The 43,228-nt window shown below is 37.2% G+C and carries 49 protein-coding genes, 3 tRNA genes and 1 pseudogene; 13 read left to right on the forward strand and 40 right to left on the reverse strand.

Going from position 1 to position 43,228, the window contains the following annotated elements:
* Window positions 1-252: 252 nt before the first annotated feature.
* The 3 genes from ACLFMM_RS00815 to ACLFMM_RS00825 form a co-directional block, all read right to left on the reverse strand.
* Window positions 253-405, reverse strand: coding sequence for a hypothetical protein (locus ACLFMM_RS00815; protein WP_410806819.1), 153 nt, complete (start codon window positions 403-405; stop codon window positions 253-255).
* 521 nt (window positions 406-926) lie between these two features.
* Complete coding sequence (locus tag ACLFMM_RS00820) at window positions 927-1,580, reverse strand: restriction endonuclease (RefSeq protein WP_410806820.1); 654 nt, start codon at window positions 1,578-1,580, stop codon at window positions 927-929.
* Between the two features lie 26 nt (window positions 1,581-1,606).
* Window positions 1,607-1,780, reverse strand: coding sequence for a DUF61 family protein (locus tag ACLFMM_RS00825; RefSeq protein ID WP_410806821.1), 174 nt, complete (start codon window positions 1,778-1,780; stop codon window positions 1,607-1,609).
* A 252-nt stretch (window positions 1,781-2,032) separates the two neighbouring features.
* Here ACLFMM_RS00825 and ACLFMM_RS00830 point away from each other — a divergent pair, with 252 nt between their 5' ends.
* Entirely contained in the window at window positions 2,033-3,004 is a 972-nt protein-coding gene (locus ACLFMM_RS00830) for a glycine betaine ABC transporter substrate-binding protein (RefSeq protein WP_410806822.1), read from the forward strand.
* 280 nt (window positions 3,005-3,284) lie between these two features.
* Window positions 3,285-3,521, forward strand: a complete 237-nt coding sequence (locus tag ACLFMM_RS00835; protein WP_410806823.1) for a hypothetical protein — start codon at window positions 3,285-3,287, stop codon at window positions 3,519-3,521.
* Between the two features lie 143 nt (window positions 3,522-3,664).
* Here ACLFMM_RS00835 and ACLFMM_RS00840 read toward each other — a convergent pair whose 3' ends face one another.
* The 4 genes and pseudogenes from ACLFMM_RS00840 to ACLFMM_RS00855 all read right to left on the reverse strand — a co-directional run bounded on the left by ACLFMM_RS00840 (window position 3,665) and on the right by ACLFMM_RS00855 (window position 6,435).
* Window positions 3,665-3,916 (reverse strand): hypothetical protein, encoded by a 252-nt coding sequence (locus ACLFMM_RS00840; protein WP_410806824.1) that lies wholly within the window; start codon window positions 3,914-3,916, stop codon window positions 3,665-3,667.
* Window positions 3,885-4,274 (reverse strand): annotated as a pseudogene (locus tag ACLFMM_RS00845) (flavodoxin family protein). Before ACLFMM_RS00845 ends, ACLFMM_RS00840 begins: the two are co-directional and overlap by 32 nt.
* Window positions 4,210-6,222: an aldehyde ferredoxin oxidoreductase N-terminal domain-containing protein gene (locus ACLFMM_RS00850; RefSeq protein WP_410806825.1), complete on the reverse strand. Its 2,013-nt coding sequence runs from the start codon at window positions 6,220-6,222 to the stop codon at window positions 4,210-4,212. Before ACLFMM_RS00850 ends, ACLFMM_RS00845 begins: the two are co-directional and overlap by 65 nt.
* 138 nt (window positions 6,223-6,360) lie before the next feature.
* Window positions 6,361-6,435: transfer RNA gene (locus tag ACLFMM_RS00855), tRNA-Arg, on the reverse strand.
* 185 nt (window positions 6,436-6,620) lie between these two features.
* Here ACLFMM_RS00855 and ilvE point away from each other — a divergent pair.
* The 4 genes from ilvE (at window position 6,621) to ACLFMM_RS00875 (ending at window position 10,824) form a co-directional block, all read left to right on the forward strand.
* Complete coding sequence (gene ilvE / locus ACLFMM_RS00860) at window positions 6,621-7,517, forward strand: branched-chain-amino-acid transaminase (RefSeq protein WP_410806826.1); 897 nt, start codon at window positions 6,621-6,623, stop codon at window positions 7,515-7,517.
* A gap of 30 nt (window positions 7,518-7,547) precedes the next feature.
* The gene (locus ACLFMM_RS00865) at window positions 7,548-9,461 is read left to right on the forward strand and encodes a molybdopterin biosynthesis protein (RefSeq protein WP_410806827.1); all 1,914 of its coding nucleotides are present in this window, start codon (window positions 7,548-7,550) and stop codon (window positions 9,459-9,461) included.
* A 105-nt stretch (window positions 9,462-9,566) separates the two neighbouring features.
* Entirely contained in the window at window positions 9,567-10,661 is a 1,095-nt protein-coding gene (locus ACLFMM_RS00870) for an OBG GTPase family GTP-binding protein (RefSeq protein WP_410806828.1), read from the forward strand.
* Window positions 10,662-10,751: 90 nt separating this feature from the next.
* Window positions 10,752-10,824 (forward strand) — tRNA-Gln (locus tag ACLFMM_RS00875).
* A 262-nt stretch (window positions 10,825-11,086) separates the two neighbouring features.
* Here the strand turns inward: ACLFMM_RS00875 and ACLFMM_RS00880 are convergent.
* From ACLFMM_RS00880 to mtbA, 29 genes are all read right to left on the reverse strand, one after another.
* Window positions 11,087-11,488 (reverse strand): secondary thiamine-phosphate synthase enzyme YjbQ, encoded by a 402-nt coding sequence (locus ACLFMM_RS00880; RefSeq protein ID WP_410806829.1) that lies wholly within the window; start codon window positions 11,486-11,488, stop codon window positions 11,087-11,089.
* 138 nt (window positions 11,489-11,626) lie between these two features.
* Entirely contained in the window at window positions 11,627-11,797 is a 171-nt protein-coding gene (locus ACLFMM_RS00885; protein ID WP_410806830.1) for a hypothetical protein, read from the reverse strand.
* Window positions 11,798-11,866: 69 nt separating this feature from the next.
* Window positions 11,867-12,184 carry a DMT family transporter gene (locus ACLFMM_RS00890; protein WP_410806831.1) on the reverse strand — a complete coding sequence of 106 codons (318 nt, stop codon included), beginning with the start codon at window positions 12,182-12,184 and terminating at the stop codon, window positions 11,867-11,869.
* Window positions 12,185-12,288: 104 nt separating this feature from the next.
* The gene (locus ACLFMM_RS00895) at window positions 12,289-12,747 is read right to left on the reverse strand and encodes a GIY-YIG nuclease family protein (RefSeq protein WP_410806832.1); all 459 of its coding nucleotides are present in this window, start codon (window positions 12,745-12,747) and stop codon (window positions 12,289-12,291) included.
* A 49-nt stretch (window positions 12,748-12,796) separates the two neighbouring features.
* The gene (locus tag ACLFMM_RS00900) at window positions 12,797-13,381 is read right to left on the reverse strand and encodes a pentapeptide repeat-containing protein (RefSeq protein WP_410806833.1); all 585 of its coding nucleotides are present in this window, start codon (window positions 13,379-13,381) and stop codon (window positions 12,797-12,799) included.
* Window positions 13,382-13,384: 3 nt separating this feature from the next.
* On the reverse strand, window positions 13,385-13,861 hold the full coding sequence (locus ACLFMM_RS00905) for a PspC domain-containing protein (protein ID WP_410806834.1): 477 nt from the start codon (window positions 13,859-13,861) through the stop codon (window positions 13,385-13,387).
* Window positions 13,862-13,955: 94 nt separating this feature from the next.
* Window positions 13,956-15,029, reverse strand: a complete 1,074-nt coding sequence (locus ACLFMM_RS00910; protein WP_410806835.1) for an SO_0444 family Cu/Zn efflux transporter — start codon at window positions 15,027-15,029, stop codon at window positions 13,956-13,958.
* 2 nt (window positions 15,030-15,031) lie between these two features.
* A complete protein-coding gene (locus tag ACLFMM_RS00915; protein WP_410806836.1) occupies window positions 15,032-15,382 on the reverse strand; it encodes an ArsR/SmtB family transcription factor in 351 nt (116 codons plus the stop codon).
* A 56-nt stretch (window positions 15,383-15,438) separates the two neighbouring features.
* Window positions 15,439-16,218 carry an energy-coupling factor transporter transmembrane component T family protein gene (locus ACLFMM_RS00920; protein ID WP_410806837.1) on the reverse strand — a complete coding sequence of 260 codons (780 nt, stop codon included), beginning with the start codon at window positions 16,216-16,218 and terminating at the stop codon, window positions 15,439-15,441.
* On the reverse strand, window positions 16,215-17,042 hold the full coding sequence (locus ACLFMM_RS00925) for an ATP-binding cassette domain-containing protein (RefSeq protein ID WP_410806838.1): 828 nt from the start codon (window positions 17,040-17,042) through the stop codon (window positions 16,215-16,217). Before ACLFMM_RS00925 ends, ACLFMM_RS00920 begins: the two co-directional genes overlap by 4 nt.
* Complete coding sequence (locus ACLFMM_RS00930; RefSeq protein ID WP_410806839.1) at window positions 17,027-17,857, reverse strand: energy-coupling factor transporter ATPase; 831 nt, start codon at window positions 17,855-17,857, stop codon at window positions 17,027-17,029. The genes ACLFMM_RS00925 and ACLFMM_RS00930 overlap by 16 nt, the downstream gene beginning before the upstream one ends.
* A 2-nt stretch (window positions 17,858-17,859) precedes the next feature.
* Window positions 17,860-18,408, reverse strand: coding sequence for a biotin transporter BioY (locus ACLFMM_RS00935; protein ID WP_410806840.1), 549 nt, complete (start codon window positions 18,406-18,408; stop codon window positions 17,860-17,862).
* Window positions 18,409-18,621: 213 nt separating this feature from the next.
* Window positions 18,622-19,590, reverse strand: a complete 969-nt coding sequence (locus tag ACLFMM_RS00940) for a polyprenyl synthetase family protein (protein WP_410806841.1) — start codon at window positions 19,588-19,590, stop codon at window positions 18,622-18,624.
* A gap of 37 nt (window positions 19,591-19,627) precedes the next feature.
* Window positions 19,628-20,971 (reverse strand): RNase J family beta-CASP ribonuclease, encoded by a 1,344-nt coding sequence (locus ACLFMM_RS00945; RefSeq protein WP_410806842.1) that lies wholly within the window; start codon window positions 20,969-20,971, stop codon window positions 19,628-19,630.
* A 111-nt stretch (window positions 20,972-21,082) separates the two neighbouring features.
* Window positions 21,083-22,165 (reverse strand): type 2 isopentenyl-diphosphate Delta-isomerase, encoded by a 1,083-nt coding sequence (gene fni, locus ACLFMM_RS00950; protein ID WP_410806867.1) that lies wholly within the window; start codon window positions 22,163-22,165, stop codon window positions 21,083-21,085.
* A 3-nt stretch (window positions 22,166-22,168) separates the two neighbouring features.
* Window positions 22,169-22,972, reverse strand: coding sequence for an isopentenyl phosphate kinase (locus tag ACLFMM_RS00955; RefSeq protein ID WP_410806843.1), 804 nt, complete (start codon window positions 22,970-22,972; stop codon window positions 22,169-22,171).
* A 13-nt stretch (window positions 22,973-22,985) separates the two neighbouring features.
* The gene (locus tag ACLFMM_RS00960; protein WP_410806844.1) at window positions 22,986-23,891 is read right to left on the reverse strand and encodes a mevalonate kinase; all 906 of its coding nucleotides are present in this window, start codon (window positions 23,889-23,891) and stop codon (window positions 22,986-22,988) included.
* A gap of 48 nt (window positions 23,892-23,939) precedes the next feature.
* Window positions 23,940-24,737, reverse strand: coding sequence for an MEMO1 family protein (locus tag ACLFMM_RS00965; RefSeq protein ID WP_410806845.1), 798 nt, complete (start codon window positions 24,735-24,737; stop codon window positions 23,940-23,942).
* A gap of 87 nt (window positions 24,738-24,824) precedes the next feature.
* Complete coding sequence (gene rpsB / locus ACLFMM_RS00970) at window positions 24,825-25,538, reverse strand: 30S ribosomal protein S2 (RefSeq protein WP_410806846.1); 714 nt, start codon at window positions 25,536-25,538, stop codon at window positions 24,825-24,827.
* A gap of 9 nt (window positions 25,539-25,547) precedes the next feature.
* Complete coding sequence (locus ACLFMM_RS00975; protein ID WP_410806847.1) at window positions 25,548-25,742, reverse strand: DNA-directed RNA polymerase subunit K; 195 nt, start codon at window positions 25,740-25,742, stop codon at window positions 25,548-25,550.
* A gap of 146 nt (window positions 25,743-25,888) precedes the next feature.
* Window positions 25,889-25,995: transfer RNA gene (locus ACLFMM_RS00980), tRNA-Pro, on the reverse strand.
* On the reverse strand, window positions 25,996-26,184 hold the full coding sequence (locus tag ACLFMM_RS00985) for a DNA-directed RNA polymerase subunit N (protein ID WP_410806848.1): 189 nt from the start codon (window positions 26,182-26,184) through the stop codon (window positions 25,996-25,998).
* Window positions 26,185-26,206: 22 nt separating this feature from the next.
* A complete protein-coding gene (locus ACLFMM_RS00990) occupies window positions 26,207-26,611 on the reverse strand; it encodes a 30S ribosomal protein S9 (RefSeq protein ID WP_410806849.1) in 405 nt (134 codons plus the stop codon).
* Between the two features lie 27 nt (window positions 26,612-26,638).
* Window positions 26,639-27,058, reverse strand: coding sequence for a 50S ribosomal protein L13 (locus ACLFMM_RS00995; RefSeq protein ID WP_410806850.1), 420 nt, complete (start codon window positions 27,056-27,058; stop codon window positions 26,639-26,641).
* 24 nt (window positions 27,059-27,082) lie between these two features.
* Window positions 27,083-27,463: a 50S ribosomal protein L18e gene (locus ACLFMM_RS01000; protein WP_410806851.1), complete on the reverse strand. Its 381-nt coding sequence runs from the start codon at window positions 27,461-27,463 to the stop codon at window positions 27,083-27,085.
* A 167-nt stretch (window positions 27,464-27,630) separates the two neighbouring features.
* Window positions 27,631-28,116, reverse strand: coding sequence for a DUF2240 family protein (locus ACLFMM_RS01005; protein WP_410806852.1), 486 nt, complete (start codon window positions 28,114-28,116; stop codon window positions 27,631-27,633).
* Window positions 28,088-28,573: a hypothetical protein gene (locus ACLFMM_RS01010; protein WP_410806853.1), complete on the reverse strand. Its 486-nt coding sequence runs from the start codon at window positions 28,571-28,573 to the stop codon at window positions 28,088-28,090. Before ACLFMM_RS01010 ends, ACLFMM_RS01005 begins: the two co-directional genes overlap by 29 nt.
* Window positions 28,574-28,620: 47 nt before the next feature.
* Window positions 28,621-30,198 (reverse strand): phosphoglycerate dehydrogenase, encoded by a 1,578-nt coding sequence (serA, locus tag ACLFMM_RS01015; RefSeq protein ID WP_410806854.1) that lies wholly within the window; start codon window positions 30,196-30,198, stop codon window positions 28,621-28,623.
* Between the two features lie 198 nt (window positions 30,199-30,396).
* The gene (mtbA, locus tag ACLFMM_RS01020; RefSeq protein ID WP_410806855.1) at window positions 30,397-31,419 is read right to left on the reverse strand and encodes a methylcobamide:CoM methyltransferase MtbA; all 1,023 of its coding nucleotides are present in this window, start codon (window positions 31,417-31,419) and stop codon (window positions 30,397-30,399) included.
* Between the two features lie 563 nt (window positions 31,420-31,982).
* Between mtbA and pylS the strand changes: the two genes are divergently transcribed.
* The gene (gene pylS / locus ACLFMM_RS01025) at window positions 31,983-33,227 is read left to right on the forward strand and encodes a pyrrolysine--tRNA(Pyl) ligase (RefSeq protein ID WP_410806856.1); all 1,245 of its coding nucleotides are present in this window, start codon (window positions 31,983-31,985) and stop codon (window positions 33,225-33,227) included.
* 24 nt (window positions 33,228-33,251) lie between these two features.
* On the opposite strand, the gene ACLFMM_RS01030 is transcribed toward pylS, so the two are convergent.
* The gene (locus ACLFMM_RS01030; RefSeq protein WP_410806857.1) at window positions 33,252-35,864 is read right to left on the reverse strand and encodes a valine--tRNA ligase; all 2,613 of its coding nucleotides are present in this window, start codon (window positions 35,862-35,864) and stop codon (window positions 33,252-33,254) included.
* A gap of 578 nt (window positions 35,865-36,442) precedes the next feature.
* On the opposite strand from ACLFMM_RS01030, the gene ACLFMM_RS01035 reads away from it, so the two are divergent.
* Window positions 36,443-36,997, forward strand: a complete 555-nt coding sequence (locus tag ACLFMM_RS01035; protein WP_410806858.1) for a ferritin — start codon at window positions 36,443-36,445, stop codon at window positions 36,995-36,997.
* Window positions 36,998-37,024: 27 nt separating this feature from the next.
* Complete coding sequence (locus ACLFMM_RS01040) at window positions 37,025-37,387, forward strand: desulfoferrodoxin family protein (protein ID WP_410806859.1); 363 nt, start codon at window positions 37,025-37,027, stop codon at window positions 37,385-37,387.
* A 48-nt stretch (window positions 37,388-37,435) separates the two neighbouring features.
* Here the strand turns inward: ACLFMM_RS01040 and ahbC are convergent, their stop codons facing one another.
* From ahbC to cobA, 3 genes are read right to left on the reverse strand one after another with little or no spacing between them, the layout of a single operon-like run.
* On the reverse strand, window positions 37,436-38,635 hold the full coding sequence (gene ahbC, locus ACLFMM_RS01045; RefSeq protein WP_410806860.1) for a 12,18-didecarboxysiroheme deacetylase: 1,200 nt from the start codon (window positions 38,633-38,635) through the stop codon (window positions 37,436-37,438).
* 23 nt (window positions 38,636-38,658) lie between these two features.
* A complete protein-coding gene (locus tag ACLFMM_RS01050; RefSeq protein ID WP_410806861.1) occupies window positions 38,659-39,486 on the reverse strand; it encodes a uroporphyrinogen-III synthase in 828 nt (275 codons plus the stop codon).
* Between the two features lie 26 nt (window positions 39,487-39,512).
* Window positions 39,513-40,274 (reverse strand): uroporphyrinogen-III C-methyltransferase, encoded by a 762-nt coding sequence (cobA, locus tag ACLFMM_RS01055; protein WP_410806862.1) that lies wholly within the window; start codon window positions 40,272-40,274, stop codon window positions 39,513-39,515.
* A gap of 266 nt (window positions 40,275-40,540) precedes the next feature.
* Between cobA and ACLFMM_RS01060 the strand changes: the two genes are divergently transcribed.
* The 4 genes from ACLFMM_RS01060 (at window position 40,541) to ACLFMM_RS01075 (ending at window position 43,198) form a co-directional block, all read left to right on the forward strand.
* Window positions 40,541-40,981: a universal stress protein gene (locus ACLFMM_RS01060; protein WP_410806863.1), complete on the forward strand. Its 441-nt coding sequence runs from the start codon at window positions 40,541-40,543 to the stop codon at window positions 40,979-40,981.
* Between the two features lie 102 nt (window positions 40,982-41,083).
* Window positions 41,084-41,524 carry a universal stress protein gene (locus tag ACLFMM_RS01065; RefSeq protein WP_410806864.1) on the forward strand — a complete coding sequence of 147 codons (441 nt, stop codon included), beginning with the start codon at window positions 41,084-41,086 and terminating at the stop codon, window positions 41,522-41,524.
* A gap of 112 nt (window positions 41,525-41,636) precedes the next feature.
* On the forward strand, window positions 41,637-42,356 hold the full coding sequence (locus ACLFMM_RS01070) for a DUF432 domain-containing protein (RefSeq protein WP_410806865.1): 720 nt from the start codon (window positions 41,637-41,639) through the stop codon (window positions 42,354-42,356).
* Window positions 42,353-43,198 (forward strand): mechanosensitive ion channel family protein, encoded by an 846-nt coding sequence (locus tag ACLFMM_RS01075; protein WP_410806866.1) that lies wholly within the window; start codon window positions 42,353-42,355, stop codon window positions 43,196-43,198. The genes ACLFMM_RS01070 and ACLFMM_RS01075 overlap by 4 nt, the downstream gene beginning before the upstream one ends.
* Window positions 43,199-43,228 lie beyond the last annotated feature (30 nt).

The raw sequence follows: 43,228 nt of genomic DNA on the forward strand, positions 1-43,228 counted from the left end.
CGGAGCATCCTAAAATTTTTTATAATCCCTCGAATATGGCTATTCATTTTAAAATCACATAAAAATCATAATTTTTTGAGAAAGGTTAACTTAGATAAATAGAGCTAGTTCTAACCAAGGAAAGATTTTAAACAGTATTGTGAACTCAAAACTATTTCAATCCCTTCTAGGTCTGATTTTAACAACAATGTCAGAAATATGTCCATATTGCAATAGCGAAATAAAACTTTTCGATCCCTGATAGCCATGGTTTTAACTGTAGATGTAATCGCCGGTTATACATCGACCGCATCTATCACACTTCCAGACGCGTTTATGTCCGCCTTTTGTAGCTCTTTTACCGTGCTTAAACATCGCTGTTTGACAATTCGGACAATATTGTATTTTTTCATTCACAACTCTCATATCCTTTTATATTTTCTAATTTCATTTTTACTGATGTCCAAATCTTGCTGGAAATCCCTAAAAACACAACCCGTCAAAAAATAAATATAATATATTTATTTCAATTCCTACTAGGTTTAATTTTAACTTTCTGGTTTTGATGAGATTGAGGGATTAACTTTATAAATGAGGTGAATGTTAATCCAGATTTAGATCGAATGTCTTGATTCATCATCTAGTTTATGAATTATTCCAGATAAGAATAAAATAGTTATTTTTGATGTTTCATGTAACAATAAAATTGGAAATTTATTTTGATATTTTCGATGTTTCATGTAACAAAGAAAAATTGGCCTTAAATGAGAAATGATTAAGTTAAATTTGTTTATATCAGAAGTCTATAGTAATTAATAAGGAAATAATTTTGGAATAATATCATCAAAATGAAAATGTGGATGAGAAACGGCTTTTTCTAAAACCGTCCTCCACAATCTACCCCGATTAACTGGCCTACAGATTCATGTACCTAGATAAAAAACTAATCATTGAGTATGCTTTTTTTGTTTGAAGATTCGATTATAAGTAAGCAACAAATCTTTGAGTTGTTCTCTGTCAATCAACTTCACCTCATTAGCATCTGCCAGTTCGATTGCTTCTGTAGTGAAATACGAATTTGTTACTACCATTGATGTGTTGCATAGATAATACTTCATCGATGCGACGACTTCTTGTACTGCACTGTTTCCGATGTTAGTTTCAGTTGAGAATTTTGTCTGTACAGCAAGACGCTCGTTGCCATATAATGTCAAAATCAAATCAGCTCCTTGGTCTTTGCTTTTGGTTTTTCTCGTTTTCTTCGTTTTCTCAACATGATATCCCTCTTCCTCATATATCCTAGACACTGCTATCTCAAGCAGTTCTGAATTCAAACGATCAGGATTATCAGGCATTTCTACAGATTCATCACTGTTCATATACTGCAATATCTCACTAAAAGATGTGTTTCCAATCTCATAAATGATTTCAGCAATTTCGCACTGTTCTTCAAAATCTCCAAGTTCTTTTAGATGCTGAATCAATACAGGTTCGAATTTTTCGTCTTTCAACATGTCTTTCAACAGTTTTCTCGTATTGAAATCCCAATCGTCTTCAAGAGCATCTTTATCATTTAAATAACAGCTATCTTCTAACTGCATATCAAAGAAGAACAAAATTGGAATTTTTAACCTCTCCTGTATGTTTTCAGGCAGTTTTTTCCAAGCTCTTTAATGGTCTCTTTTTTGAAAATATATTTTCTGCCATCTTTTGTCTTAGAAGATGGTTTATCTTCTTTTAATAATTGTAAGAGGGGTTTTCGCGAAGTTACAATACCATTGTTTATTTTACTGATTTCCATTCTCATCCATCGGTTATTGATGCTCTTCGGTCAGACATTTTAGACTTTGTATCCTTTTATAGGTTTTATGAAATTATTAGAGTCTGGTACTGATATAGTTTTCCATTAAAACGTTTAGATAAAATACAAATCCTGGCAATGAATCCAATCAAAATTTAAATATTTTTTATCATCAATAATTTTTTATATTAGCAACCAATACAATTAAAACGTTTAATGTCTATATATACTATATAGAATTGATGATGCCAAATGGCTGAAATTACTAAAACCGCTAGCATATTGTATGTAGTGATATCTATGAAAATTAACAGAAAAACACTATCCTTATTTATAACATGTCTGTTACTTGTACTTTCTCTTGCTGTGGCAGGTTGCATGCAACAGGATGGCGAACAATCACCGGATAATAACGAAACTACATCCGAAGAAACCAAATCAATAAAATTGGGTTCAACTACATGGGATGATGGTCGAGCAACATCCAATGTATTCAAACATATATTAGAATCTAAAGGGTATGAAGTAGAACTTGTTTATGGTGACCTTGGTGGTGTCTATCAGGGATTAGCTGACGGAAATCTCGATTTTTATGTAAGTGCATGGTTGCCGGGTACCCAGGGTAACTACTGGGATAGACACAATGAAGACCTGATAATGGTTAATAATCTTTCAACAGGTGCCAGAACAGGACTTGTAGTCCCATCCTATATACCGGTTGATTCTATTGAAGAATTGAATGAACACAAAGATGAGTTCGATGGAAAAATCCAGGGTATTGAGCCTGGTGCAGGTATCATGAAACAGACCGAAAATGCAATTGATGAATACAACCTTGATTATGAATTGCAATCAAGCAGTACAGTTGGAATGGCCACTGAACTTGGTGATGCTGTAAAGGAAGAGGAATGGATTGTTGTAACTCTCTGGAATCCACATTGGTCTTTTAGCCGTATGCAACAGGAATATGGTGTTGATCTTAAATATCTTGAAGATTCAAAGGATGTCTATGGTGAAAGTGACAATATCACCATGATTGCAAGAGAAGATTTCGGAGAGGATTATCCAGAAGTGTATGATATGGCAACAAGGTCAAAAATGGATATATCAGAAATAGAGTCTATGATGCTTGGTATAGAAAAAGGTATGAGCCCTGAAAATGCTTCCCAAAATTGGATTGACAATAATCCCGAAAAAGTAAATGAGTGGCTGGGAGATAAATAATCTCACCTGTCTATATTTTTATTAACACTTTTCGATTAAATATTATTTGTGGCCGTTTCTAATTTCATTTTTCCCTTTTAAATCATAATATTTGATTACTATACTTTTTAACGGTTTTCTTATCTCCTTACTATATCGAATAACCAAGTAAATCTTAATATTCCCATTACAGGTTGTTATAACGGTTTTTTATTCAATGAACGCTTAGGAAAAATTTAATATACCATCATTTGCTTGGAGCTAGGGTTATCCTTAATAAAAATAATGTCAAGTGATTAAAATGTTAGCTGAACAATTACAGGTACCTTATAATAAAAAAGTAGGTAAAATACATCGATTCGGAAGTAAACCAGCAGCGGAACTCATCTCATATACGGATGGGACTTCTAGACTCGTTAACAGGATTACAGGAGATGAAGAAGTATTCGAAGAAGATAAAAAGGATTTAGCATTCTCTATAGCTTTATCAATAGCTGAAAAATACGATAAAAATAATCCTGTAACAGGAGGGTGGTGAATTCACTATCCTTCATTATATCTTTCCATTAGGTAAAAATGAATCAGTAAATACTTTAAATCAGAGATTTAAAGGACTACATGGTTTTAGATAAACGCTAGTTACTAACATCGATATAATTACTTGTTCAACTTTTTAAGTACCTAGGCCATATTATGTCCCAGTGTTTTCATGGTCTGCTTTGCTTCTTCATCAGATTCCACATCTCTTTTGTTCAATCCAATACCTATTCTCCAGCAGTCTGCACCCGGAATAATCATCTGATTGATAATGAAGAAATGATTTATGGTATCGTATACATGAATTGAACCTGCTCTGCGAGCAACCACTACTGCAGCACCAATTTTACGTTTGAAGATATCATCATTTGCCTGCCACAAAACCTGCGCGGTCAATCAATGCTTTCATTTCGGTAGTAACATCAGCAAAATATGTAGGAGAAGCCAGGATTATTCCGTCTGCCAAATCCATCTTTTCGATGCAATCATTTACTATATCGTCGTTGATAATACATTATTTGTCTCTGTTATCAAAACATTTCATACAGGCAGTACATCCCTGTATCCTTTGACCACCAATATGCACTAATTCTGTATCGATGTTTTCTTTTTCCAGTTCATCAAAAATATATCTGATGAGTTTGAATGTATTTCCATCTTTTCTCGGACTTCCATTAAATGCAACTACTTCACTGTAGCATCCCCCTTTCAATCTGGTAACCATAATCCCATTCTGTATCCAGCTTTTCTTCATAGGATCTCAAAAATGAGCTCCAGTATTCTCTGGCAGCACCTTCTTTGTCTTTTTCGAATTTTTCCCACCATTTTTCGTTACCAAACTCTTTCGCGCTATAGGCAACCACATCAATAACCCTCTGACTGTCCCAGAATGAAGGTTTTATACCGGATTTTTTGTCGTATTCAATCATTTTTTTCAGAATCTCTCTGTTGTGGTTATCATCAATATCAATACCCCACGCTTTTTTCAACAACATCGGGATTATTTCAGTTGCCCAGTTCCTGTGGAATCTGCACATTCCAGTATTTTCAGAATAAAGTTCTTTAACAGCTTTATTCAGGCATTCCCCAGCCAGCATCTCTGGTTCAAAAAATCCGAACTGGTAGTAGGTGAGATATTTACCCTGTATCGGAACAGGTACAAAATTCCCGACAGCCCAGTACATGGTAGGTGCAATCCCACCTTCATCTCCAAAGGGAACGTATACAGCAAAATCCCTGTAACTGGTATATCCAGAACGGTGGTTATCCAGCCGATTTTTAAACATCTCATCAAATCTTCTGGCGGCTTTCCTTTGTCCCAGTCTTAAAATTTTGCAAACCTCGGTTTTTCCATAGGCTACACTTTCAGCAAGTTCTGCAACCAGATTGGCATTGATTTCTGAATCCTTATCAAAATCAAAATTTTCCATATCAAATTTGGGTTCATGGGATAAACTGAGTTCTTCGTTTGATAGCAATCCTTCTGATATCAATTCTAATATCCATGCTGAAAGGTTTCCAAATTCTATGGCGTCAAATCCCATTGAATCAATTTTATGGATAGATGTATCTGTTTTATGGATTTCATACGAGCCTGCAAGAGGCCCACCTGCTTCATAAGGTTCATAATCAACATGTTGTCCGTCTCTGTGCTTTTTACATACCACAGGACAGGGTTCACCACAGGTAGTCCAGTTTCTTGGTTCCATGGATTCTTTATTGAAAGGTTTCCAGTATTTATCCATCAATTCATTATGGATACTGATTCTCTCATCACGGGGCATGTAAATCATTTTCCAGTTCATCAATGGTATGAATTCTCCCAGACAATGTATATTGGAACCAAATGTACCCCCACTTCCGATTTTAGGATTATATCTGTATTTGGTGGTTTTTCGTTTGATGACCTTTATATAGGATTCATTGTAGTATTTGTTAAGTATATCTTTGACATTATCCGCATCTGATAGATTAAAACCAGGAAATTTTCTTTCGATTTCACCACCAAAAACGATGCCAACGACACCATGTGCCTGGTACAGTACAGATCCGCTTCCTCCTCTGCCTGCCCATTCTTCTGAACCTTCAACCATTTTATTGTTCTTTAGAGTGGCAGAAAATGTTGCACCCATATTGGAGTACAGTGAACTAGGTCCAACGACCATACATCTGTAATTCTTATTAAATCTGGATGAAAACTTATCCATCAGGTATTTTGATAATGCATATACCCCTTCTTCACCATTGTAGTCTTTATAGATGTCCAGTAATTCATTTTCTAAAATTTCATGGAATTCTACATCTACGTCTCCTCCTTTTTTACCTTTAAGTAAAATTATAGTAGGGGTATCTGATCGACCTTCTATGGTGACATAATCGACACCCACACCTTTAAAAACATGAGCTGCACCACCCATGGCAGAAATAAAAAAACCTCCCCAAAGAGGTGAGCGGAAGGAGAATATCAATCTCTGGGTGCCAGGAAGCTTGCTACCTGCCAGTTTTCCCATACCAAAGCATAATACATTGTTTTTACTGTATGATGGATATTCATAACTTCTGTAATCAAAATGATTCTTCAGTCCCCAGTCTACAGGTCCTACTATATCAGTATCTACAAGTTGTATTGTTCTGGTTTTTTCACCAGGATTCAGATATAAAGACCTTACTTTATAGTTTTCATTTTCTTTTGAATTGCCCAATGGAATTCACACTCCCTATGTAAATCTATTTGTAAAATAGCACTATTGTAGTCATCATCGAGTATATTAAATGTGTTGGCAGAATGTCAGAAAAGTCTATGCTAACCCCTGAATCCAAATTTTAACAGAAAAGTATGACGGACCCGGTGGGATTTGAACCCACGACCTCCGGGTTAGAAGCCCGGTGCTATATCCTGGCTAAGCCACGGGACCACATGCCACGAGTAGCAGAGATACCCAATTGTTGTTTGTACATAAAAGGTTTTTTGTTGATTATTCTATTGTAGACCAAAACCAATTATTAGTATTAGTGAATTTTGCAAATATACATATATAGCATTGAAAATATCAAAAATGATATAAATAATATAAAATAGCATTGGACGAGGCTTAAACAGATGAGCGATTTATTGATTTATTCTAACGGAGAGTTTGTTCCAAAATCCCAGGCAACAACATCTATCTATGACCATGGATTTCTTTATGGAGATGGTGTTTTTGAAGGTATCAGAGCCTATAACGGTCGGGTGTTCAAACTGGATGAGCATATAGACAGGTTATATGATTCTGCAAAGGCGATTGTGCTGGACATCCCTTTGACAAAGGACGAAATGAAAGAGGCAATCCTTCAAACCCTTAGAAAAAACAATCTTATGGATGCTTATATCCGTCCGATTGTATCAAGAGGTGTAGGTGACCTTGGACTTGATCCACGAAAATGTCCAAAACCGAATGTATTCATTATAACCCAGCAATGGGATGCTCTCTATGGAGACCTGTACGAGGTGGGATTGACTGCAGTAACGGTTACAACCCGCAGAAACGCTCCTGATGCACTGTCCCCGAACATAAAATCCATGAATTACCTCAATAATATATTAGCTAAAGTTGAAGCCAACAACAAAGGTGGAGATGAAGCTATATTCCTGGATAATAATGGATACCTTTCCGAAGGTTCAGGTGACAATATATTCATAATTAACAGTGGTAATGTTTACACACCACCAACCATCAACAATCTCAAAGGTATAACAAGAGCGGTTGCAATTGAGATTTTGAAGGACATAGGTTATGAAGTCCATGAACAGCATATGGGATTGTTTGATTTGTATACAGCTGATGAAGTATTTGTAACAGGTACAGCAGCTGAGGCAGCACCTATTATTCAGATAGATGGGCGCAGTATAGGTAACGGAAAACCCGGTCCAATAACCAACGAAGTTATTGAGGCTTTTAAAGAAGTCACAAGATCAAATGGTACACCAATCTACCCTGAAAATCAGGTTGAGGTTTAAATACAGTTATTGTTGTTTTTCTGAAATATCATGACACATAAAGAATTCAGGACATTGATACCTGCAGAAGAAGCACGCAGGATTATAAATAGTATTCATGTAATGCTATCCACAATCTCTCTTCCAGTAGAAGGTGCTCTGGGATATAGGATAGCAGAGGATATAATTTCAGATATTAATGTACCCTCATTCGATAGATCAATTATGGATGGGTATGCTGTCCATGCCGAAGATACCTATCAGGCATGTGAAACCGAACCATTGGGTTTGCATGTCATCGGTTCAATAAGTGCCGGCTGTTCTGAAAGCTATGTACTAAAAAAAGGTGAATCAGTTGCGATAGCCACTGGTGCACCAATTCCTGATGGTGCAGATGCAGTGGTGATGGTAGAGGATACAAAGGAAGTAGATGATACTATATTAGTTTACAGACCTGTACATACCGGTGAGAATATCATGTCCAGAGGATCGGATATCCTGAGGGGAGAACAGATACTTCGCAAAAACACAAAGATAGGTTCTCGTGAAATAGGTGTTCTTTCAGCAACAGGTAAACGTGAAATCGATGTTAACACCATAAAAATTGGCATAATCTCGACAGGAAATGAACTGGTCACACCGGGTAAATCTTTGGGTTTTGGGATGATCTATGATACAAATTCCTATGCCCTTTCTGCCAGTATTAAAGAATGCGGTGCAACACCGGTGATATATGGAATAGTCACTGATGATGAAAATGCAATGATAGATGCAATAAATAAAGCAGTAAATGAATGTGATATGGTTCTGACCTCTGGAAGCACTTCTGCAGGTGCAGGAGATATTATGTATAAGATTATTGATGAAAAAGGCAAAACATTGTTCCACGGTATCAATATCAAACCCGGTAAACCAGTTGTAGCCGGTTTGATTAATGATGTGCCAACGATTGGACTTCCCGGGAACCCCACATCAGCACTGACCATTTTCAATGAGTTCGTTGCACCCTTAGTTCGGAACAGATTGGATACAAGTTGCAATTCCGGATACAGGACAACTGTTTCTGCGGTTATTGGTTCTGGTATAAAGTCACCGGGCAGACATCAGTACCTCCCGGTAGGTTTGGTACGTGGAAAGGTTTACCCTGCAGATAAAGGTTCAGGAGCAATAACAACACTTGCTGATGCAGACGGTTTTATAGAAATCTCAGCAGAAACTGAATTTCTAGCTCCCGGTACACCTGTGGAAGTAACACTTTTTGGAAATATGGATGAACCTGACCTAATGTTTACGGGCGGATATTGTCCTGGAACTGTATTACTTGAGAAATTCACAGGGTTTAATTTCAGGGTCTTAAATACCGGGTCAACCGGGGGTTTCAGTTCAATTTCTACAGGTGTTTCTGATATTGCAGGGGTGAACATGCCTGATGATTCAGGAAATTATAATATACCTGTTATTGAGAAAATGAAATTATCCGATGTTGTACTTATCAAAGGCTACATAAGGGAACAGGGATTGATAGTCCGGCAGGACAGTGATATTTCAGGAACGGATGACATACTGGACAAACGGTTTATCAACCGCAATAGAGGTTCCGGTACACGGAGTTTACTGGATTTGAATCTTAAACGATTTGCTGATGAAAAAGGGATGCTTTTTAATGATTTAAAAAAATCTATAACTGGATATAACAGTGGAGCAAAAAGTCACCATGCAGTATGTAATGCTGTCGGTGAAGGATTTGCAGATGTGGGATTTGGTATCCGGGCAATAGCTGAACAGTTCGGATTGAAATTCATCAAAACATCTGATGAAGAATTTGATTTTTTAATTCGAAGGGATATAATAGATATTCCTGAAGTTAGAACATTATTATCCTGTCTTTCATCAAAACAATTTGCTGATAATCTCCCACCAGGGATATCAATTTATGAGAGGACTGGTGAAATAATTAATTTTTGAATCATCAGTTTTATAAATTAGAATTAATACATTAACAATGCGCTTTTTCAATTAACCTCTATCAGGAAAACAATTTTATTTTTTGGAGCAACGTCGGGGTACAAAATGAGTATACAGGAAGAGATAAAAGAAGTACAGGAAGAAATAAAGAATACCCCATATAACAAAGCAACATCCCATCATATAGGGCGATTAAAAGCAAAACTTGCACGTCTAAGAGATGAAGCTGAAAGAAAGGAGTCCAGTAAATCCAAAGGTGGAGGATATTCCGTAAAACGCTCAGGTGATGCTACCGTATCACTGGTTGGTTTCCCTTCAGTGGGAAAATCTACCCTTTTAAACAAACTAACAGGAGCACAATCCGAGGTGGCTGAGTATGAGTTCACAACACTTGAGGTAATACCCGGTGTTCTGGAATATAAAAGTGCAAAAATCCAGATGCTGGATGTACCAGGGCTTGTAAAGGGAGCAGCCTCAGGTAGAGGACGAGGAAAAGAAGTAATATCGGTAATCAGAAATTCACACCTTGTAGTTTTCGTTCTGGATGTGTTCCAGACCTCTCAGTATGATGTATTGAAGCAGGAACTGTATGATGCCGGTGTCCGTATTAACGAGAATCCACCAGATGTAACAATAAAGAGAATGGATCGTGGTGGTATAATTGTAGACAGCACGGTCGATCTTGATAGCCTTTCGGTTGATACTATAAAAGCAGTTCTTGGTGAATACAAAATCCATAATGCACATGTTTTAATCAGGGAAAATATAACTGTAGACCAGCTTATAGATGCGGTTCTTGAAAACAGGGTATACATACCAGGAGTACCGATAATAAATAAAGTGGACATGGCTGATGAGGGTACACTTGAGTACTGTGTACAGAATTACCCTGAAGCGATTATGATATCTGCAGACAGGGATATGAATCTGGAAAGTGTAAAAGAGGGAATTTTCTCATCAATCGATTTCATCAGAGTTTATATGAAACCACAGGGTGAACCTGCAGATTTACAGGAACCCATGATTATACGGAAAGATTCTACCGTAGGGGATGTGTGTGAGAGACTTCACAGGGATTTCAAGAAGAAATTCAGATACGCAAGGATATGGGGGTCATCAGCAAAACATCCGGGTCAAAGAGCAGGGCGTGACCACGTATTGCATGATAAAGATATACTAAGCCTTATAATCCAGAAATAATATTTTTTATATAATGAAAATCATCTGGCTATATGCCTAATTTTGCATAACAATTAAGTATTAGTATGTATGTATGAGTGAAGGCAAAGCAGTCCCGTTGGGTAGCGGTCAATCCTGCAGGCCTTTGGAGCCTGCGACGGCGGTTCGAATCCGCCCGGGACTACATTTCCTCTCTTGATAATCCTTTTTACTACTATTTTATTCAAGGCAAATACACTGAGGTATATAATCTTTCTTGCTTATATGTATTAATTAAAGTAAACCTTAAATTAATTGGCGTTGAAAGGTTCATATCTTCACCCCATATTATCAGGGTAAAACCAAGGATACTAAAGATGTTATATTCCATCCATCACAATATGTAGTGGTTTTCTTTGTGTTATAAACCGCAAGTCAATTAAAACAGGTTTGATTTTTTTCGCGTTTTAATCCCTGATAAAATTTACATGCACCTTTCTGTTTCTGCCCCCATCGAATTCGGTAAAGAATATACCCTGCCATCTACCGAGCACAGGTTTTCCGTCTTCTATTATTACCTGTTCAGACGCGCCAACTATTGATGATTTGATATGGCTGTCAGCGTTGCCCTCCATATGTTTGAAATAAGACTGATTTGCAGGGATAAATCTGTTAAGAGTTTCGATAATGTCATGCTGTACTGATGGGTCAGCATTTTCATTGATTGTGATGCCGGCGGTTGTATGACGGCAGTATATGGTTGCAATTCCGTTATCTGCATTGAGTTCTTTTAACGCGTCTTTTACATTACTGGTGATATCTACTATTTCATTCCGGGATTTTGTGCTCAAACTAAACGTGATGTACATATCAATCACTCCCCATATCTTATTATGTTTTTTCTATTAGATACAATTTTTTTAAAACATATCTACGAAAATCCCATTTATTTTGATTAAATAAATAATTTGGAGTATACGGTGCAACAATAATTAAAAAGGCATTTTTTATAGATACATATAATTTTTTGCAATTTTTCTTATGACAAGTAAAAATGTTAAAACAGGTATTGTATTATAATTGCATAATGATTTATTCAAAATATTAGCTACAATTATTTTTTTAGGTTTTCTAAGTGTATCTAATTCTTCTTTAGATAATCCCAATTTATTGTTCATTATTCCTATTTTCCCATATATTAAGTTATAATATATTAATTAAAAAATATTTTGAGAATTAGTTGCTTATCATCCTGATATAAACTTAAGTCCCACAATTCCAGTAGCTATCAACATTATACAAACAATTCTCCCTATATTATAGGGTTCATTAAATAAAAATACTCCAAGTATAGCAGTTCCAATCACTGCAGTACCGGTCCAAACCGCATATCCTGTTCCAATGGGTAGATTTTTAACAGCTTGGGACAGGAAATAGAAACTCAAAACCATGAACATTATCATCACTATGGTGGGATAGAGTTTGCTGAATCCTTCGGTGTATTTTAGGGATACTGCCCATCCAATTTCAAAGACAGCAGCAACGAAAAGGTATATCCATTCCATTTTTATTATACCCTTTTATGACAATTATTTTGAAGAATATTTTCCGGGATATATTTTACTTTGATGTTTGAATGTAAATTTTTGCTAATTATGTGTTACTCAGATTAATCCAAATGGTTTAAGTGGGGTTCAAGTCCGGATTCTATAAAAAACTGTTTTATTTCAATCATTGGATATTGCTTTCTGTAATACAGATGAGATGAGCACGAACAGTCGCTACATCCAAAATTTGGTATATAGACTCTATTATTCTTTTGAATAAATTTTTGAGCAAGCAAACATTCATACCTTTCATTTGTTGCTGCACATACAGTTGCAATTAATTTGAAATTATGATTGAGATGCAGATAATCTATATGCCATCTGGGTTTTTTATCCTTATTTTCTGATAGACTGATATGTCTTTTAACCCGTTTCAGACCACCGGATCCAAGTGCAGACCCTATGTATATATGATAGCCTTTTTTAAATGATATGTTGCCCAGTTTCCCAATTTTTACTTCACATGAATAATTTTTAAAAACAAGACAGTAGATACCTTTATCTGAATAATCTATATCCATATTAAATCCGCTTTAGATGGTGATTAACCTTCAATTATTAGCTATTAGGTTAACCAGTAAAGAGTATATTAGCATTTTTGAAATTTTTCGCATTGGATATGTCTGTACCGCTCAGCTCTACAAAAAGGATATTGGCACCGTTTATATCTGTATCCTCAAAATTACAATTGCTAAGGTCTGCAAACAATATATTGGCTCCGTTTAACTGTTCATTCCCCAGGTTGGAATTACTCAAATCCACAAAGAATATGTTCGAACCCTTAAGGTTTGTATGACTTAGATTGGAACGGCTCATGTCCCTGAAAAAATAATCCATGCCTTCCATATTCCTGTTTGCAGCACTACTTTTTGTATCTAAATTGTTTATTTTATCATCAGATTCAGCATTTGACCAGACAAATCCAATAGTACCGATTATGACAGCTAATCCAAGAACTATTGTCAAAATAGTAGCAAGTTTTGAACGGCTCTGTCCTGCCAGCACATCCAGTCCTATAATTATAAGAACAACTGGCCAGAAGTTCCATAATGTGTGCCAGAATCCGTCCGGAAGATATTGCAGATTATTGAGCAAAAGCAGAATACCGATTGCAATCAAAATTGTTGTGCTGAGAATTCCGGATTTATGTGCCATTGTTTATCTCCTTATTCTGACAAGTATCCATAATCCAATCAAAATCAAGATACTTGGCCAGAGGACATCCCATCCAAGCCACCAGAATATATTGAATCTATCCACGATAAGAAACACACCAAGAATAATTAGAATAATACCCAGCCATACATTACGGTCGGTATGACTTCGATTTCCTGGACTTTTTGTTTTTGTAAAACTTTCATCCTTGCTATATTCATCAGCGGCGGGTTCGCCGGTTGTATTTTGCTCTGTTGTTGCCTTGTCTTTATCCTTTGGCTCAGGCATGACGATGGCAAGAATGATGTACAGCAATATTCCAAGACCATTTGCCAGCGCAAGAATTACAAAGGCAACCCTTATAAGTGTAGGGTCAACATCGAAATATTCCGCAATCCCACCGCAAACACCAGCAAGCATGCGTTCCTTTTTGCTTTTAGTTAATTTTTCTCTGCCGTTTTTTTCTTTATTCTCATCCATATAAGCCCTCATAAACATATGATTTTTAATTTCATGGGTAAACGTTGTTAAACAGTATCATCATCATCGTATATATAACTCATTCTGACTGTATTCATTCATTAAACTCATGATACATACCATAGGCTATAATCGGTAGCATAAGGAGGGAGAAAAATATTTTTACTTCTGCTGGAAGTATTTCACTCGTTTTTCCCACTACAGCTATTGCTTCAATTCCAAGTTTGAAATATATCAGGTCAAGGATGAGACCGAATCCGAGTGAACATATGCCAATTATTAGCAGGTAGATGGAAGCGGTAATTTTGCCAAGATACCGGGTAACCATGGTCAATGTAGCCATATTGGTAGCAGGTCCCGCAAGCAGAAATACAAAAGCTGTCCCAGGACTTGTGCCCTTTGCAATAAGTGCTGCTGCAAGTGGAGTTGATGCACTGGCACATATATACAGTGGTATGCCGATAAAAAGCATTATAAGCATGGAATGTATCCCACCACCAAGATATATCTGAATCCAGTTTTCAGGCACAGCATACGATATCATACCAGCAAAGAAAATCCCTAGTATGAGCCATTTTGAAATGTCACCAAGAAGTTCGATAAAAGAGTATTTGAACCCCTCTATAAAACGTCTTGACATCTTTTTTTCCGAAATATCATTTTCTAACTCACATGAACCACAGGTGCAGCTGGATGATTCTGAGGATAATACCGAACGAAGCGGAACCTTATCTTTTAGAACAATATTATTTGCGATTCCTGCACTTAATGCAGTGATGAATGTGGCAACCGGTCTAAATACTGTCATTATGGGATCAATTAAAGCATAGGTAATTGCAATGGAATCTACACCGGTTTCAGGTGTTGAAATTAAAAATGACAGTGTTGCACCCTTTGTAGCGCCCCGTTTTTTTAATGAGATGGCTGTAGGAATAACTCCGCATGAACATAAGGGCAGAGGAATCCCTGCAAGTGATGCATTGAATACTGACCTGTACTTTCCTGCAGATGCTCCCAGATAGTCTACAATTTTTTTGTCAGATATAAATATATGAATGACAGCTGCAACTCCAAAACCAAGGAATATATAAGGTGCAGCCTCTTCAAAAATATTCCATGACTCGGACAGTATACCCAGAATATAGGTATATATAATGATCCAATCCATATTTACTGCTCCGTAACATGCTCTAGGCACATATCGACAAGAGTTATAACATGTTCATCTGCAATGGAATATACTGCAAATTTACCTTTTTTACTCACACTGACAAGGCCAAGATGATTCAAAACTCTGAGACTGTGAGATATGGCAGATTGGGTCATTCCAAGTGTATAGACCATTTCACAGACACACATGTCTTTTCTGGATAATAAAAATAGGATTTTTAGTCGGGTTGTAGATTGTAGAGCCTGAAATACTCTGGACATTCTGGAAACGGTATTATAACAGGGTATGGATATTTTCATCTCTTCCAATAATGTTTCATCCAAACGCTTGCATACCCTATTAGTATCCATGAATATTTGAACATCTGTTCATATATAAAATTCTAACCTTTATATAGATATGAGGTTTATGCCAGAATCAGATAAAATATAACCGATACACAAATACCGGAAAGTACAATCCAGTCTGCTTTTTTCATTTCAAGCTCGAACAAAGAGGTGCGATATTTTCCCTGATAACATCGACTCCCCATTGCTATAGCTATACCCTGAGCAGTACGCTTTGTGCTCATTATCACAGGAACAGCTATTGAAGAAAAGCTTTTGAAGATATTATGTTTGAAATCCATTCCCCGTGACACCTGTAAGTATTGTATTTTTTTTGCATTGTCAAACAGAAGAGGAATAAATCGGATAGACAGGGACATCATAGTGGCAAGGTCAAACGATGAAACCCTCAAAACCCTCAAAGGAAGCGGTCGGAGTAACCTTTCAATACCATTGGTGATCAGTTCCGGCCGAGTTGTTGCAGTAAGCAGTGAGGCGACAAGAATCAAAAGGATAAACCGTGTTGTAATCTGTAACCCGGTTTCAAGACCTTCATAAGTGGGATGTACAAATCCAAGTGTAATAATCGGTACACCTTCACTTAAAAACAGTTGGATAATGAACAGGAAAATGAAAAATATGGACATGGGACGCAAAGTGTTCAGAAATATTCTGTAATTAATCCCTGAGATAAATGCTGTCAACGAAAAGAAACCTGCAATTATTCCCAGCTCAAAAAAAGTTTCAGTATTGAATATGAATATGCTGACAACCATAACAACAATTAATTTTGTTCTCGGGTCAAGTTTATGAATTGGTGAATTTCCAGGAACATAATTGAAAAAGAAATCGTACATCATTTACCGCGTCCTGTATTAATCCACATTCTATTGATTTCCTTGTAGGCATCATCCACTGTTGACACATTGCTTCGTACATCAAATCCCTGCTTTTGAAGTTCTCGCATCAGGATTGTAATTTCAGGAGCAGGAAAGTCAATACTATCCAGATATTCATCAGATGTGCCGGTAAATACAATTCTTCCCTGATTCATCAGTACAATTTTATTTGCAACAGGAAATAAGTCATCTATCTGATGGGTGATCATGATAATACATGTTCCATTTTCATGTATTTTTTCCAGATTATTGTAGAGTTCAATCTTACCTTTAATGTCCACTCCTGATGTAGGTTCATCCAGAATCAGATATTCAGGTTTCATTGCCAGTATTCCTGCAAGGGCAACTCTGCGCATCTCCCCGCCGCTTAATTTAAAAGGGGAGATGTCCGCAAGTTTTTTATCAATTCCGACAAGTTGAAGGGATTCATATACACGTTCGGTCAGTTCATCACCTGTAATTCCAAAGTTGGAAGGAGCAAAAGCTACATCCTCGAACACGGTTTTTGCAAACAATTGGTCATGTGGATTCTGGAAAAGCAACCCAACTTTTCTTCTAACTTTTTTGTCGGCAGCATCCAAACCCTCAACACTTACTTTTCCAGTATCAGGAATAAACAATCCATTGAACAATTTAACCATGGTTGATTTGCCGGAACCGATTTCTCCTGTTATACCCACGAATTCGTTTTTATCTATAGTCAAATTTATGTTTTTGAGGACATGATTTTCATGTGATGTGTTTTTGTTGTATGAAAAATTTACACCTTTTACATCGATTGACATAAATCCTCCAGCAGTTCTCTACTCGAAAGTGGTAATTTACCAGCAGTATTCGTTTTTAAAATACCATCTCTGTTCAATTTATTAGCGAGTTTGATTATTGGTGGGACTTCAATACCTGATTCTGGAAGTGATGGATCTTTTAAAACAGTTTGAGGATCATCATCATACATGATTTTACCTTTGGACATAACAATTATCCGGTCAGAATTAATGGCTTCTTCCATTCGGTGTGTGACATAGATAATCGTTATTCCGTTTTTTTGAAGCTGTTTTATAATATCCAGGATTATTTGTTGTGCTCTATTATCAAGCATGGATGTAACTTCATCAAAAACAATGTATTCTGGATTCATGGCAAGTACACCTGCAATGGCAACACATTGTTTCTGACCACCGCTAAGTGACATTGGATTGTGTTCTTTGAATTTTAACATATCAACTTGTGACAGTGCATAATCTACCCGTTTTCGAATTTCATAACCGGGTAGCGCCAGATTTTCAGGTCCGAAAGCAACATCTTCCTGAACTGTTGTACCTATAAACTGTGAATGGGGATTCTGGAATACCATCCCTACCATTTGCCTTATTTTCCAGATATTGGATGGTTTTTTTGTGTCCATACCCTTAATTTGAACAGTTCCTTTTGTAGGAACAAGCAAAGCGTTCAGATGCTGTATAAGGGTGGATTTACCGCATCCGTTTTCTCCTACAATCGAAACAAACTCACCCTTTTGAATCTGCAAATTTATGTTGTCCAGTACGTGTTCATCATTGTTTTCTTCATACTGGTAACTCAAATCCTGTATATCAAGCATGTTCAAATCTCATATCTAGTAGTGATATACGCAGCAATCAGGATTGATAATATATCACCAATCACAAATGGTGCAATTCCTGCCATTATAGTTTCAAACGGTTCAAACTGTGCTTCAACCATCAGCTGGGTGGCACCAAGCATGTAGATTATTACCAGTCCGATGAGCATATATAAAACATTGAATGTCAAACCTGTTGATTTTTTTCTTTCTGTAAGCATCCCGATTACAAATGCTGCAATAACAAATCCTATAATATAACCACCAGTGGGTCCAAACAGGACACCGATTCCTGAAGCTCCACCAGCAAAAACTGGAATCCCGGCAACACCAAGCAGGATATAGACTACCATACTCAGTGAACCCCATTTTTTACCAAGTATCGAACCTGCCAAGAAAACAAACAGTACCTGTAATGTGATAGGTACCGGACCAACTGGAAGCTTTATATACGCACCCACAGCAGTCATGGCTGCAAAAAGGGATGCAAAAACCATCTTCTCTATATTTGAGGAATCGATGACTTCTTCTGTTATTTTATCATTCTTCATATTGTTAACCACATGATTATTTATAGTCACATTGTCAACTTAAAACAAGTCATTGGTTAACAATTATATATAATTTTTTGCCAAATGGCTAAGGGATGTCCGGTTAATCTAAGTAATCATTGGTCTATAATGTATGATTTCTACAAAAGGTTTAGTATCTACCTGTATTAGATCAATTGATGGTTATAAGTTCTTTTTTCATCCTCTATTTGATTAATAAGGTCTTTCGACCATATAATCAGCAATATCAAGAAGCAGTTGTTTAGCTTCGGAGTCTTCAAGGATTTCCAGTTTTGCTTTGCCTTTTTCCAGATATGAAATTGCAAGGTCATTAGCGTACTGGATGGAACCTGCATCTTCCAGGATTTTAACAGTATTATCAACCTCTTCCTGGGTAACATTACCTTTTCCGAATATGTCCAGTTCTACACTTTGGTTAAATGCATGAATTGCAATAAGAGTTTTTTTACCTTCCCTCAGGTCACTTCCTCGTGCTTTTCCCAGTGTTTCTTCTGGAGTTATCAAATCAAGGACGTCGTCATATATCTGAAAACTGACACCAATCATACGCCCAAAATCATATAGTGCATCTGCAACCTCATCAGAAGCTCCGCCAAGAAGTGCTCCTATTTTAATTGATGCAGCATAAAGGACAGATGTTTTTTTCTCAATCATTTCCAGATATTCTTCTTCTGATACATTATCCGAATCTTCAAAATTGATGTCCATCCACTGCCCTTCACAAATTTGTGTACATGTTTTGGATAAAAGGTTAATACATTTCACAATCTGAACCGGGTCATTGTCCACATCTGATAATATGTCGAAGGCTTTAGAATATAAGGTATCACCAGCAAGAATTGCACCTGCTTCATTCCATTTTACATGAACTGATGACATCCCTCTGCGTACGTTATCCTTATCCATGATATCATCATGAATCAATGTGAAATTGTGGACTAGTTCTACCGACACTGCTGCCGGTAGAATAGATTCAATATCAGAACAACCAACAGACTCTGCTGCAAGGATTGTACTGACTGGCCTCAAACGTTTTCCGCCTGCGTCAGGCAAATACCTTGAAGCCCTGTAAAGCTCTTCTGGTTTCTGGATAGGGAGAAGTTCCTGTATTGCCCTATCCACATATGAACTTCTATTTTTAATCTGTTCAATCATACTCATATTGATCATAGTGTTTTTTTTGAACTTGAAGATTCTATTATTCCTCTATATATAATTCTTCTCCGTTTCTCAACAGGTGCAGTGTATTACCCAATACGTAACCTGCATCTTCTGCCATTTCTATGTAGGAACTGTGCATGTTTATGTTTCCATGCGCAGGTATAACATGCTCGGGGTTTATTATCCTTAACAATTCCCAGTGGTCTTCTTTACAAGCATGACCGGATACATGTACATCTGTAAATAATCTAGCCCCACGCATTTTAAGTTTAGTCTCCAGTGAATAACGGTTACCTTCTGTCATAGGGCTTGGAATTACATTTGCTGAAAATATAACCCTATCTCCTGGGTCAATTGTATAAGGGGTTTCTCCATTTGCAATTCTTGGAAGTATTGCACCTGGCTCTCCTTGGTGTCCTGTTACAATTGGCAGATATTTATCTTTTCCTTTGTTTACAATTTTTTTAAGCGCTTTATCAACATCCTTACGTGCACCATATATTTCGATGTTATCTGGAAAATCGATATATCCCAGTTCTTTAGCAGTCAATACATAATTATCCATTGCGCGACCGATCAATACAGGAACTCTGCCCATTTCAGTTGCAAATTTAATTATCGAATTGATACGTGCGATATGAGATGCAAACGTGGTCACAATCATACCGACATCTGATTCTTCAGTACCAAGAAGCACATCCCGGACCAGGTCATGTGCTATACTCTCCGATGGGGTTTTACCAGGTACTCCCGAATTGGTACTCTCGGTTATCATTGCAAGTACCCCTTCCTTACCAAGTGATTTTAAACGGTCAAAATCAGGTTTTTCACCCATGGTAGGCATACGATCCAATTTGTAATCACATGCATACAAAATCGCTCCTTCGGGTGTATGTACAACAGCAAAAACACAATCAATTATACTGTGTTGTGCTCTGATGAATTCGATAGAAATGTCTTTTGTGACCTGATATATGCCTCCAGCATTAAGAGTAACGATTTTATTTTTGACACCGAATTTCCTTTCTGATTCTATCTGTTGTTTAATAAGTGCTGTTGTGTAAGGTGTACTTATTATGGGTGCTGCATACCTGTGTGCCAGTTTTGGGATTCCCCCTATATGGTCAAGATGACCATGGGTACAAACAATTGCACGTACCGTACCATTGATTTCTTTCATGATGGTGTCATCAGGAATTGCACCCATTTCAATCAATTCCAGAGAGTGCATTTTATTGATTTCCACATCTTCATGAATCTGTACTCTATCAAGCCTGAGCCCCATATCAAGGATGATTATATCCTCACCTACTCGGACAGCAGTCATATTGCGGCCCATTTCGTTGTATCCTCCAACTGCTATTATACCTATGTCTGTCATATTATCCTCTACTCATTTTTAATTCTTTAAATTCCGATTTTTAATCCTGCAATCTAACTTTCTTTTTAGTCTTGATTATACAAATGATTATGATAAATATTGAAAAACATCTTATCGTGTAGATGATTTATTGATTTCAAAACCCCTCTGTAGAAGATATTCTCGGGTCCAGCCAGTAACAACTACAGGAACATGATGTAATTCATTGATAGTTTTACAGCCACAGAGGAACATAGCTACCTTTAATTGATAGATGATATCTGACAATGTATCAACTACTTCCTGTTCGTTTTTCAATGCGGGTTCTACAAACGGCAAAGCAGCACTGGCAATATCAGCACCTAATGCTAGCGATTTGGCTATATCAAGCCCTGACCTTATTCCTCCTGTAGCTATAAGTGGCAATGACACATCACATTCCATAATATCTGGTGCAGTGGGTATACCATGGTCCCAGAAGATTTCACCAAGAAGCTGCGACCTTAAATCATCTCTATCTTTTGCACGATAAAACTCAACACCTGACCAGCTGGTTCCACCGACACCACCTACATCGATTGCAGAGACCCCTGCTTTTTTCAAAAGAACTGCATCTTCATGAGGAATTCCTGACCCTGTTTCTTTTACTATAACAGGGACATCAAGAGAACATATTTCAGAGATTGCTTCCAGTGACCCGGATGCATTGCGGTCTCCTTCCGGTTGAACTGCTTCCTGTAAAAAATTTAAGTGGACTGCCATAGCATCTGCATCTATCATATCTACCAGTTTTTCAACAACTTCAACACCATATTCTTTAATCTGTGCTGCCCCTATATTACCATAAACAAAAGCATTGGGTGCTTCCTCACGAACTACTCTGAATGACTCTTCCTGGGCAGGATCCTCTATGGCAGCTCTCTGGCTCCCTACACCTATTCCTACACCCATTTTTTCAGCTGCTTTTGCAAGTGACCTGTTTACTGGTATTGTATCTTCATGTCCTCCTGTAATGGAAGCAATCATAAATGGTGCACTGAAATCTTTACCAAGAAATTGTGTAGAAAGGTCTATTTCATCCATATTAATTTCTGGAAGTGCACGGTGTATTAATGTTATATCTTCAAAACCTGTACCCTTTTTCCTGGATTCGACAGGACTATGTGCACAAAAATTTAAATGTTCGATTTTCCGTTTGGATGTACTCATAATAATACCTTATAATTGATTATTTTCGCCCTGACCTGTTACCGATGTTCCTATGCCTTTACCTTGTAAAAACATTGATACATTTCCCGGCTTACCGGCGTTGAATATATAAGATGTTGATCCAGTGATTTCATTGAGTTTCAAAAGTTCGGTCACTTTACCCAGCATTCCACCGGTTATGTCAGCTCCTTCTGACGAGCCTATATAATATTTTACATCTTTAAAGTTTTCATGAGTTATGAGTTTTAATGAATTTCCTTTATCATCCAGTACTCCATCCTTAATGCTACCAATACCTATCCTGCTGGCTTCCATCTGAACTGCAAGATAGGGTACAATCTGGTCACCCGAAATTACAGATGTACCCTTAACTATATCCATTACTACATCACCATGTAGAACCGGGGTAATATTGTTATCAAGCATGATATTGATATTATCAAGGAACATGTCCATAATCCGTCCGTTTTTTGATACCGTATTGTTCATTGGATGTACTGAAACTGCATCGACATTGTTGTCAACAAGATAATCTATAAAAAGTTGATTCAACACTTTTACTGAGTTATGCGTAATAATAGAACCTTTCGCATTAAATTTATCCGTTATTTGGTACTTTTTAGCCTGTGGATGACCGAATGAGCCTGCACCATGAACAATTATAAGTTTACCGTCAAAACCTGAAATTTCCTTTGCTATCCTGTCAATTTCATCATGTTTTGCTATATTTTCTTCTGTATTTTTATCAGTAATAACACTTCCACCTATTTTCAGGATGGATATCCCTTGCCTATCAGAAGAACTTGTACACATTCCTGTACCTCTTTTATTCTACAATAACTCCTTTATCCGTTATATTTGTGGTTATTGGTATACCGCCAGCAGATTCTATGGCATCTGATACATCATTGATTTTACCGGTATCTGTTAGAGCTATCATGCATCCGCCGCCTCCTGCGCCTGTAAGTTTTGCACCATATGCACCTTTTGACCTTGCCGAATAGATAAGCTGGGAAAGCTCAAGGCTTCCCACACCGATAGAATCCAGTAACCCTTGATTAATATTCATAAGTTTGCCGATTGATAAATAATCATTATTATACATTGAATATTCACCAAATGAGGTTATTTTACCAATGATTGAAAGTATGGGTGAAATGATTTCTGGAAAACTATTGTTGAGTTCAGCTACATTTAATACCAGTTTTTTTGTAGATGAATCTCTTCCTGTGTCACCTATTACAATGCCACAATTGGCTAATTTGAGTTTCTTACGATGAGGTAGCATAAAAACCCCACCCATTGTGCTTACATATGTGTCGGTTGGACTCGCATTACCCTGTACATCTCGTTCTATATTGTGTCCCAATTCAGCAATCTGCTCAAGGGATAATCCACAATCAAAAAGCTGGTTCAAAGCCTGTATCGTTGAAACTGTTAATGCTGCGGATGAACCCAATCCTGAACCAACTGGTAATTCAGAATTGATATTTATTGTTACACCTTTAATCGGTACAAATTTCCTCATCTGCTCAATTACTGCCGATACATAAGGATGTTTTTCAAAATTAATACCGCTCCTGCCCAGCACAGATATTATCTCTACCGAGTCGCTGAGCTCTGCCTGCACACGTGTTCTGAGATTAATCGCACAGCATATTGCACTTTCACCATAAACCACTGCATGCTCACCGAACAAATATATCTTTCCTGGTGCAGAAGAGGTTATCATCTATATTCCTTATTTGTAACATTGGATTATATTGTGGATTTTGATACATTATTCTATTACGATTGCTGCATATCCTACAACTGCTGAACTGTCCCCAGTAACATCTGCACTTGTCCCGTATTTGAGGAGTTTTCCTTTTCTACCTCCAAGAGATTTTGTAGATGTCAGCATTGCAGAAATCGGTCCATATCCACATGCAGTAGCAGATCTCTCAACTCTGCGCTTGTAGAACTCATGCACATCCATATTCTGTATTGATTCAATAAGATATTTATCTGTATCAAGAGCCACGTTTTCCGGTTCATAATGGGTAAAATCACTAGAAGCAATAATAACCACTTTTTTATCGGATTCTTGGACGGCACTGGATATTACATTACCTGCTTCTAATGCTGTTTCTTTATCCTGAAGACCCATGCATATAGGTAACACTTTAAACTCGTTTCCAAACCGGTATTGGAGGAACGGGAGCTGTACTTCTATGGAATGCTCATACATATGAGCTGTTTCATCGATATCCATAATAGTTCCAGCAAGTGATTTACCAAGGTCATTGTCTGTTTGGACATCTCCCAGTGGAGTGGACCATGTATCCTGCGAAACTGCTACTGCTGAACCCAGTCCTGTATGGTTGGGTCCCAGTATTATATAGGTATCAGCTTTTGGTAATTGTGCAAATGCATATGCTGCTACTGGTCCAGAAAACATATATCCCGCATGTGGTATAACTGCTCCGAATAGGTTCTGCTGTGATATTTCAAGATTTTCGAAATATCCACTAATTTCTATCTCAAGACCCTTAGGGTCACGTGGATAAAACTGTCCAGCAACTATAGGATTTCTCATACTACTAATTCACCCCTTTAATTATGAAGGATTTGTACCTTTAAGTAGTATGTTATGCATCAGATGGTAATATTGTTTATGTTTGCATCAGATTTCTGTTTCGAAGTCACTGAACTCGTAATTGAATGGTATGCCTTTTTTCTTTGTAACTTCTTTTGCCAGCAACCAGTAAACAAGTGATAACGCTTTTCGACCCTTGTTGTTTGTCGGCACCACAAGGTCTACACTGGATGTCTGATTATTGGTATCACAGAAAGCAATTACTGGTACTCCAATATTTACAGATTCTTTTATAACCTGCGCATCTCCTATAGGGTCAGTTACAAGGGTGACTTCCGGTTCAAAAAAACCCTCCATTTGTGGGTTTGTCAGAGTCCCTGGAATAAACCTCCCTACCATAGATTTAGCACCGATGGCTTTTGCAAACATGGTTGCTGGGTGCTGACCATATTGACGTGCTGAAGTTACCAGTATTTTAGATGAGTTGTATTTGGATAGAAAGTTAGCTGCAAGTTTTATTCTTTGCTCAGTTGACTGTATATCCAGTACATAAAGCCCATCAGTTCTGACACGATATATAAAATTCAACATGTCTTTGGTCTTTTGTTGAGTACCTATATGTACACCTGCTGCCAGATATTCGTCAATTGGAATCAATGATGTAGATTCCTCGGTTTCTGCAGGTTCTTCTGTTGGCTGCGGAGCTGAGGGTTTTTCAACTCCTGTTGCTTCTTCAGTACTTTCGGCCATTTCGTTAATATTGTTCCCTGTATTTTCTTCAATATCCTGTTGATCTTCCATCTGTTCACCTCATTTTCTATAATCTCTTTTAACTGTAATAGGGATTACACCACATTTAAATTCCTCTGTTGCAATTTGTAAGGAGTCAAAATTTTCTGCATTTTCAATTAATATAGGGGCATCCATTGATATTTGTAATGCTCTTGCACCAATAATCCTTGCACGCTCATACCTTGTAAAAGTCTGATTTCTCTGTATATTCAATTAATCACCCTGTATATCGTTTAATTGTAAACACCAGGTGCAAAATAATTCAAACATAAAGAATTACTTTATTTATTCATCCTGAAACATATATGATTTTGATTTTATAATCACAGATAAGCATACCAGTTATTGGATAAAAGGAATGGGACCACTGAGATTTGAACTCAGGTATCGGCGTGTTTCGCATGGTACTTCTAATATGTAACATGTCCCGAACGCCGAAGGATAGTCCATGCTACCTCATGGTCCCTTACTGGTATGGTGCCAATGTATCTACAAGTTCAACATGTGTTAAAAATATTCTCCTGCAACAATACCGCTTAAAACCCAGGTCATCAAGTACATCCCCTGCATTTTCTCCTTCCTCTACACGGTTTTTGTATTCATGCCAGTAGTTGGCGATTACCTTGCCACAGGTAAAACATCGAATTGGTATCATATTTTACACCTTACTATACAATTTATCGGTAAGATTTCTGGTATTTTGCGCGTGCTCCTGGCCCACCAAACTTCTTAGATTCCTTCTGTCTGGAGTTGTTCACAAGCAGGTTGCGGTCGTAGGCTATATATGTGTCTCTAATGTTAGTATCATTGGTCCAATCGACGATACCTCGTGCAATGGCAGTTCTTACTGCATTTGCTTGTCCCATCAATCCTCCGCCACGGACATTTACATCAATATCCAGTTCAGACACAACATCTCCAGCTAACTTGAGAGCTTCCTGCATCTTGAGTCTTCCCATCCTGGGCTCATATATTTCTATAGGTATCTTGTTTATCCTTACCTTACCTGTCCCTTTACTGATATTTGCGCGTGCTATAGCAGATTTATTTTTACCTGACGAGGTTACTGCTTTATCATCCATGTTATTATCCTCCTGTCGTTTATTTTATTAGAATTTTGCACCCAGCCTGCGGCTTACATCACTAAGTTTTACAAATTTATTTCTACTCAAACGGCTCAGTTCTGCTCCTTCTACCGTTGTACATTCGGTATTTGCAAACTGGGGCGGGACTCCTACATGGACTTTCAGACGGGACATAGCCATTTTACCGCTTTTCCTTTTATATGGAAGCATCCCTCTTATTGTCCTTGTAATAATACGATCAGGTCTTTTGGGGTAATGAGGTCCATGTTCAATTGAACCTATTTCCCTCTTTTCTTTATAATCGGTCAATGTTTTGACTTTAGAACCAGATATAACTGCATTCTCAGCGTTCACAATGGTGATTTGTTCTCCATTCAGCAACTCTTTTGCGACTGTGCTTGCAAGCCGTCCCATAATAAGGTCATTAGCATCGATAACTTTCATTTTTAACACCTACTCTACATCACCTTACTGTAAAATCTTGATTCCTGACCCGCTTGGGTTTTCTTCCAGAATATCTTCAATGGTTAAAAACTTCCCACCGACACTTTCAATTTTATCCTTTGCTGTGTTGCTAACCTTTAACGCTGCAACTGTTACACCATGACCCAGATAACCTGCTCCAAGTACTTTCCCAGGTACAATCACAATTTCATTTTCATCAGTATTCCTGCTAATCCTGCTCAGGTTAACTTCTGCATGACTTCGATTTGGTTTTTCCAGTCTTTTAGCAAGATCTTTCCAGATTGGTGCGTTTTCTGTATTTGATGTTTCTTTCAGTAATCTAATCAAATCAACAATTCTTGGATTTGTTTTTTTGGAGACTTTTTTCTGACTTTTTTTGCTCATACTATGTTCCTCCGCAAGATTAAATCTTACTCACGCAATTCTGCGTTCGAACATTGTCAATTCAAACAATTACGTAAGAATATACTTAATAAATCATAGAGTTAGTAACTATATTAAGCAGATTTTATTCTTCAATAACATTACTAATACATAAAGATTATGCGAATTCATTCATATTGAATAATATTGTTATATACTTTTTGATAAAAAGGCATGATGTCACATCCCATTTCCTTTGCCACTAGAATTGCTGCAACTTCCGGATAAAGAAGTTCTGAAAACTTCTCATGTTTTGTATTTATTTTAGATGCAACATTTTGCCTGTCCATATTTATTGTTACAGTTATATATTCCATTATCTGTTCTATTATTGATTTTTCTTTAAAAAGCTCGTTTGATGGTTTAAAATCGTGCGGGATTGATATGTTATCAAGAGCAATATTAAGGTTGAGATTTTCATTATCTTCATGTACAATGTTTGATTCAACCGCCATACGTGATACTTTAGAAGCTTCATCAGGTGACATCCATTTGAAATCAAAAGAAAGTGCGAACTCAAATTCTTTTATAGGTAACTGGGGGGTAGATTTTTTCTTGAAGACTGAAGCTACCACTTTTGTAAGCTCATCCACACGAACCACGCCGAATTTCATCGATTATTGTATCAGCAATCCTATCCACTTCTGTAATTCTAGGGCCATCCAAATGGCTTATCTGGAGAGCCAGAATACTATCCTTTAGGTCCGCATGCACAATGTATGAATCATTTCTAAAGGGGACCCTGCTGTAATTTTCATCAAGATAGGTGTAGAACAGATTGATTCTAAAATCAATTGCTCCTTCCGGTTCAATAGTTCCAATTGTTTTATTTATATTTCCATGGTTAATCGGTGCAAAATCAACTCCATTGGTAACTATTTCAACACCTATTTCACGTTTCATCTGGACATACTTCTGGATTGTCCGGTTCTGCGGTTCAAACATACCGAATTTACCATTCATTAATGCAAGTGTTTTAACAAGATATTGCAAATCTGAATGGTATCGATAGTGTTGTTCAAAATGAGTTTCCAATCCTGGCGGACGATGATAAATTCGTTTCCTTGTCATATGTAAACCTGGAAAAACAATGGATAGGAATGAATAACCATCCCTATTTAGATAGTTACTGGTTTTGCATCTAGTATACCTTCAATGGATTTTATTTCATCCAGAAGAGATTTTGGAACCTCGGAATCCACATTCAATACCATAATTGTCTTTTCTCCAAGCCCTACCTGTCCTACCTGCATTCCGGAAATGTTGATATTATTTTTACCCAGCATGATTGCACATGGACCTATTACCTTTGGACGGTTGAGATGGTCTACAACCAGCATATATTCGGTTGGTGTTATGTCAACATGATAATTATCAATCTGGATTATCCGTCCTATCCTTCCATCACCAGATACTGTACCAGTGATGGATTTTGTTTCCGAACCACTTGTCAATTCTAATGTTATTGTTGAGGGGGCTTTGTTGGTTGTTTCGGATTTACCTTCAATTACTTTGATTTTCCGGGATTTTGCAAGTGAGGTTGCATTTACAAAATTAACACCCGAACCTAGTGCATTTTCCAGTATGCCTTTCAATGCCGCAACTGTTACCGGTTTAATATCTTTTTCCAGTATGTCCCCACTGTATTCTACTTCTACCCGTTTATAATTACCGCTCATCAATTGTCCGGCAAACTTGCCCATGGTTTCGGCAAGTTTCAGGTACGGTGTGAGCGCAGGCATCAGTTCAGGTTTAACAGTGGGTATATTGATTGCATTGTTAACAGGACCCCCTGTTAATGCTGATACCACCTCATCTGCAACTGCTTCAGCAACGTTTACCTGGGCTTCTTCGGTGGATGCACCAAGATGTGGTGTGGTTATCACATTATCAAAATCAAGTAACGGACTATCAAACGGTGGTTCTTCAACAAACACATCAAGCGCTGCGCCTGCAACCTTACCGCTTCTTAATGCGTCTACAAGTGCATTTTCATCAATTATACCACCACGGGCACAATTTAATATCCTTACCCCGTCCTTCATTAAAGCGAATTTGTCAGCATCGATAATATTTTTGGTTGCCTTGGTAAGTGGGGTGTGCACGGTTATAAAATCGGCACGTTTTGATATCTCTTCTACAGATGTCAGTTCCACACCCATTTCATCTGCCTGTTCATGTGATACATATGGATCGTATCCTAGAACTTTCATATGAAGTGCTTGGGCTCGCTGTGCAACATATGAACCTATACGTCCAAGACCGATAACTCCTAGATATTTTCCGTTGACTTCAACACCCATAAATTTTTTTCTTTCCCACTTTCTGGATTTTAATGATGCGTGTGCCTGTGGAATATTGCGGCACATAGACATCATCATAGAAATAGTATGTTCTGCTGCAGATATCATATTTCCTTCAGGTGTATTTACAACGATTATTCCTTTATTGGTTGCAGCGTCAACATCAATATTATCGACACCTACTCCAGCTCTACCTATAATCTTCAGGTTATCTGCTGCGTTGATTATTTTTTCTGTCACTTTGGTTCCGCTTCGGATAACAAGTGCATCATAATCCCTGATTTTATCTATTAAATCCTCCTCAGAAAGTCCTGTTATTACATCAACTGTAAAATTATCTTTTAGTTTGTTTATACCTTCTTCTGCCAATGAATCACTTACTAATACTTTCATTTTTTATTACTCCATACAATCCTAAATCAATCAGGATGTATTTTATTGGAAACTGAATATTATCTGATGTAACTTCTTTGATGTAACTAATCCAATTTAAGTATTATCTTAACATATAAAATAATATAAACCGATCTGCCAGATAGTACAATAATATACAGAAAGAAAAAAGAAAATAATAAGCTGAGAAATTATAAATTAGTATTTCCAGCTTTTTGCACACTCGACCATTGTCTGAAGGTTTTCATTGGATGTGGCACTTACAATACCACAGCCAGGTGCTAGGAAGTCTACCCCTTTATCCAGTGCTTCCTGTGAATTTTGTTTAATCATATCCGGGTTACCGTTCCAGAGTGTCTGTACAGGGTCGAGGTTGCCAACAATCTTTGCGTTGCTAACATTTTCTTTGGCTGTTGCAATGTCAACCTTTTGGTCAACACTGATGGCATCTGTTCCGGATTCGTCCATAATTGGAAGGCCTTTTGTTGTGTCCCCACATATATGTACGATTGTACCTACACCCATCTCTTTACAGGCGTCCACTATTCTTTTGTGGTATGGAAGTACGAATTTTCTGAAGAAATCAGGTCCAAGAAGTTCATAACTTGCAGTTGGATCAATGATAACCATGGTGTCTGCGCCGTTTTCAACCTGTTTTTTGGCATAGGCGATGTTAAATTCAGTTGTGAAATCAATGAGTTTTTTACCGAAATCCTCGTTTATCATAACATTGGTAAACCAGTCATCACCATTCAGGTGCTGAGCTAGTGAGAATGGTCCAATCATACTGCCAAATATTGGAAGTTCATCCCCGTATTTGTCAGCCAGCTGTTTAATGGATTCACAGATGGTACCGATTCTCTTCTGACTTAAATCATACCCTTCCAGTGATTTGATGTCATCTTCTGTTTTTACTACATGACCCACAACAGATGGCTGCTGCTTCTGGGTACCTTCTTTGAGTTCACATCCGAAAAACTCTGCTTCTGCTGTGATATCGAATGGGACACGTACCATTTCAAAACCAACAACATTGTGTGCTGCTTCTGCGAGTTTTGTCATTTGTTCAGCATCATAGTGAGCATCTGGCCAGTATGCTCCACTTGCCTCCATCTGGTCAACAGTTCCGGTCTGTGTAGCGCAGATGGCTGGCATTCTGTCTACGGTTTCTCCTTTCAATGCTTTTGCAAATCTTTCCTTAGGGGTATATTCTTCAGTCATTAAAATCAAGCTCCTTTTTAAATAGTTTTAAATAGTTTATGATTAGTATGCTTTAATGGTATTTTCGCGTATATATAACTTTTTATATCAAATAATAAACATTGCAATACACATCAAGTCCGGTAATCACAATTATTTAACAAATGATTTACTACCAATAATTATAAGTAATCAATTAATATGGTGTAAATGTTGTAACAAATACCAACAAGGAAACCCGATCAGGTAGATCGAATGGACTCTAAATCCATTCAGCCGGGTTAGATTCCCGGGGTTTCCGCCATTTTTTGCAAAAATAACACATATAACTGCAATAAACATTTCATATATGTAAATATATTTATAAGAGCGTGACATTAACCGTTTTATTCAATTTACAATTATACTTTACATATTTGTTCTTTAGTGAGTATCAGTCATGTCCACCAAAGCATGTAATACAAATTTTGAAGCAGGATATTGCAGAAATCTTTTTTTAATGCCCAGAATATCTGCTAGATTCACCTAAATAAGTAGCTTGAACAAAGTTAGTAATATTTTGTTTGTATCATGGGGTTGAAAACATGTTTAAAAAACCACTGGCTTCATTAATATCAGACCTACAAATATGGGTTTCAAGGAGTGGCCTACTTCATGAAATAAAAAACTATGAGGTATCACAGCGATATATTCATATGGAAATGGACTGTGGTGAAAAGGTAACAGTAAGGAATTCAAGGAACAGTCGTTCAGCAAGAATACTCAGATTAAAAAAATACAAGAAACCATGCAAACACTGCAAGGTATCTGATGAGAGGATAAACAGGTTTTTACAGAAACATTCTGATAATATGAATACTAAAATAATGGCTTTTTCATATTCTGAATCAAAGAAAAAGAAATCTAAAAAACTGGGTCATGAAAAAAAGAAACAATCCAAAGTTCCGGTGAAGTCAAGGAGCAAAAATGTTCAAACCTACACATCCGGTCTAAAAGGTAAAACAGATAATGTGTCTAAACCAGATACATTCACTCCTGCTCAAAAAGAGAGAATAAATGAACTACTTCTACCTGGTGAAAAAATAACTTTTTCAAATGACCCGGAAAAATACAAGGAAGTAGAATCTGAACTGGTCAGTAAAAGACGGGATGATTTCAAAAAGATATATGAAAACAACAGGGAAGAACAGATTGCAAAATTGGAGAGAACCATATCCCAATTTTTTATTGATAAAGGATTTATAGAAATCAAAGCACCCATAATGATTGATATTGATTCTGTAAAAAAAATGGGGGTTGATAAAGACCACAAATTGTCAAAACAGATTTTCTACCTTGATAATAAACGGTGTTTGCGACCTATGCTGGCCCCGGGTTTATACCAATGGCTCAAAAATTTTGATAAAATACTTCCAGACCCAATAAAAATATTTGAAATCGGACCATGTTACCGGAAAGAATCAGAAGGAAGTCAGCATCTGGAAGAATTTACCATGTTCAATTTCTGTCAGATGGGATATGGTGTCAGCAGAGATAACCTTGAACAGTTAATTGATGACTTATTAAAACATCTGGACATCGATTACAAAATCATTGAAGACAGTTGCCATGTGTACGGTGATACCATTGACATTATACATGGTGACTTGGAACTCTCATCTGCTGTTGTGGGACCTGTTCCAATCGATATGAACTGGGGAATTGATAAACCCTGGATGGGTGCAGGGTTTGGCCTGGAAAGACTGCTAAAGGTCAAACACGGGTACAGTAATATAAAACGTGCTAGCAAAACCCATTCATACTACAATGGTTTACCGACTAATCTCTGATTAAAAAAGAAGGTAAGGTTAATGTTACCTTACTATAACTACTACTGTGCCATCAACATCCAGTACATCCACAGCCCGACCGGAAGACATCGCTTTTTTTTCGATTTCAACAGAATCCGGCTCAAGTTCAATGTTTTCACCATCTACCGATACGACGATTTTACCTTCCTCAGCCTGTCTTGCGATTTTTTCAGGGTCTTCAGAATTCAGTTTTTCCACAATAGAACCCGCTTTATCTCTAAACTTGGGACCTATTATACCCATGTTGGTTTTGATTTCCACTGGTTTGTATTCGATTTGCGGATGACCGGGTAAAACCTTAACTTCGGAATTGGTAGCACCTGCTATATCTTCGGTATCACTTTTTCCCAGCAAATCAGAATAGATTTCTATTTTTTCCAGTGGAGCATTTAATGCCATTCCATTATCAGATTTGTATCTTCGAATATTACTGGTAATGTCTTTTATAAGCTCTCCTGTATTTTCAGCATCATTATCAATCAACAATTCATTAGCTTCTGGCCAAGCTTGTTCATGGATGCTTCCATCTTCAAACCTTGAATACATCTCTTCTGTAAAAAATGGTGTGATTGGAGCGAGAACATGTATGATGGTGTTAATTGCATGATACAATGTAGTCTGTGCAGCTTTTTGTGATTCAGAATCTTCTCCGTACAATCTTGATTTTACAAGTTCCAGATAGTTATCGGCAAGAATCTCCCATGCAAATGTACGTATTGATTTGTACGCCTCATCAAACAACAGCCTGTCCATACTGATTGTGACTGATTGTATGAGTTTGTTCAATTTACTGAGCATCCATCTATCAACCAGAGGTAACTTATCCGGAGAGATCTGGGTCATATTATCATCTGGAACAAAACCTTCCAGGTGGGTCATAGAGAATCTGTAGATGCTCCATATTTTTTGCATGAATCGTGAAGCGGAAACTACGTCCTTCCATCTGAACATCACATCAGAACCAGGGGTACCGCCGACTGCTCCCCATTGTCTGAAAGCATCAGCACCATACTGACCAACCACTTCATCAGGAGAGATAACATTATTTTGAGATTTGCTCATTTTGTGACTGTCTTCCCCAAGAACCATTCCATTAACAAGGATAAATTCCCAGGGTTTTATGCCTTTTATTGCTTTTGTGCGAAGTATTGTATAAAACGCCCATGTACGCAGGATATCATGACCCTGTGGACGAATCTGGGTTGGGAGGCGTAATTCATGTTTACTCAGCCATCCTGATACATGAAGTGCCGTAAGGGATGAATCCATCCAGGTGTCCAGTACATCCCTTTCCGGTTCAAAATCTGTTGAACCGCAACTACATGGTACAGGTGGTTCGGTTTGGGTGGGGTCAAGGGGCAACCATTCTTCTTTGGCAACCATGGTTTCTCCACACTTATTGCAATACCAAACCGGTATAGGAGTTGCAAACACCCTCTGACGTGAAATACACCAGTCCCACTCCATAACATTGGTCCAGTTTTTAAGCCGGGTCTTCATGTATTCAGGATGCCATTCAACTTCATCAGCCGTATTGATAATTTCGTTATCATCTATTGACACAAACCACTGGGGTTCTGAAAGTATTTCAATAGGTGTTTTACATCTCCAGCATAACCCTACATTCTGGTCCAGTGTTTCCTGGTCATACAGAATGCTTTTATCCTTTAGTTCTTGAATTATGGCTGCTTTGCACTCAGAAATACTCATACCAGAGTACTTTCCAGCCACATCAGTCATCCTTCCGTTTTTATTGATGGCTTTCCGAACCGGTAGGTCATATTTAACACACCATCGTACATCCTGTTTATCACCAAATGTACATATCATCACGACTCCTGTTCCAAATGAGGTATCTACCGCTTCATCTGCCAGCACCGGTACTTTCTGACCGAAAATCGGGACTTCAACATCATCATTTATATGTTCTCTGTAACGCTCATCTTCTGGATTGACAGCAACTGCCACGCATGCAGGAAGCAATTCAGGTCTTGTAGTTGCAATTTTAAGCTCATCAAAATACAGATAGTTCAATCTTGTATCCCTTGATTCATATTCGACCTCTGCAAGAGCAATGGCAGTTTCACATCTGGGACACCAGTTCACCGGATAATCGGATTGATAGATACGGTCCATATCGTACATCTGTACAAAGGATTTCTGGGTTTTAACAAAATACTCTGGCTCCATTGTGACAAATTCATTGCTCCAGTCTATGGAGAAACCAAGACGCATCATGGTCTCGCGCATTTTCTCGATATTCTGACTGGTAAGGTCCTTGCACATTTTACGAAATTCAGCTCTTGAAACTTCATTTTTGGTAATTCCGTGCAATTCTTCAACCTTTACCTCGGTTGGAAGACCATGACAGTCCCATCCCTGGGGAAACATTACATTATACCCACGCATTCGTTTATATCTAGCTACAAAATCAATGTAACACCAGTTCAGTGCATTACCAATATGGAAACTACCCGTCGGGTACGGTGGTGGAGTATCTATTATATACTGGGGGCGGGTCTGGTCTTCCCAATCAAAATTATATCTGGACATATCCCACGAACTCTGCCATTTGGGCTCTACTTCATGAGGGTTATACTCTTTTGGAACCGTCATTGCAACTCTCCAATGATTATTAATTAGTAATCTCGTGTGTTTTTATTTTACAGTAGTTTAAGATTATTTAAATATATCTAGTAAAACAATATTTTTACAGAAAAATCTAATTTAAAAAACGGCTACCGATACAAACGAATTGATTAAGTTAAATAATTTAATACTATACAAATTTAACCCACTGTATATATTTAAACGCTTAAAAAATACCAAAATTGATTTATATCTATCGATTTATTTGTATATAGGGTTTAATTGTTAACCTGGTGTAGGGGTTAAAGTGGTTAATAAAATAACGGTATTTGCGTTTAACGGTGAATCCATGTGTTTTGCACATGCCCTGTTGAATTCTCTGAGTCTTAAGCTTGATAAATCCTTTCCAAGTTGTACCGGAGAACAAAAATTCAGAGTTTGTTGATTGCATGTGTAAAACCCCATCCCAAATGGAAACCCCTGAAAACGCAAAATAACAGCAAATTCCGCTGTGTGATTAAAGTTTGGACATCCTAGTATGACTAGATACATAGAAGAAGTGTATGAAATTATAACCTTCTGAATAAATTGTAAGGTAGATAGAAATGTTAAGCGAAAAAATGAATGAAGCATTGAATGTACAGCTCAACAAAGAGATATATTCCGCATATTTATACATGTCCATGTCTGCATACAGTTCATATATAGGACTGGATGGATTTGCTAATTGGTTTATGATCCAGTATCAGGAAGAGATGACCCATGCCATGAAAATATATGATTACATTAACGACCATGGTAACCAAGTGAAATTAATGAAAATTCCACAACCACCTACCACATTCGATTCGGCACTGGATATGTTTGAGAAAACACTTGAACATGAAAAATTTGTGACAAATTCCATCAATGAGCTTGTTGACCTTGCAATCGAAGAAAAAGACCATGCTACATATACGTTTTTACAGTGGTATGTTTCCGAACAGATTGAAGAAGAATCTAACGATAATGAAATACTTTCCAAACTTAAACTTATGGGCAACGATGGCAGCGGAATGTATATGCTGAACAAAGAACTCAGTCAAAGAGTTTTTGTTCCTGAATATACTTCCAAAGCTTTATCTGGATCCCAAAACCAGACCGACAACAAAAGTCAATGATCATTTAAAAAATATAAGGTGATTTACATGATAGAAAATATTGTTAAAGGAAAAGACGAAGAAGCAGAAAGCCAGTTAAAAGAAAAACACGTCCCATCCATTGAAATCATGAAAGGAAAGGGTAAACAAGGAAAAGATGTTATAGAAGTAGCCGTTGGAAAAGAAACACCACACCCAAACAAAGTTGAGCACCATATTGTATGGATAGTATTACACGGTGTCAAAAATAACGGACAGGTGGTCAATTTCGGAAGGATGGATTTTGCACCTGCTTATGTAGAACCTAACACCAGATTCGAAGTTAACAGTATCGACGATTTCAAATCATTCTACGCGGTTGAGTACTGCAACATACATGGTCTCTGGGAAAACAGTGTTGAAGTGCAGTAACACCTATAAAAGTTGAAAAAGTTTCAACTTTAACTTATTTTATTTAATTCAATTCTCTAGATACCCGATTTCTTCTTCTGTCAGATAACATGCAGGGTCATCAGCCCAAGTATTATTATATACTGCTTCTGCACGGACACGGAAGTTTCCATTGCATATATTAAACCACTTGCAATTGGCACACCGATCAGCATTGGATTTTATAAGGGGTTTACGATTTTTAAGTCCAGCCATCAGCTCATCACTGGTATCAGTCCATATATCACTGAATTTTCGCTTTTTTACATTTCCAAGTGTATAATGTCTCCAGAACTGGTCCGGATGAACCGACCCATCCCAAGATACACACCCTATTCCAATTCCGGTGGAATTGCCTTTATTCATTAACAAAAGCTGATAGACATCTTCAGCACGTTCTGGTTTTTCTTCAAGCAGACGCAGATATACATATGGTCCATCACAGTGGTTGTCTACAGTTAGTACTTCCACCTGTTTACCCTTATCATGGAGTTGTTTTGTACGGTCCATTATAAGATCCAATGTTTTCCGGGTTTCTTCCGGTGATAAGTCTTCATTTTTTAAGTTTGAGCCTCTCCCTGAATATACCAGATGATAGAAACATATACGCGGTATATCCATTTCATCGATAAGGTCAAATACCGATGGGATATCTGCAGTATTTTTTTTGTTCATGGTGAACCGAAGACCTACTTTGATACCTTCTTTCTGACAGTTTTTCAAACCACCCATAGCTGCATCGAATGCACCTGAAACCCCTCTGAATCTATCATTTGTTTCCTCCATTCCATCAAGGGATATTCCTACATATGATAATCCTATATTCTTTAGCATCTTTGCCGTTTTATCATCAATCAGAGTACCGTTTGTAGAAATGACAGCACGCATGCCCTTGGACCTCGCATATCTCACAAGTTCTGGCAGGTCTCTGCGTATCAGTGGTTCTCCTCCTGAAAAAAGGATGACCGGGGAACCGAATTCTGCTAGGTCATTAATTAATTCTTTTCCTTGTTGTGTAGTCAATTCATCACTGTAATCTATATCCTGAGAACGAGCATAGCAGTGTACACATTTGAGATTGCAGCGTCTGGTTACATTCCAGACAACAACGGGTTTTTTATCTTTGGAAAATTGCAAAAGGTGGGATGGGAGTTGACTGGACAGACATCCATATCTTAGGGCATCAGATGGCTCTATAGTACCACAGTAAAGTTTTGAAATTCCAATCATTCTAATTCCTATATAAAATCATATTATTGTTTACTAAAAATAATATCATGTGCATCAGAAAGCATATTTTCAAATAGATATTTCTCTGGTATAATATCTACATTTACTCCATAACTCTTTAAAGTGTTGGCTGTTGGTGCTCCAATGGCTGATACTATTGTTTCATCACTGTTTAATACTTCTATTATCCTTTCTCCTGATCCAACTTCATTTGCTTTGATAAAGAAATTATGTACTATCATAGAACTTGTAAACGCAAAAACCGTGATTTTTCCAGCAAGCGCACATCGTATAAGGTTTTTTTGTGTGATGTTATCTGGGATATTTAATGTGTAAACCTGTGTCTCAAATACTGTTGCACCATTTTCTATCAAACCGGATATTAAATAACTAGACCCATATGAACTTCTGGCTATATCAACTACTTTATCATTTATATATGGTCTGAGATAATCAACTACTCCTTCTGAACTATAGGATTCAGGCAAATCCATACATGTTATATCAGCATTTGTAAGAGCCTTTTGAGTATTTGGACCTATTGCCACAACATTGGTACTGTTTAAAGCCTGCAAGAACTTTTGTTTAGTGTCATCAGGAATTTTTCTAAGTGTAAAATCAATTCCGTTTGCACTGGTAAAAATCACATAATCTGATTTTCTTTCAATTACCCGGTGAACAAAATCATCGAACCCATCATCTTTTTTATCTACAATTTCAATCATCGGTGCAGAAAATGTTTCAAAGCCATATTCCTGAGCCAGTGTTACTGATTCATCAAGATACATCTCCGGACGCATAATGGCTAAAACCGGCGGTTGACCAGTATTTTGAATTATATCGGAAGCCATATTATATTACCTCTGAAACAATATCACTAGTACATTTGTTCATTAACACCTAGTATTTGTCTAAGCTTTACCACATCGCCTATAACTGTTATGGCTGGTGGTTTTATGTTTCTGTTTTCTGCAATTTCGCCAATGTTTTTTAGTTTACCAACTGTTACCTTCTGATCTGAATGTGTGCCTTTTTCAATTATAGCTACCGGTGTTTCCGGGTTTTTGCCATATTTAATAAGCTGTTCCATATTCTGACCCAGCCTTTTAACTCCCATCAAAATGACAATTGTACCTGTAAAATTTGCAAGATATTTCCAATCAAGGGAACTTTCATCCTTTGTAGGGTTTTCATGCCCGGTGATAAATGTAACCATTGAAGCATGATCCCTGTGAGTCAGAGGAATACCTGCATAAGCAGGAACTGCTATCGCCGAGGTTATACCGGGTACTACCTCAAAATCAATTCCTGCTTTAACAAGCTCTCCAGCTTCTTCCCCCCCGCGACCAAATATGTATGGGTCTCCACCTTTTAAACGAACAACTGTTTTCCCTTCCTTTGCCTTCTTAACAAGAACCTGATTGATTTCGTCTTGGGACATTTTATGGTTGCCTGCATATTTACCTGCATCTATTTTCTCTATACCCTCTGGTATCGAGTCAAGAATTTCTTTACCTGGTAATTGGTCACAAACAATTACATCAGACGATTTGATTAATCTGTGTGCCTTCAATGTCAATAACTCCGGGTCACCTGGACCTGAACCAACAAGAAACACTTTTCCATTTTCCTGGGACATAGTACTGTTAGCCCTCACTGTATTAATTGAAACATTAGGAATAATTTCCTGCAATAAATAGTTTACAGTTTGTTAAATCATCATAAGTTAAAGATTCAAAATTCCCAAATTTTTCCTGTAACAAACATAAATTAATCGTTCTTAAAAGTATTGATATCGAAATATAGAAAAGTCACCTATATTCTGTACATAGCGGAAACATAGTAAATCCCAAAAACTATATAGTCCTGTCTATATATAAATATGCAATTGTAGGGGGATTATAGATGGCAAATGAACAGTTTAAAAGAATATTGATTGCAACTGATGGTTCAAAAAATTCACAAAATGCGGTAAATTCAGGCATTGAAATTGCAAAGATGAATAATGCAGAGGTATATGCACTATATGTCATTCCACCTGTCAGTGCGCCGAGTGCTCAAAGAAGTAGGGGATGGGCTGAATCCCTAAAACAGGATTTAACCGAAGATGGGAAAGAATCAACCAAACATGTCAAAGATGTAGGCAGTAACGCTGGGATAGATGTAGAATCTGTTTTGCTTGAAGGTGACCCTGGTGAAGAAATAATCAGTTTTGCCGATAAAAATAACATCGATTTAATCGTTATTGGATCTCTTGGTAGATCTGGTATTCAAAAATTCCTACTTGGCAGTGTTGCTGAAAAAGTGGTTAGAAATTCCAAAAAACATGTACTTGTTGTTCCATGATTATTTTTGATATAACTAGTATTAATTAATAATCTTCAGTAAAATTGTTTCACTACCTATATAGGTATAGGTCACCTTTTTACTTATTAAGGGGTGTCTAAAGTGACAGTTAAATACAATAAATTATTAATTGCTACCGATGGTTCCGACAATTCCAAAAATGCTGTCCAATCAGGGATAAAGCTTGCTAAGAGTACAGGTGCAAAGGTATATGCGGTATATGTCATTCAGCCTGTAAGTGTTGCAGCAGGACGTAAGGGTCCTGACTGGGTAAAAGCTGCCAAGGATATGATGAAAGAAGATGGCGAAAAGGCTACATGGTATGTTGAAAAAAAGGGCAATGAAGAAAATCTTGATGTAGAACCAGTGATACTTGATGGTGATCCAGGAGATGAGATAATCAAATTTGCCGATAAAAATGAAATTGACCTGATAGTTATAGGTACAAGGGGACTTTCCGGAATTAAACGGTTTATGGTTGGAAGTGTTGCTGATAAAGTGGTAAGGCATTCTGAAAAAGAAGTACTGGTCATTCCATCCTGAGTAAATCAACATACGTTGTATGTATCAGACCATATAGGCAATATCATTAGCTATGCTCTGATATTTTTTAGGATAGGCTTAAATATATAATCGGATTTATTAAGAATACTTTATGTACGGTAGTTACAATTCTCCTTTTAAACTCGAATATGCCGAGTTTACTCTATCGGTTGAAAACTATGATGGATTTTATCTGTATAAAAGGGAACTTCTAGGTCTTGAAGATAATGTAGAAAAAATAATAAACAAACAAATATATAGCCTCCTTATTAATCCAATCGAACCTGTAAATCTGCCCAAAAAATTAACACCTCTGTTGCTTATAGAGTTTGCAAAATCTATTATTATTGGTCCTTATTCAATCAAAAAGGTTTACATCAAATATCCAGTAGAAATCGGTGTTTTTATATCTGATGACATAAACAATTATGATATTCTTGATTTTTTTATCCTAGCCAGAAAAAAATATACTGTTTACGGAAACCCAAGCAATGGTTCCCTCTGTAGATACTGGAGCAGTGATGTGTATTTATCACTACCTGAAACCAATCCGTTATACGAAGGAATACTGGAATTGAATATTACAAATACCACTGGTCGTTGGGTAGAAGTAACTCAAACAGTTTTAAACGCCTACGGAATGAAAATATATCACAACAATATTATTGTTTCCATGAAAGCCAGTATGAGGGTTACAAGCCAGAATATGGCTGAAACAGAATTTATCAATCAGCCTATCCAGGAAGGTATGGTAAAAGCTACAGAACTTTATACAATAAGCAAGGTTCAATTTGTAAGTGGGACAAAATATGTTATGGAGAATGGTATATGAGCCTTACAGATATTAACAGCTATATTTTTCAGGGTGGTGACATATTTATTAAAATCATCACTGTTGTTATCATTTTTCTGATAGCTTTCTCCATAAGTAAAATAATAACGATTTATTTGCGGAGATATTTCAAGGATAAAATAGACCCATCACGTCTGGATATATTTCTTAAATTAATATACTACAGTATCATAACATTTACCATTGGTATTTTTATACTCCCTGTTGTGGGTATACAGCCATCCAGTCTTCTTGTTGCTGGTGGTATCGTCGGAATTGTACTAGGTTTTGCCAGTCAAAGCATCGTAGGTAATCTCATATCAGGAATTTTCCTGATAATAGAAAGACCAATCAGAATTGGTAATCAGGTTAATATTGATAACAATGTAGGATATGTAGAAGACATCAACCTGATCTCTACAATAATCAGAACTTTCGATGGTCTATACATAAGGGTGCCGAATGAAAAAGTTTTTACAAACAACATAACCAACTATGTAGCCAATATTGGCAGACGTTTTGAATACATTGTTGGAATCCGATACAGTGACGATGCTTCACAGGCTATTGAAATAATAAAGGACCTAATCGAACAGGAACCGCTTGCTCTTAAACACCCTGAATCCCTTGTATTTGTTGATAATCTTGGAGATAATGCGGTAAACCTGAGTGTGAAAATATGGGCACCTGCTACCGAATGGTACGCTCTCAGAACTTCTTTCCTGTGGAAAATAAAAACCACACTTGAAGATAACGGGATAGAAATTGCTTTCCCACAGAGAACGATTTGGTTTGCCAATCAGTTCCAATATAATGGAGATTACAAAAAGGAAGAAATGTAAACAAAATCATCTGCTGTACAGAGCTATAAG

Origin of the sequence: Methanohalobium sp., from assembly GCF_046546175.1 — an archaeon.
Lineage (GTDB): Archaea > Halobacteriota > Methanosarcinia > Methanosarcinales > Methanosarcinaceae > Methanohalobium.

Bases quoted from the DNA above. Each gene is read 5' to 3' on its own strand.
- ACLFMM_RS00815 (WP_410806819.1), bottom strand. From the start codon at position 405: ATGAGAGTTGTGAATGAAAAAATACAATATTGTCCGAATTGTCAAACA.
- ACLFMM_RS00820 (WP_410806820.1), bottom strand. From the start codon at position 1,580: ATGCAGTTAGAAGATAGCTGTTATTTAAATGATAAAGATGCTCTTGAA.
- ACLFMM_RS00825 (WP_410806821.1), bottom strand. From the start codon at position 1,780: ATGGAAATCAGTAAAATAAACAATGGTATTGTAACTTCGCGAAAACCC.
- ACLFMM_RS00830 (WP_410806822.1), top strand. From the start codon at position 2,033: ATGGCTGAAATTACTAAAACCGCTAGCATATTGTATGTAGTGATATCT.
- ACLFMM_RS00835 (WP_410806823.1), top strand. From the start codon at position 3,285: ATGTTAGCTGAACAATTACAGGTACCTTATAATAAAAAAGTAGGTAAA.
- ilvE (WP_410806826.1), top strand. From the start codon at position 6,621: ATGAGCGATTTATTGATTTATTCTAACGGAGAGTTTGTTCCAAAATCC.
- ACLFMM_RS00865 (WP_410806827.1), top strand. From the start codon at position 7,548: ATGACACATAAAGAATTCAGGACATTGATACCTGCAGAAGAAGCACGC.
- ACLFMM_RS00870 (WP_410806828.1), top strand. From the start codon at position 9,567: ATGAGTATACAGGAAGAGATAAAAGAAGTACAGGAAGAAATAAAGAAT.
- ACLFMM_RS00880 (WP_410806829.1), bottom strand. From the start codon at position 11,488: ATGTACATCACGTTTAGTTTGAGCACAAAATCCCGGAATGAAATAGTA.
- ACLFMM_RS00885 (WP_410806830.1), bottom strand. From the start codon at position 11,797: ATGAACAATAAATTGGGATTATCTAAAGAAGAATTAGATACACTTAGA.
- ACLFMM_RS00890 (WP_410806831.1), bottom strand. From the start codon at position 12,184: ATGGAATGGATATACCTTTTCGTTGCTGCTGTCTTTGAAATTGGATGG.
- ACLFMM_RS00895 (WP_410806832.1), bottom strand. From the start codon at position 12,747: ATGGATATAGATTATTCAGATAAAGGTATCTACTGTCTTGTTTTTAAA.
- ACLFMM_RS00900 (WP_410806833.1), bottom strand. From the start codon at position 13,381: ATGGCACATAAATCCGGAATTCTCAGCACAACAATTTTGATTGCAATC.
- ACLFMM_RS00905 (WP_410806834.1), bottom strand. From the start codon at position 13,861: ATGGATGAGAATAAAGAAAAAAACGGCAGAGAAAAATTAACTAAAAGC.
- ACLFMM_RS00910 (WP_410806835.1), bottom strand. From the start codon at position 15,029: ATGGATTGGATCATTATATATACCTATATTCTGGGTATACTGTCCGAG.
- ACLFMM_RS00915 (WP_410806836.1), bottom strand. From the start codon at position 15,382: ATGGATACTAATAGGGTATGCAAGCGTTTGGATGAAACATTATTGGAA.
- ACLFMM_RS00920 (WP_410806837.1), bottom strand. From the start codon at position 16,218: ATGATGTACGATTTCTTTTTCAATTATGTTCCTGGAAATTCACCAATT.
- ACLFMM_RS00925 (WP_410806838.1), bottom strand. From the start codon at position 17,042: ATGTCAATCGATGTAAAAGGTGTAAATTTTTCATACAACAAAAACACA.
- ACLFMM_RS00930 (WP_410806839.1), bottom strand. From the start codon at position 17,857: ATGCTTGATATACAGGATTTGAGTTACCAGTATGAAGAAAACAATGAT.
- ACLFMM_RS00935 (WP_410806840.1), bottom strand. From the start codon at position 18,408: ATGAAGAATGATAAAATAACAGAAGAAGTCATCGATTCCTCAAATATA.
- ACLFMM_RS00940 (WP_410806841.1), bottom strand. From the start codon at position 19,590: ATGAGTATGATTGAACAGATTAAAAATAGAAGTTCATATGTGGATAGG.
- ACLFMM_RS00945 (WP_410806842.1), bottom strand. From the start codon at position 20,971: ATGACAGACATAGGTATAATAGCAGTTGGAGGATACAACGAAATGGGC.
- ACLFMM_RS00955 (WP_410806843.1), bottom strand. From the start codon at position 22,972: ATGTGTACAAGTTCTTCTGATAGGCAAGGGATATCCATCCTGAAAATA.
- ACLFMM_RS00960 (WP_410806844.1), bottom strand. From the start codon at position 23,891: ATGATAACCTCTTCTGCACCAGGAAAGATATATTTGTTCGGTGAGCAT.
- ACLFMM_RS00965 (WP_410806845.1), bottom strand. From the start codon at position 24,737: ATGAGAAATCCTATAGTTGCTGGACAGTTTTATCCACGTGACCCTAAG.
- rpsB (WP_410806846.1), bottom strand. From the start codon at position 25,538: ATGGAAGATCAACAGGATATTGAAGAAAATACAGGGAACAATATTAAC.
- ACLFMM_RS00985 (WP_410806848.1), bottom strand. From the start codon at position 26,184: ATGATACCAATTCGATGTTTTACCTGTGGCAAGGTAATCGCCAACTAC.
- ACLFMM_RS00990 (WP_410806849.1), bottom strand. From the start codon at position 26,611: ATGGATGATAAAGCAGTAACCTCGTCAGGTAAAAATAAATCTGCTATA.
- ACLFMM_RS00995 (WP_410806850.1), bottom strand. From the start codon at position 27,058: ATGAAAGTTATCGATGCTAATGACCTTATTATGGGACGGCTTGCAAGC.
- ACLFMM_RS01000 (WP_410806851.1), bottom strand. From the start codon at position 27,463: ATGAGCAAAAAAAGTCAGAAAAAAGTCTCCAAAAAAACAAATCCAAGA.
- ACLFMM_RS01005 (WP_410806852.1), bottom strand. From the start codon at position 28,116: ATGAAATTCGGCGTGGTTCGTGTGGATGAGCTTACAAAAGTGGTAGCT.
- ACLFMM_RS01010 (WP_410806853.1), bottom strand. From the start codon at position 28,573: ATGACAAGGAAACGAATTTATCATCGTCCGCCAGGATTGGAAACTCAT.
- serA (WP_410806854.1), bottom strand. From the start codon at position 30,198: ATGAAAGTATTAGTAAGTGATTCATTGGCAGAAGAAGGTATAAACAAA.
- mtbA (WP_410806855.1), bottom strand. From the start codon at position 31,419: ATGACTGAAGAATATACCCCTAAGGAAAGATTTGCAAAAGCATTGAAA.
- pylS (WP_410806856.1), top strand. From the start codon at position 31,983: ATGTTTAAAAAACCACTGGCTTCATTAATATCAGACCTACAAATATGG.
- ACLFMM_RS01030 (WP_410806857.1), bottom strand. From the start codon at position 35,864: ATGACGGTTCCAAAAGAGTATAACCCTCATGAAGTAGAGCCCAAATGG.
- ACLFMM_RS01035 (WP_410806858.1), top strand. From the start codon at position 36,443: ATGTTAAGCGAAAAAATGAATGAAGCATTGAATGTACAGCTCAACAAA.
- ACLFMM_RS01040 (WP_410806859.1), top strand. From the start codon at position 37,025: ATGATAGAAAATATTGTTAAAGGAAAAGACGAAGAAGCAGAAAGCCAG.
- ahbC (WP_410806860.1), bottom strand. From the start codon at position 38,635: ATGATTGGAATTTCAAAACTTTACTGTGGTACTATAGAGCCATCTGAT.
- ACLFMM_RS01050 (WP_410806861.1), bottom strand. From the start codon at position 39,486: ATGGCTTCCGATATAATTCAAAATACTGGTCAACCGCCGGTTTTAGCC.
- cobA (WP_410806862.1), bottom strand. From the start codon at position 40,274: ATGTCCCAGGAAAATGGAAAAGTGTTTCTTGTTGGTTCAGGTCCAGGT.
- ACLFMM_RS01060 (WP_410806863.1), top strand. From the start codon at position 40,541: ATGGCAAATGAACAGTTTAAAAGAATATTGATTGCAACTGATGGTTCA.
- ACLFMM_RS01070 (WP_410806865.1), top strand. From the start codon at position 41,637: ATGTACGGTAGTTACAATTCTCCTTTTAAACTCGAATATGCCGAGTTT.
- ACLFMM_RS01075 (WP_410806866.1), top strand. From the start codon at position 42,353: ATGAGCCTTACAGATATTAACAGCTATATTTTTCAGGGTGGTGACATA.